The sequence below is a fragment of the Streptomyces sp. NPDC051740 genome (assembly GCF_044453165.1).
Lineage (GTDB): Bacteria > Actinomycetota > Actinomycetes > Streptomycetales > Streptomycetaceae > Streptomyces > Streptomyces atrovirens.
The window spans coordinates 1-55314 of sequence record NZ_JBITCL010000025.1; the positions used below are offsets into that span (position 1 = coordinate 1).

General features: G+C 74.2%; 56 protein-coding genes and 1 pseudogene (1 of these 57 only partly in view). 22 read left to right on the forward strand and 35 right to left on the reverse strand.

What is annotated here, in order from left to right:
• Together ACIA6T_RS30265 and ACIA6T_RS30270 are read left to right on the forward strand one after the other, a co-directional pair.
• Nucleotides 1-228: zinc ribbon domain-containing protein (locus ACIA6T_RS30265; RefSeq protein ID WP_399449688.1), on the forward strand; the 228-nt coding region annotated here is incomplete at its 5' end.
• Between the two features lie 566 nt (nt 229-794).
• Nucleotides 795-1337, forward strand: a complete 543-nt coding sequence (locus tag ACIA6T_RS30270) for a glyoxalase superfamily protein (RefSeq protein WP_399449689.1) — start codon at nt 795-797, stop codon at nt 1335-1337.
• An 86-nt stretch (nt 1338-1423) separates the two neighbouring features.
• On the opposite strand, the gene ACIA6T_RS30275 is transcribed toward ACIA6T_RS30270, so the two are convergent.
• The 5 genes and pseudogenes from ACIA6T_RS30275 to ACIA6T_RS30295 form a co-directional block, all read right to left on the reverse strand.
• Entirely contained in the window at nt 1424-2221 is a 798-nt protein-coding gene (locus tag ACIA6T_RS30275) for a transferase (protein WP_399449690.1), read from the reverse strand.
• The gene (locus ACIA6T_RS30280; RefSeq protein WP_399449691.1) at nt 2218-3483 is read right to left on the reverse strand and encodes a glycosyltransferase family 4 protein; all 1266 of its coding nucleotides are present in this window, start codon (nt 3481-3483) and stop codon (nt 2218-2220) included. Before ACIA6T_RS30280 ends, ACIA6T_RS30275 begins: the two co-directional genes overlap by 4 nt.
• A gap of 64 nt (nt 3484-3547) precedes the next feature.
• The gene (locus ACIA6T_RS30285; protein WP_399449692.1) at nt 3548-3958 is read right to left on the reverse strand and encodes a hypothetical protein; all 411 of its coding nucleotides are present in this window, start codon (nt 3956-3958) and stop codon (nt 3548-3550) included.
• A gap of 91 nt (nt 3959-4049) precedes the next feature.
• On the reverse strand, nt 4050-4565 hold the full coding sequence (locus ACIA6T_RS30290) for a MarR family winged helix-turn-helix transcriptional regulator (protein ID WP_399449693.1): 516 nt from the start codon (nt 4563-4565) through the stop codon (nt 4050-4052).
• A 34-nt stretch (nt 4566-4599) separates the two neighbouring features.
• Nucleotides 4600-5490: pseudogene (locus ACIA6T_RS30295) on the reverse strand (PP2C family protein-serine/threonine phosphatase); the annotation flags it as partial.
• Nucleotides 5491-5623: 133 nt separating this feature from the next.
• Between ACIA6T_RS30295 and ACIA6T_RS30300 the strand changes: the two are divergent.
• Entirely contained in the window at nt 5624-6121 is a 498-nt protein-coding gene (locus ACIA6T_RS30300; RefSeq protein WP_399449694.1) for a hypothetical protein, read from the forward strand.
• A gap of 53 nt (nt 6122-6174) precedes the next feature.
• Here ACIA6T_RS30300 and pgm read toward each other — a convergent pair whose 3' ends face one another.
• The 8 genes from pgm to ACIA6T_RS30340 form a co-directional block, all read right to left on the reverse strand.
• The gene (gene pgm / locus ACIA6T_RS30305; protein WP_399449695.1) at nt 6175-7815 is read right to left on the reverse strand and encodes a phosphoglucomutase (alpha-D-glucose-1,6-bisphosphate-dependent); all 1641 of its coding nucleotides are present in this window, start codon (nt 7813-7815) and stop codon (nt 6175-6177) included.
• Nucleotides 7816-7930: 115 nt separating this feature from the next.
• Complete coding sequence (locus ACIA6T_RS30310; protein WP_399449696.1) at nt 7931-8338, reverse strand: hypothetical protein; 408 nt, start codon at nt 8336-8338, stop codon at nt 7931-7933.
• A 54-nt stretch (nt 8339-8392) separates the two neighbouring features.
• Nucleotides 8393-9241 carry an STM4011 family radical SAM protein gene (locus tag ACIA6T_RS30315; protein ID WP_399449697.1) on the reverse strand — a complete coding sequence of 283 codons (849 nt, stop codon included), beginning with the start codon at nt 9239-9241 and terminating at the stop codon, nt 8393-8395.
• Between the two features lie 11 nt (nt 9242-9252).
• Entirely contained in the window at nt 9253-10629 is a 1377-nt protein-coding gene (locus ACIA6T_RS30320) for an STM4012 family radical SAM protein (protein WP_399449698.1), read from the reverse strand.
• The gene (locus ACIA6T_RS30325; RefSeq protein ID WP_399449787.1) at nt 10626-11447 is read right to left on the reverse strand and encodes an STM4013/SEN3800 family hydrolase; all 822 of its coding nucleotides are present in this window, start codon (nt 11445-11447) and stop codon (nt 10626-10628) included. Before ACIA6T_RS30325 ends, ACIA6T_RS30320 begins: the two co-directional genes overlap by 4 nt.
• A 55-nt stretch (nt 11448-11502) precedes the next feature.
• Entirely contained in the window at nt 11503-12678 is a 1176-nt protein-coding gene (locus tag ACIA6T_RS30330; RefSeq protein ID WP_399449699.1) for an STM4014 family protein, read from the reverse strand.
• Nucleotides 12659-13615, reverse strand: a complete 957-nt coding sequence (locus tag ACIA6T_RS30335) for an STM4015 family protein (protein WP_399449700.1) — start codon at nt 13613-13615, stop codon at nt 12659-12661. The genes ACIA6T_RS30330 and ACIA6T_RS30335 overlap by 20 nt, the downstream gene beginning before the upstream one ends.
• 7 nt (nt 13616-13622) lie before the next feature.
• The gene (locus tag ACIA6T_RS30340) at nt 13623-14582 is read right to left on the reverse strand and encodes an STM4015 family protein (protein WP_399449701.1); all 960 of its coding nucleotides are present in this window, start codon (nt 14580-14582) and stop codon (nt 13623-13625) included.
• Between the two features lie 221 nt (nt 14583-14803).
• Here ACIA6T_RS30340 and ACIA6T_RS30345 point away from each other — a divergent pair, with 221 nt between their 5' ends.
• From ACIA6T_RS30345 to ACIA6T_RS30380, 8 genes are all read left to right on the forward strand, one after another.
• The gene (locus ACIA6T_RS30345) at nt 14804-15130 is read left to right on the forward strand and encodes a hypothetical protein (RefSeq protein ID WP_399449702.1); all 327 of its coding nucleotides are present in this window, start codon (nt 14804-14806) and stop codon (nt 15128-15130) included.
• 58 nt (nt 15131-15188) lie between these two features.
• Nucleotides 15189-16229, forward strand: a complete 1041-nt coding sequence (locus ACIA6T_RS30350; protein WP_399449703.1) for a DUF6745 domain-containing protein — start codon at nt 15189-15191, stop codon at nt 16227-16229.
• Between the two features lie 89 nt (nt 16230-16318).
• The gene (locus ACIA6T_RS30355; RefSeq protein ID WP_398371841.1) at nt 16319-16468 is read left to right on the forward strand and encodes a hypothetical protein; all 150 of its coding nucleotides are present in this window, start codon (nt 16319-16321) and stop codon (nt 16466-16468) included.
• A gap of 75 nt (nt 16469-16543) precedes the next feature.
• Entirely contained in the window at nt 16544-16960 is a 417-nt protein-coding gene (locus tag ACIA6T_RS30360) for an ATP-binding protein (RefSeq protein WP_399449704.1), read from the forward strand.
• Nucleotides 16961-17028: 68 nt separating this feature from the next.
• The gene (locus ACIA6T_RS30365) at nt 17029-17709 is read left to right on the forward strand and encodes an adenosylcobinamide amidohydrolase (RefSeq protein WP_399449705.1); all 681 of its coding nucleotides are present in this window, start codon (nt 17029-17031) and stop codon (nt 17707-17709) included.
• Nucleotides 17710-17902: 193 nt separating this feature from the next.
• The gene (locus ACIA6T_RS30370; RefSeq protein ID WP_399449706.1) at nt 17903-19573 is read left to right on the forward strand and encodes a PP2C family protein-serine/threonine phosphatase; all 1671 of its coding nucleotides are present in this window, start codon (nt 17903-17905) and stop codon (nt 19571-19573) included.
• A complete protein-coding gene (locus ACIA6T_RS30375) occupies nt 19570-20652 on the forward strand; it encodes a B12-binding domain-containing protein (RefSeq protein WP_399449707.1) in 1083 nt (360 codons plus the stop codon). Before ACIA6T_RS30370 ends, ACIA6T_RS30375 begins: the two co-directional genes overlap by 4 nt.
• Nucleotides 20649-21014, forward strand: a complete 366-nt coding sequence (locus ACIA6T_RS30380; RefSeq protein WP_399449708.1) for an STAS domain-containing protein — start codon at nt 20649-20651, stop codon at nt 21012-21014. Before ACIA6T_RS30375 ends, ACIA6T_RS30380 begins: the two co-directional genes overlap by 4 nt.
• A 20-nt stretch (nt 21015-21034) precedes the next feature.
• Here the strand turns inward: ACIA6T_RS30380 and ACIA6T_RS30385 are convergent, their stop codons facing one another.
• Genes ACIA6T_RS30385 through ACIA6T_RS30395 form a run of 3 tightly spaced genes read right to left on the reverse strand, consistent with a single transcriptional unit; the run spans nt 21035 to nt 24602 of the window.
• Nucleotides 21035-22597, reverse strand: coding sequence for an FAD-dependent oxidoreductase (locus tag ACIA6T_RS30385; protein WP_399449709.1), 1563 nt, complete (start codon nt 22595-22597; stop codon nt 21035-21037).
• Nucleotides 22594-23325 (reverse strand): class I SAM-dependent methyltransferase, encoded by a 732-nt coding sequence (locus tag ACIA6T_RS30390; protein ID WP_399449710.1) that lies wholly within the window; start codon nt 23323-23325, stop codon nt 22594-22596. The genes ACIA6T_RS30385 and ACIA6T_RS30390 overlap by 4 nt, the downstream gene beginning before the upstream one ends.
• A gap of 41 nt (nt 23326-23366) precedes the next feature.
• Nucleotides 23367-24602: a lycopene cyclase family protein gene (locus ACIA6T_RS30395; RefSeq protein ID WP_399449711.1), complete on the reverse strand. Its 1236-nt coding sequence runs from the start codon at nt 24600-24602 to the stop codon at nt 23367-23369.
• 196 nt (nt 24603-24798) lie between these two features.
• On the opposite strand from ACIA6T_RS30395, the gene ACIA6T_RS30400 reads away from it, so the two are divergent.
• From ACIA6T_RS30400 to ACIA6T_RS30415, 4 genes are read left to right on the forward strand one after another with little or no spacing between them, the layout of a single operon-like run.
• The gene (locus tag ACIA6T_RS30400; RefSeq protein WP_399449712.1) at nt 24799-26097 is read left to right on the forward strand and encodes a polyprenyl synthetase family protein; all 1299 of its coding nucleotides are present in this window, start codon (nt 24799-24801) and stop codon (nt 26095-26097) included.
• A complete protein-coding gene (gene crtI, locus ACIA6T_RS30405; protein WP_399449713.1) occupies nt 26094-27623 on the forward strand; it encodes a phytoene desaturase family protein in 1530 nt (509 codons plus the stop codon). Before ACIA6T_RS30400 ends, crtI begins: the two co-directional genes overlap by 4 nt.
• Nucleotides 27620-28621 (forward strand): phytoene/squalene synthase family protein, encoded by a 1002-nt coding sequence (locus ACIA6T_RS30410; protein WP_399449714.1) that lies wholly within the window; start codon nt 27620-27622, stop codon nt 28619-28621. The genes crtI and ACIA6T_RS30410 overlap by 4 nt, the downstream gene beginning before the upstream one ends.
• Entirely contained in the window at nt 28618-29646 is a 1029-nt protein-coding gene (locus ACIA6T_RS30415; RefSeq protein ID WP_399449715.1) for a DUF5914 domain-containing protein, read from the forward strand. Before ACIA6T_RS30410 ends, ACIA6T_RS30415 begins: the two co-directional genes overlap by 4 nt.
• Before the next feature lie 45 nt (nt 29647-29691).
• On the opposite strand, the gene ACIA6T_RS30420 is transcribed toward ACIA6T_RS30415, so the two are convergent.
• The 7 genes from ACIA6T_RS30420 to ACIA6T_RS30450 all read right to left on the reverse strand — a co-directional run bounded on the left by ACIA6T_RS30420 (nt 29692) and on the right by ACIA6T_RS30450 (nt 35534).
• Nucleotides 29692-30573, reverse strand: a complete 882-nt coding sequence (locus tag ACIA6T_RS30420; protein ID WP_399449716.1) for an SDR family oxidoreductase — start codon at nt 30571-30573, stop codon at nt 29692-29694.
• Nucleotides 30570-31043, reverse strand: a complete 474-nt coding sequence (locus tag ACIA6T_RS30425) for a hypothetical protein (RefSeq protein ID WP_399449717.1) — start codon at nt 31041-31043, stop codon at nt 30570-30572. Before ACIA6T_RS30425 ends, ACIA6T_RS30420 begins: the two co-directional genes overlap by 4 nt.
• 45 nt (nt 31044-31088) lie before the next feature.
• A complete protein-coding gene (locus ACIA6T_RS30430; protein ID WP_399449718.1) occupies nt 31089-32735 on the reverse strand; it encodes a phytoene desaturase family protein in 1647 nt (548 codons plus the stop codon).
• The gene (locus ACIA6T_RS30435; RefSeq protein ID WP_399449719.1) at nt 32728-33234 is read right to left on the reverse strand and encodes an SRPBCC family protein; all 507 of its coding nucleotides are present in this window, start codon (nt 33232-33234) and stop codon (nt 32728-32730) included. The genes ACIA6T_RS30430 and ACIA6T_RS30435 overlap by 8 nt, the downstream gene beginning before the upstream one ends.
• Before the next feature lie 253 nt (nt 33235-33487).
• On the reverse strand, nt 33488-34363 hold the full coding sequence (locus tag ACIA6T_RS30440) for an oxygenase MpaB family protein (protein ID WP_399449720.1): 876 nt from the start codon (nt 34361-34363) through the stop codon (nt 33488-33490).
• Nucleotides 34364-34434: 71 nt separating this feature from the next.
• Nucleotides 34435-34701, reverse strand: a complete 267-nt coding sequence (locus tag ACIA6T_RS30445; RefSeq protein ID WP_399449721.1) for a hypothetical protein — start codon at nt 34699-34701, stop codon at nt 34435-34437.
• Between the two features lie 35 nt (nt 34702-34736).
• Nucleotides 34737-35534 carry a restriction endonuclease gene (locus ACIA6T_RS30450; RefSeq protein ID WP_399449722.1) on the reverse strand — a complete coding sequence of 266 codons (798 nt, stop codon included), beginning with the start codon at nt 35532-35534 and terminating at the stop codon, nt 34737-34739.
• Between the two features lie 167 nt (nt 35535-35701).
• On the opposite strand from ACIA6T_RS30450, the gene ACIA6T_RS30455 reads away from it, so the two are divergent.
• On the forward strand, nt 35702-36394 hold the full coding sequence (locus tag ACIA6T_RS30455; RefSeq protein ID WP_399449723.1) for a GAF and ANTAR domain-containing protein: 693 nt from the start codon (nt 35702-35704) through the stop codon (nt 36392-36394).
• Between the two features lie 18 nt (nt 36395-36412).
• Here ACIA6T_RS30455 and ACIA6T_RS30460 read toward each other — a convergent pair whose 3' ends face one another.
• The gene (locus ACIA6T_RS30460; RefSeq protein WP_399449724.1) at nt 36413-36994 is read right to left on the reverse strand and encodes a hypothetical protein; all 582 of its coding nucleotides are present in this window, start codon (nt 36992-36994) and stop codon (nt 36413-36415) included.
• Between the two features lie 153 nt (nt 36995-37147).
• Between ACIA6T_RS30460 and ACIA6T_RS30465 the strand changes: the two genes are divergently transcribed.
• Complete coding sequence (locus tag ACIA6T_RS30465; protein WP_399449725.1) at nt 37148-39730, forward strand: SpoIIE family protein phosphatase; 2583 nt, start codon at nt 37148-37150, stop codon at nt 39728-39730.
• A 144-nt stretch (nt 39731-39874) separates the two neighbouring features.
• Here ACIA6T_RS30465 and ACIA6T_RS30470 read toward each other — a convergent pair whose 3' ends face one another.
• Entirely contained in the window at nt 39875-40072 is a 198-nt protein-coding gene (locus ACIA6T_RS30470; protein WP_399449726.1) for a hypothetical protein, read from the reverse strand.
• Between the two features lie 104 nt (nt 40073-40176).
• Here ACIA6T_RS30470 and ACIA6T_RS30475 point away from each other — a divergent pair, with 104 nt between their 5' ends.
• Nucleotides 40177-41037 carry a DUF4232 domain-containing protein gene (locus ACIA6T_RS30475; RefSeq protein WP_399449727.1) on the forward strand — a complete coding sequence of 287 codons (861 nt, stop codon included), beginning with the start codon at nt 40177-40179 and terminating at the stop codon, nt 41035-41037.
• 105 nt (nt 41038-41142) lie between these two features.
• Nucleotides 41143-42123: a DMT family transporter gene (locus ACIA6T_RS30480; protein WP_399449728.1), complete on the forward strand. Its 981-nt coding sequence runs from the start codon at nt 41143-41145 to the stop codon at nt 42121-42123.
• Between the two features lie 63 nt (nt 42124-42186).
• Here ACIA6T_RS30480 and ACIA6T_RS30485 read toward each other — a convergent pair whose 3' ends face one another.
• From ACIA6T_RS30485 to ACIA6T_RS30495, 3 genes are all read right to left on the reverse strand, one after another.
• A complete protein-coding gene (locus ACIA6T_RS30485; protein WP_399449788.1) occupies nt 42187-44244 on the reverse strand; it encodes a DUF1996 domain-containing protein in 2058 nt (685 codons plus the stop codon).
• A gap of 279 nt (nt 44245-44523) precedes the next feature.
• Nucleotides 44524-45198, reverse strand: coding sequence for a lytic polysaccharide monooxygenase (locus ACIA6T_RS30490; protein WP_399449729.1), 675 nt, complete (start codon nt 45196-45198; stop codon nt 44524-44526).
• 196 nt (nt 45199-45394) lie between these two features.
• Nucleotides 45395-46027 carry a GNAT family N-acetyltransferase gene (locus ACIA6T_RS30495; RefSeq protein ID WP_399449730.1) on the reverse strand — a complete coding sequence of 211 codons (633 nt, stop codon included), beginning with the start codon at nt 46025-46027 and terminating at the stop codon, nt 45395-45397.
• A gap of 105 nt (nt 46028-46132) precedes the next feature.
• On the opposite strand from ACIA6T_RS30495, the gene ACIA6T_RS30500 reads away from it, so the two are divergent.
• On the forward strand, nt 46133-47251 hold the full coding sequence (locus tag ACIA6T_RS30500; RefSeq protein ID WP_399449731.1) for a YhjD/YihY/BrkB family envelope integrity protein: 1119 nt from the start codon (nt 46133-46135) through the stop codon (nt 47249-47251).
• An 18-nt stretch (nt 47252-47269) separates the two neighbouring features.
• Here ACIA6T_RS30500 and ACIA6T_RS30505 read toward each other — a convergent pair whose 3' ends face one another.
• Nucleotides 47270-47722, reverse strand: coding sequence for a flavodoxin family protein (locus ACIA6T_RS30505; RefSeq protein WP_399449733.1), 453 nt, complete (start codon nt 47720-47722; stop codon nt 47270-47272).
• Between the two features lie 84 nt (nt 47723-47806).
• Between ACIA6T_RS30505 and ACIA6T_RS30510 the strand changes: the two genes are divergently transcribed.
• Together ACIA6T_RS30510 and ACIA6T_RS30515 are read left to right on the forward strand one after the other, a co-directional pair.
• Nucleotides 47807-48481, forward strand: coding sequence for a class I SAM-dependent methyltransferase (locus ACIA6T_RS30510; RefSeq protein WP_399449734.1), 675 nt, complete (start codon nt 47807-47809; stop codon nt 48479-48481).
• A 96-nt stretch (nt 48482-48577) separates the two neighbouring features.
• On the forward strand, nt 48578-49027 hold the full coding sequence (locus ACIA6T_RS30515) for an SRPBCC family protein (protein WP_399449736.1): 450 nt from the start codon (nt 48578-48580) through the stop codon (nt 49025-49027).
• Between the two features lie 79 nt (nt 49028-49106).
• On the opposite strand, the gene ACIA6T_RS30520 is transcribed toward ACIA6T_RS30515, so the two are convergent.
• The 6 genes from ACIA6T_RS30520 to ACIA6T_RS30545 all read right to left on the reverse strand — a co-directional run.
• Nucleotides 49107-49457, reverse strand: coding sequence for a metalloregulator ArsR/SmtB family transcription factor (locus tag ACIA6T_RS30520; RefSeq protein ID WP_030869497.1), 351 nt, complete (start codon nt 49455-49457; stop codon nt 49107-49109).
• A gap of 148 nt (nt 49458-49605) precedes the next feature.
• Complete coding sequence (locus tag ACIA6T_RS30525; RefSeq protein ID WP_399449737.1) at nt 49606-50031, reverse strand: ATP-binding protein; 426 nt, start codon at nt 50029-50031, stop codon at nt 49606-49608.
• A complete protein-coding gene (locus ACIA6T_RS30530) occupies nt 50028-51758 on the reverse strand; it encodes a SulP family inorganic anion transporter (RefSeq protein WP_399449739.1) in 1731 nt (576 codons plus the stop codon). The genes ACIA6T_RS30525 and ACIA6T_RS30530 overlap by 4 nt, the downstream gene beginning before the upstream one ends.
• A gap of 109 nt (nt 51759-51867) precedes the next feature.
• Entirely contained in the window at nt 51868-52470 is a 603-nt protein-coding gene (locus tag ACIA6T_RS30535) for a hypothetical protein (RefSeq protein ID WP_399449740.1), read from the reverse strand.
• Nucleotides 52471-52575: 105 nt separating this feature from the next.
• Complete coding sequence (locus ACIA6T_RS30540; protein ID WP_399449789.1) at nt 52576-53649, reverse strand: zinc-binding dehydrogenase; 1074 nt, start codon at nt 53647-53649, stop codon at nt 52576-52578.
• A gap of 332 nt (nt 53650-53981) precedes the next feature.
• Nucleotides 53982-55314, reverse strand: partial view of an HAD-IC family P-type ATPase gene (locus ACIA6T_RS30545; RefSeq protein WP_399449741.1) — the 3' end only. Its footprint extends 2996 nt past the window's final position; the window shows 1333 of its 4329 coding nt (coding positions 2997-4329); its start codon lies beyond the right edge, outside the window; its stop codon occupies nt 53982-53984.

The window sequence follows — 55314 nt, forward strand, 5'->3', positions numbered from 1 at the left end:
TGCGGCTGGATCGAGAAGGACTCGCGCAAGAGCCAAGCCGAGTTCGTCTGCGTGTCCTGCGGGTTCACCTGCAACGCCGACGAGAACGCGGCAGTGGGCGTCGCGGCAGGACAGGGCGGGATCCCCCGCCCCCGGCGCACAGCCGGTGCCGGAGGGGTGACAGCGGCCACCAGCCGCTCGAGCGCCCGTGAACCCCAACCCGTCCGGGTTGGAATCCCCCTCCCTTGAGGAGAGGGAGGATGTCAATGGTACAGGCCGAGGCTGACGGGATACAGGTCCTGGTCGGACAGCATCACCATGGGACGGACACGGGTCGACGACCGTGATCCGCGCCTCGCCCTCGCGCAACGTCTTCTCCAGGCCCCACGCGGTGCAGAAGCCCGCGTAACCGCCGTCGGCGACGATCAGGATTTCGCATGGTGTCCTCTGTTCCTGGTCCGTCACTCTGACGGCCGGACAGAAGAACGAAATGTGACATGTGCGGGGCACCTGGGCATGTACTGCCGGCCACAGGGCCCCGGGCCGGACGCCGACACCACAACCGCGCATGCCACGCGCTCGCCGCATGACTGAACATCAGATCCCGTATCAGCGGGGGCTACGAGGCCCAGCGCCTGTGGTAGCGCGGCGACAAGACCGACCGGTAATATCGCGAGCGGCCTGGTGCAGCCAGCCGCTCGCGCCCTTCGGGGTTCGGTGAATGCGCCGTGGGTCGCCTCGCATCGGCTCACCTGAACGCGGCACCAGCCGACAACGCGAGCGTCGGCGAGACAGCCGCGTGGGAAGCCGACGCAATGACGTCCACCAGCACCGACCGTGCCAAGAAGCTTGTCAAGGTCCTGCGTGAGGACCTGGCCGCTGCGGGCATCGAGATCCCGTACAGCCTCGCGCTCGAACTGATCGCCCACCAATTCGGCGCCAAGGACTGGAATGTCCTCACCGCGCTCGCCGGCCGCTCGTCCGCACCGGCCATCGGCCCGGGCGTACCGGTGCTGCGCGTCACGTCCGTCTCCCAAGTGCTGCCGTTCTATCTCGGCTACCTGGGATTCACCCTGGACTGGGAGCATCGCTTCGAACCCGGGCTGCCGCTGTACGTCCAGGTCTCTCGATCCGCAGCGGTCCTGCACCTGTCCGAGCATCATGGGGACGGCAGCCCGCATGGCGTGGCCTGGTTCCCGGTGCGCGACGTTTCCGCGCTGCACAAGGAACTGCTCACCCGTCCGAACGCGCCGGTACGACCAGGAATCGACCCGGACGCGCCCGGAGGGCCGACGATGCAGGTCATCGACCCGAACGGCAACATCCTGCGATTCACGCGGTCGCCATCCGCTCAGTAGGCGGACTCCCGGCGCGCTCCCTCCCACAAACCCGCCCGAAGGCGGGGTACCCACGAAAAGGCTCAGACGGTGAGGAGTACGACCGTTCAGCCGAGGGCGGTCACCTCGACGGCGAGGTCGTTGTCGACGGTGTAGTAGGGGCGTACCGCGGAGCCGCCCGCGGTGATCAGCGGGTACACGAACACCGCCTTGCGGTCCGCCACGTCGTCGAGGAGGCGGCCGACCCTGGTGAGCGGCGCGTCGGCGGCGGGGCGGAGGAAGACGTCCCAGACCCGGCTGTCGGAGGCCACGAGGTCCTCGCCGGCGACGGTGAAGGCGAAGCCGCCGTCCCCCGCCGGCCGTACCGGGACGCCGTGCAGGGTGTCCTTGGTGCCCCGCAACCGCAGCACAGCCTGAGCCCCTTCGGAGAGTCCGGCTCCGTGCAGACGGGCGCGGACCGTCATCGTCCCGTCGGCGATCTCGACGGGGCCCGCCTCCGCGTGGGCGGTGCGCAGCCAGGTCCGTATCGCGAGGAAGCCGTCCTTGGTGGTGTACGGCACCCGGACGGCCACCGGTGACGGCCACGCGCGCGAGCCGCCGTCGACGAGTGCCCGCAGGTCCCGCGGGCCGGGGCGCAGCCGCTCCCGTCCGGCGTCCGGGCCGCTCAGCAGATACGTGTCCCAGCGGCCCTCCGCGAGCCGGGGCAGCGCCTCCAGCACGGCGCGGAACTCGCCGTCGTCGCCGTGGGGTTCGAGGTCGAGGGTGCGGGTCGTCTCCTCGGGCCGGCCCTTCCCGGGGCGCAGCACCAGCAGCAGCCGGGGGTGTGCGGACGCCGGTGGCCGCAGGCGGAAGGTGATCCGGCCGTCGGCGTCGACGGAACAGTGGGTGCGCGGGGCCGTGTTCATCGGCGTCCCTTCCGTACGGTGCGCAGCGCGTTCGACGCGGCGGCGCGGGCGAGGTCGCGGGCGGCGTGGCCCCGGCTGACGAGGGGATGCTGTATTCCGCCGTGCTCCGGGGTGCCGTGCCGTCCGCCGCTCCGGGCCTCGATCGCGTCCCGGAAGAGGCGCTCGGCGTGGGCGACGACCGGGCCGGGGGCGAACCGGTGCGCGTTGGCCACGGCCGCCTCGCCCATGCGGCGGCGGCGCTCGTCGTCGCGCACCAGGTCGAGGAGGGCCGCGGCGAAGGCCGCGCTGTCCCCGACCGGCACCAGCCGGCCGTCCTCGCCGTCCTTGATGATCTCGCCGGGCCCGTAGGGGCAGTCGGTGCTGACGAAGGGCAGTCCGCAGCGCATCGCCTCGACGAGGGTCATGCCGAACGGCTCGAAGTTCGAGGCGGCCGCGCCGATCGAGCCCTTGACCCACTCGGCCTCCATGGGAATCGCCGCGCCCATGAGGAAGACGTTGTTCCACAGGCCGAGCGTCTCGATCAGGGCGCGCAGCCGGTCGTGTTCCTCGCCCTTGCCGTAGATGCGCAGTTGCCAGTCGGGGTGTTCGGCGGCCACCCGGGCGAACGCCTCGATGATCAGGTCGAACCGCTTGACGGGAACCAGCCGGCCGGCCGCCACCACGACCTTGGCGGTGCCGTCGGCGGTGGGGAGCGCGGGGTCGGGGACGCTGTTGGGGAGGGCCTCCACCCGCACGCCGGGCAGCCGCATCTTGCGCCGGTAGGAGTCGGCGTCCGCCTCCGTGACGGTGGTGAGCACGTCGAGCCGGCGGTAGGCGCGGCGCAGCGCGGTGCGCAGCGCGGGCGGATGGTTGTCGAGGGTGAGGTGCTCCTGGCCGACGCGTACGACGTGCTCCGGGGCCTGGAGGGCGAGATGCACGTTGAGCCCCGGCCGGGTACCGATGACGACGTCGGCGTCGATGTCCGCCAGGCACTCGGCGATCCGCTCGTCCGTCAGTTCGCTGTACTGGTGGTGGCGGTACTCGGCGGCGGGGAACACCTTGGCGGGTCTGCCGTGCAGCGGGTGGTCCTTCTCCCTCCGCAGATCCACCAGCGCCCGCAGCCGTACTCCGGGATGCGGAGTGAGATTGGGGTGCTCCCGGTGTCTTAACACCGAGACGATCTCCACCTCGTGCCGTTCGGCCAGCGCGGCCGCCAGGTTGAACGTGGTGGTGATCGTGCCTCCGATCCCATAGGCGTTGTGGATCAGAAAAGAGATCTTCATAGCGGTCCAGACCGCATAAGCCGTTCAGGAGTTGTCTGCTGTTATCAGTTTGTGGCCGCGATGATCACGGTTGTTGAACTGCCGGGTCCCGGCGCTGGATCCGCATGCCGGGGCGGCGGCGGTGGACGGTCAGGTACGTCAGGCCCTCGGGGCCTGCGGTGAGGCTCCGGGTGGAGCCGTGCGGGAGCCAGGTCAGGGCGCCCGCGGGAAGGGGGCGGGGGCCGTCGGGGGCGGTGAGGGTGCCGTGGCCGGCGAGGACCAGCAGGAGGACGTCGAGGTCGGGCTCGCGGTGGGTGTCGACCCCGTGTCCGGGCGGGATGCGCACGACGTTGGCGTCGAGTTGGCGGCCCGGCTCGGCGAGCCCCCACAGGGCGCCGGCGGACGCGCCGTCGAGGGCGGTCAGAGCGGCCGTGTCGCACAGGACCCGCGGGAGCGGAACGTCCTCGCCTGAAACGTCACTGCCTTCTGAGGTCATGGGGTGTCACCGTCCCGGGTGCGTGGACGCGGCGGCCGTCCCCGGCCGCCTTTCAAATGCGAACCTAGCATGCAGATTTGGGCGGTGCCGGTCACGGCCCGTCGTCCATCGCCCATCCGAGCGGGTACGGCTGCGGTTTCGTGGCGGGGGGCTCGCCGCCGGCCTCGTTGAACGCGGTGAGGGCGCCGACCAGCGCCGCCCGCTGTCGTGGGGCCAGCCGCTCGACGATCGCGGCGATCTCGGCGCGGCGCCGCGCGGTGACGTCCTCGACCGTGTGCCGGCCCTCGCCGGTGAGCCGCAGCAGGGTCTCCCGACGGTTGGCGGGGTTGGTCCGCCGGTCGGCGAGGCCGGCCGCGATCAGCCGGTCGACCATGCGCATCGCGGTGGACGGGGCGACGTGGAGCAGGTCGGCGAGCGTGACCAGCTTGGTGGCACCGCGGGTGGAGAGCACCATCAGCATCCGGAACTGCGGCAGCGTCACCCGGTCCTCGACCGCGGCGAGGGAGCGCGCGGACACCGCCACCAGCAGCCGTGAGGCGGTCAGCACCGCACGGGTGACCGCCTCGACGTCGTCCCTGGCCCCGCCGGGGGGCTCGTCCCGATGCATGTGCCCTTTGTACCTCGCGGTGATCGCCGCCCGCTCACCCGGTGGGCGCGGACTCCACGTCCTGGTGGCGGTGATGGCGCGGGAGGAGCATCGCGGCGTCGTCGCCGGGCGGTCCTCCCGCGTGCTGGACCAGGTCCTCGCGCAGGGCCTCCGGGGCGTGGTGCGCGTCGGGTTCCTTCAGCAGGTGCGTGCGCTCGCCCAACGGGTGGAAGCGCCCGTCCCGGTAGCGGGCCTCGGTGACGCCGTCGGTCCAGAGCAGCAGTTGCTCGCCCGGGGCGAACGCCACCCGGCAGGGCTCCGGCCCCCCGGCGCCGTGCGCGGACAGGCCCAGCGGCAGCGCGAACGACGGCGGCTCCGGGAAGTCGGTGCCGCCGTCGCGGCGCAGCGGCATCGGGGCCGGATGGCCGTAGTCGAGGAGGACGCCCTCCTGGCCGGTGCCAATCTCCGCGAGGATCGCGGTGACGAACCGCTCGTCCTCCGGTCCCCGGGCCACGCCGCGCTCCACCCGCTCGCCCGGCTTGACGAGGTCCGGCTCGTCGTAGGCGGCCTCCCGGAAGGCGCCGAGGACCACGGCGGCCGTCTCCACGGCGGCCAGGCCCTTGCCCTGCGCGTCGCCGAGGACGACCCGGACGCCACGCGGCGAGGCCACCACCTCGTAGAGGTCACCGCCGATCCGCGCCTCGGCGACGGCGGACGTGTGGAAGACGGCCACCTGCACGGGCCCGGCGGTCAGCGGCACCGGCCGCAGCAGCACCCGCTGGGCGGCCTCCGCGATCGACCGCACGCCGGCCGGTTCCGCCTCCCGGCGCGAGCGCGTCACCGCGGCGGCGATACCGACGCCGGTGACGCCGGCGAGCGACGCCATGGCGGTGTAGCCGCGGCACGCCGGGAACAACTCGTCGTACGGGCCCGGCCCGGCACAGAGCGGACCTTCATCCGGTCGAGTCCGCACCCGGACCGCACCGTCCCAGCCGCATGTCCGGTTCCGCGGGCCGCTGTTCATTCGTTTTTGCGCTGTGCAATGATCCTGGCGGGATCCTCGAAGGGAATGAACGGACGTGACCGCGCAGAGGCCGGACGACGGCGGGACGCCGGAGGAGCGGGACGGTACGCCGTCGCTGCCCGAGGACGTCTGGCGGCGGTTCCTCACCGACAACGAGCGCGCCATCCGGGCCACCGCCCCCAGGGAGCCCTCCGCGCTGCAGCGGACGCGGCAGCACACCGGCGGCGGCGCGGCGCGGGGGGACGCCGACGTCGAGGCGGTCGGTGATCTGTGGCAGCCGGACGGCCCGTGGGACGGCCCGTCCTGGCGGGAGATGGACGGGCGCGCCCGGCTGCGCCGCGTCGGCCGCGTGGTGGGCACGGCCGCCGCGATCGCCCTGGCGCTGGGCGCGTGGTCGCAGCTGTCCACCGGTGCGGGCACGCCGGCCGAGGGGCCCGGCGACACCGTTCTGCAGCAGTCGGAGGAGATGCCGGCGGAGCTGCCCACGGCGACGTCCCGGTCGCCGGAACCCGCCTCCACGGCCCCGTCCGCCCCCGGCGTCCGGGCCGGCTGACGCGCCCCGGCCACCGTGGTGGGTGACCGGGGCGTGCCCGTGCGGGGTGCGGCTCAGTCGCTCAGTGCCGCGAGGACCACGGCCTTGGCCTCCTCCTGTACCCGGCGGAGGTGCTCGGGACCCTGGAACGACTCGGCGTAGATCTTGTACACGTCCTCGGTGCCGGAGGGGCGGGCGGCGAACCAGGCGCTGTCCGTGGCCACCTTGATGCCCCCGATGGAGGCGCCGTTGCCCGGCGCCTCGGTGAGCACCGCGGTGACCGCCTCCCCGGCCAGGGTGTCCGCGGTGACCTGGGCGGGGGACAGCTTCGCCAGGCGGGCCTTCTCCTCACGGGTGGCCGGGGCGTCGATCCGCTCGTAGGCGGGCTCGCCGAAGCGGGAGGTGAGGGCGGCGTAGTGCGCGGAGGGCGTCTTCCCGGTGACGGCCGTGATCTCGGACGCGAGCAGCGCCAGGATGATGCCGTCCTTGTCGGTGGTCCACACCGAGCCGTCCCGGCGCAGGAAGGAGGCCCCGGCCGACTCCTCACCGCCGAAGCCGAGGGTGCCGCCGGCCAGTCCGTCCACGAACCACTTGAAACCGACGGGCACCTCGACGAGTTCGCGCTCCAGGTCGGCGGCGACCCGGTCGATCATCGCGGAGGAGACCAGGGTCTTGCCGACGCCGGCCGCGGACGGCCACCGCTCGCGGTGCGCGTAGAGGTAGCCGATCGCCGTGGCGAGGTAGTGGTTGGGGTTCATCAGCCCGGCGTCCGGGGTGACGATGCCGTGCCGGTCGGCGTCCGCGTCGTTGCCGGTGGCGATGTCGAAGCGGTCGCGCTGCTCGATGAGGGACGCCATCGCGTGCGGCGAGGAGCAGTCCATCCGGATCCTGCCGTCCCAGTCCAGCGTCATGAACCGCCAGGTCGGGTCGGTGAGCGGGTTGACCACGGTGAGGTCGAGCCGGTGCTGTTCGGCGATCCGGCCCCAGTACGCGACGGAGGCCCCGCCCAGCGGGTCCGCGCCGATCCGTACGCCGGCCGCGCGGATCGCGTCCAGGTCCAGCACGTTCGGCAGGTCCGCGACATAGGTGCCGAGGAAGTCGTAGCGGCCGGTTCCGGGTGCGGCGAGGGCGCGGGCGTACGGGATGCGGCGGACGTCCTCGAGGCCGCCGCGGATGATGTCGTTGGCCCGGTCCTGGATCCAGCCGGTGGCGTCCGAGCCCGCGGGGCCGCCGCTGGGGGGGTTGTACTTGAACCCGCCGTCGGCGGGCGGGTTGTGGGACGGGGTGACCACGACGCCGTCCGCGAGGCCCGTGGTGCGGCCCCGGTTGTGGGTGAGGATCGCGTGCGAGACCGCCGGGGTCGGGGTGTAGCCGTCGGCGCTGTCGATGAGCACCGTGACCCCGTTGGCCGCGAACACCTCCAGGGCGGTGACCCGCGCGGGCTCGGACAGGGCGTGGGTGTCGGCGCCGAGGAAGAGCGGCCCGTCGGTTCCCTGCCCGGCGCGGTACTCGCAGATGGCCTGGCTGGTCGCGGCGATGTGGTCCTCGTTGAACGCGGCCGTCAGGGACGAGCCGCGGTGTCCCGACGTCCCGAAGGCGACGCGCTGCCCGGGGTCCTCGGGGTCGGGGTGCAGTGCGTAGTACGCCGTGACCAGCCGAGCGACGTCGACGAGATCCTCGGGGCCGGCCGGGCCGCCCGCTCGCTCGTGCTGCATGTGCCCACTCCTCCGCAGGGGTTGATTCTTCGCTTGCGGAGACATCTTTCCTCTTCGGGGCCGCACCGCGCGAGTGGGGCCCGGCTCCGCGCCGTACGCCCCGCCGCCCCGGTCGTCAGATCCGGCCGCCGGTCATCCGGGTGAGGGGGCCGTGGGTGTGGCGTTCGGCGCGCCGGCCCACCGCGTAGGAGGCGGCGGTCAGCGCGGTCAGGCCGGCCGCGGCACCGGCGGCGACGAGCCTGCGGTTGGCGATGACCGTCCAGGCGGTCTTGGCGCCGGCGGCGACCTGGCCCGAGGTGGCGACGACCGCGCGGCGGCCCGCCTCGACCCCCTTGGCCGCGGTCTGCGCGGCGCCGCTCGCCGCCTGGGCCGCGCGCCCGGCGCCCGACGCGGCCGCCGACGCCGCGTCACCGGCCTTGCCGGCCGCGGGAGCGGTCGCCTTGTCCGCGGTCTCCCGGGCCTTGGTCGCGGCGGACCGGGCGGACGTGGTCTTCTGATTCGAGTTCTTGTTCTGTTCGCTCATGGACACCGACTTGCCGCTGGCTTCCGCGGCAAACACGTCATGTGGCGCGGGCGGCTACCCGGCCGGGGCCGGTATCCGTTCCAGCACACCGCCCGCGAACACGTCGTACAGCGGCAGCGTTTCGAGGTGGACGTAGCCGATGTGGCAGTCACAGGTGGTGAGGGGGCAGGGGCGGGGGCGCAGCGCCTCGCGGTAGCTGCCGTCGTAGAGGTTGCCGAGTTCGGCGCGGACGAAGTGGCAGCGGCGGACCGTGCCCTCGCCGTCGACGGAGATCACGGACTCCCCCGTGCGGCAGGGCAGGCCCGCACTGGCGTGGGGGCGGCGGCTGTAGGGGAAGAGCGGGTCCAGCGCGGTCCACACACCGGCCTCGGTGTCGTCGTAGGCGCGGCCCTCGGCGGCGTTGACCCACAGGTACACCTTCTCGGGCAGGTCGGCGCGCAGCCGCCGGGCCGCGTCGAGGTGCTCGGGCAGTCCGACGACGCCGACGCTGAACCGGACGCCGAGGCGGTCCAGTTCGCGGCACTTAGCCAGGAAGCGGTCGTAGGGGGTCTGGCCCGGGTGGTACGTGCACCACAGGGCGAGGGTGTCCAGGTCGGCGCCGGCCAGCCAGTCGGTGCGGCAGCTGAGGTTGGTCTGGATGGCGACGCGGCGGATGTGCGGCCGGTGGGACAACCGGGTCAGGGTGTTCCGGTACCAGGAGCGGACCAGACCCTCGCCCCAGGGGGTGAAGAGCAGGGAGAGCCGGTCGGTGGTCTGCGCGTCGGCCCAGTCGGCGAACCTCTCCAGGCGGGCGCGGTCCGCGCGCAGCTGCTCGCGGCTGTCGCGGCGCTTGGCGAAGGGGCAGTAGGGGCAGTCGTAGTCGCAGGAGGCCAGCGGGCCCCGGTAGAGGAGGGTCAGGTCCATCGGCTGCGGTCTCACTTCCGCTCGTAGGCGGCCATGGCGGCCCGCACGGCCGGGGAGAACAGCTGCGGGCCGATGGCGTCGGAGTGGGCCAGGCCCTCGGGGGTCAGGCGCAGGCGCGTGGCGCAGGGACCGGTGTCCTCCTCCAGCCAGCCGCGGTCGGCGAAGCGGGACAGCTCGGCCGGGAAGTCGTCCGCCGGGGTGCGGCCGTCGAACCGGGCGCGGTAGTCGGCGAGGTCGAGGCCTTCCGCCTGGAGCAGGGACTGCAGCAGGTGCCGGCGGCGGGCCTCGCCGGTGTCGACGCGGCGGCCGTACTCGGCGTGGGCGAAGTCGGCGGCGGGGCGGGAGACGTAGTCGTCGACGATGCCGCGGATCTCGTGCATGCCGACGGCGTAGTCGAAGGAGTAGTGCAGGCCTGCGGTGTAGGAGCGGGCGCCGCAGCCGAGGCCGATCATGCCGTCGGTCTGGCAGGCGTAGTCGTCCGCGCCCTGCGGCGGGGCGTCCGCGCGGCGGAACATGCGCATGGACTGCTGCGTGTAGCCGTGGGCGAGGAGGTGGTCGCGGCCCAGGCGGTACAGGCGCAGCCGCTGTTCGTCCCAGGCCGGGTCCGCCTCGCCGGCGCGGCGGCCGAGGCCGGTCAGGGGGCGTATGTAGAGGGGGTAGAGGTAGAGCTCCTCGGGGTGCCAGGCGAGGGCCGCGTCCAGGGAGCGCAGCCAGGTGTGTTCCGTCTGGCCGTCGATGCCGTAGATCAGGTCGATGTTGAGGACGGGGATGCGGGCGTCGCGGATACGGCCGAGGGCCGCCTCGACGTCGGCGCGGCGCTGCGGGCGTACGGCGGCGCGGGCCTCGGTGTCGTCGAAGCTCTGCACCCCCAGGCTGAGGCGGGTGGTGCCGCGCGCGGCCAGCACGTCCAGCCGGTCGGCGGTGGCCGTGGCGGGCGAGGCCTCCACGGACAGCGGGACCGCGCGCAGGTCGGCGCCCATACGGTGTTCCGCGATGTCGCACAGCCGCTGGAGTTCGGCGGCGGTGAGGAAGGTGGGGGTGCCGCCGCCGAAGGCCGCCGTGGCGAACCTCACGGGTTCACGCTCCCCCAGTGCCTCCCGTACGGCGGTCGCCTGCCGGTCCAGGGCGTCCAGATAGGCGCCGGTCAGGCCGTCGGGGGCGCCGATGCGGGTGAACAGGTTGCAGAAGCCGCAGCGGACCTCGCAGAACGGGATGTGCAGGTAGAGGGAGAGGGCGTCCTTGGGTTCGCCGGCCCAGAGGGTGTCGAGGCGGGGGCGGTCGGCGAGTTCGCGGTAGGCGGTCTTGTGCGGGTAGGCGTAGACGTAGCTCTGGTACGGGCTCGCCGGGACGTCGGTGCCGGTCCGGGCAGGGGTGGCGGTGGTGGTCATCGGGCGGCCTCGGCGGGGGTGCGGTCCAGGAGGAAGTGGGCGTAGGGCACGGTCCACACGGACGCGTGGCCGATGCGGTGGCCGGTGTAGCCGTCGTCGCCGTAGGCGGTGCCGTGGTCGGAGCAGACGACGGCGAAGCAGCGGCGCCGGCTGCTCGCGGCGGCGAACAGCCGGCCGATGTGCCGGTCCACGTACTCCAGGGCGGCGGCGTGGGTGGCGCGGGTGTCGCCCTCCTCGCGGGTCGCGCCGGGCCGGTGGAACCAGTTGGGCTGGTGCAGTGCGGCGACGTTGACGAAGAGGAACAGGCGCTGCTCGTCGGGGAGTTCGCGTACGACGTGTTCCGCGCGGGTCACCTGGGCCTCGAACGACGTGGGTGAGGCGACGCCGAACTCCGGTTCCCAGTGGGACTCCTGGAACAGGCCGGGCAGCACCGAGCCGAGCGGGCCCCGCTTGTTGAAGAAGCCGGTCCCGCCGACGCACACCGTGCGGTAGCCCTCCTTCGCGAGGCCGGAGACCAGGTCGGGGGTGTCGTACACGAAGGTGCGCCCGGCCGTGGTCTCGCTGCCGGCGAACCGGGCCGCGAACAGCCTCGGATGCGGGCCGGGGGCCGCGGGTGTCGGCAGGAATCCGGCGAAGATCGCCTGGTGGGAGGCGTAGGTGAAGCTGCCGGGGGCGTGCCGCCGCTCCCAGCGGCCGCCGGGCAGATGGCGGGCCAGGTTCGGGATGCGTCCTGCGGCGGCGAGTTCGGCGGCGACGTCGAAGCGGAGGGTGTCGAGGGTGACGAGGAGGATGTCGTGGCTGCCGACGATCTCGTTCATGTCCGGGTCGTGGTCCGGTGCGGCGGCCCCGTGGGGGCCGGGCGCGGGCGTCGGTTCAGGCGCTGACATGGGTGGTTCCCGTTCTGTACTGGTGGTGCGGGTGGGACGGGGCGGTGGTGCGGCGCAGGACCGCCGCGACCTGGGCCGCGTAGGTGTCGAGGCCCTCCGCCCCGCTGCCCGGCAGTCCGGTGAGGCGGGGCAGCAGGTCGCCGAAGGCGTTGACCTCGCCGACGGCGAACCGGCGCCAGCCGACGGCCGGGAGCAGGTCGACGCCGACGCACAGGGTGCGCGGGAAGCAGGCCGCCGCGCGCTCGCACACGGCGAGGACGTCCGCCCACCGGCCGCCGGCCGCCCCGACGGCGTCGCGCACCGCGTCGAGGTCGCCGCGGGTGCCGCCGAGATGGAGGTTGGTCAGGGGTGAGGCGCTGGTGCGCACGACGGCGTGGGTGGCGCGGCCGGCCACCACCACGACCCGCAGATCGGCGGCGCGGCCCCGCTGGGAGGCCTTGGGCAGCCAGCGCTCCAGGTGGAGGCCGTCGGGGGCGAGGGCGTCCACGACGGCGGCGATGTCCGCCTCCCGCTCGTAGCGGCGCACCGTCAGGGAGTTGAACAGCCTGCCGTCCCCGGTGAGTTCGACGGAGGTGGTGGCCCGGACGCGGCCGCTGCCCGACGCCTCGACGGCGAGCACACCGGAGGCCGAGGAGCCGTGCGCGAGCTTGACGAAGAGTCTCGGCATACGGTGCTCGCGCATCACGGTGCGCACGTCGTCCCAGCCGGTCACCCGTACGGCGTCCGGGCCGGAGGTGGGTGACTCGGGCACGGGGACGTCCGCCGCGTCGAGGACGGCGTGGCAGCGCCGTTTGTCGAACATGACGGCCAGTTCCTCCGTGTCGTCGAGGCGGATGCCGCCCCGCAGTCCGCGCGCCGCCTCGGTGAACCGCGCGTACCAGCGTGCCGAGCCCTCCACGCGGGTGGGGTCCCGGACGTCCCTCAGCAGCCGGTCGACGTCGGGATCCCCGCCGGGCGAGTCGAGCCGGACGGTCTCGTCGGCGGCGAAGTCGGCCCCGCCCTCGCGCAGGACCCGCTCCCAGGGGACCACCCGCGGTGCGGGCAGTCCGGCCGCGCGGGCGGCGTCGGTGAAGAGAGTCGTCCTGCGGTCCCCGGGGTTGCCCACGACGGCGAGGCGCACGGGTGCGCCGGCCCGCCCCGGTTCACTCCCCGACCGCGACATAACGCTCCTCGGGCCGGTGCCTGCTGCGGCGGGCGGGCGTGAGGCCGAGGTCCTGGATGTACGGTCCCAGCGTCTCGCGCACGCGGCGGGTCATCTCCTCGCTCATGAAGTGGTGCCCGAGGTCGAACGCCCGCAGATGGTTCAGCGGCTGCCCCGAGAGCAGCGCGGCAGCCCCGTCGTCGCTGAGCGTGCCCATGCTCAGGTCGAGGGAGTCCAGGCCCGTGACGACGGGCGCGGCGGCCACGGCGGCGGCGATCTCGTCCTGGATGTCGCTGTTGCACAGGCCCAGGTGGGCGAGCCGGGGGCTGCGGTCCAGCATGGCGAGGAGGGCCCGGACGTCGGTCGCGGTGCAGTCACCGCCGTACCAGCTGGTGCCCAGCCAGAGTTCCAGGTGGTGCAGGGCGGGGAGGTCGCAGGCCGCCAGGCCGCGGACCGGCTCGGGCGGCAGACCGCCGGACTCGATGCGCAGCCTGCGCAGCTCCTCGTGCCGCAGCGGCTCGATCACCAGGTTCTCGGCGCCGCGCAGGCCGAGTTCGTACAGACCGGGCCAGGCGCGCGGCACCCGGCCGACGTCGCCCTGTTTGATCCAGGAGATCTCGGACTCCTCGGACTCGACGTCCCCGAGGAAGACCGCCCGCAGCCTCGGCAGCCGGTGCGCCTCGGCCGTGATCAGGTCGAGGACGGGGTCGATGCCGTGCTCGTCCCACTCCTGCCACCAGGCGCCGATGACGAGGGCCACGACCTCGTCGGTGCGGACCCGGTCCAGGAAGGAGCTCCACCGCTCCTCGAACGGCACCTCCTCGTCGGCCGTGAGCCGCCAGGCGACCGAGGCGGGAGGGATCGGGTGCGGGCCGGGGTCCGGCTCCTCGTCGGGGCCGGCGAAGTGGTGCACGGGCAGGCCGTGGAAGTGTTCCAGGTGGGAGGGGTAGTAGCGCACGCGGTGTTCACTCCCCCACGCTGACGTAGCGGTGGACGGTGCCGTCGTCGTCCTCGTCCTGGTCCGCGTCGTCCGGGTCGAGGTCCACCTCGACGCCCGCGGCTTCCAGCGTCTCGCGGACGCGCTGCCGCAGGGGCTCGCTCAGGTAGTTGTGGTGCAGGTCCAGCTTCTTGAGATGGGTCAGGGGCTGACCGCCGAGGAGGGCGGTGGCGCCGTCGTCACCGAGGGTGCCCATGGACAGGTCGAGCACCTCCAGCCGGGCGACGACCGGCGCGGACGCCACGGCGGCGGCGATCTCGTCCTGGATCTCGCTGTTGCGCAGGGCCAGGTACCGCAGCCGGGGCAGCCGGACGCCGGAGAGGATCGGCTCCAGGTCGGCGGCCTCGCTGTCGGCGCCGTACCAGGAGGTGCCGAGCCACAGGTCGAGGTGTTCCAGCGCGGGCAGTTCGCTGGCCGCGACACCGCGGACCACGCCCACCGGGAGGCCGCCGGTCTCCACGACCAGCTTGCGCAGGCCGTCGTGGCGCAGGGCGGGGAACTCCAGCCCCTGGCCGCCGCGCACACCGAACTCCTCCAGCGCCGGGAAGGCCGACAGCAGCGGTGTCACGTCGCTCTGGGTGATCCAGGAGATCTCCGCCTCCTCGAACTGCATGTCCCCGAGGAACAGCGACCGCAGGCCGGGCAGCCGGTCGCGCGCGGCCACCAGCGCCTCGACGACGTCACCGGAACTCTTTTCGCACGCGTCCTCCCAGGCACCGACGACCAGGGCGCGGACCCGGGTGGTGTCGACCGCGGAGCAGAAGCGGGCGAACGCCTCGGTCCACCGCTCGTAGACGTTGTAGGTGTCGCCGGTGACCCGCCAGGCCACGGCATCGGGTCCGGGCAGCTCACGCGGTGTCTCGCCGGGCCCGGGGAAGGTGAAGGCGGGAAGGCCGTACAGCTCCTCGAGGTGGCCACCGATGGTCATACGGGCTGCTCCTGTCGTGCGACGCGGGAAGGAAGGCGGTGCGTGGGCGAGGCCGTCACGGGGCACGGGGTGCGGGCCCTCCGGCGGTGCGTGCAGCAGTTCTACCAACAGGGACTGACAACGCCCGGCGGCGGGGCTGGTGACGGTCCGTTGTCAGTGCCGGCTCGTACTGTCCGCACATGGACTCCGGAGCACCGTGCGCCGGAGCGGAGGGGAGAGCCATGTACCGGCAGGGAGACGTGCTGATCGTGCCCGTCGCGGACGAGGCGGTGCCGTCCCACGTCCCGGACGCGCCCAAGGAGCCGCGCGACGCCAGGGGCCGGCTGGTGCTGGCCCTGGGGGAGGTCACCGGACACGCGCACGCGGTGCTCGGGAAGGGCGAACTCATCCGTGAACCGGGCCCGTTCGGGCCGTTCCTGCTGCACCTGCCCGAGGGCGGCCGGGTCGTCCACGAGGAGCACGCGGCGATCGCGCTGCCGAAGGGCTGGTTCCGGGTGGTCCGGCAGCGGGAGTACGTCCCCGGCTCGGTGCGGCTGGTGGCGGACTGACGGACGCCGGCGACCGTACGGAACACCACACCACGGCAGGGAACAGGGGACGTTGACGATGACGATCGCGCAGGAGAGCGTGACGGAGGACTTCGCGGAGGGGACGGCTCGCTGGCGCGCGTGGGCCGCGGCCACCGGGCCCGCCGACCGGGCGGCGGCCGAGGAGGGCATCCGGCTGGCCTACCGCGACGCCGGGCTGGCCGAGCCGGAGCGCGTGGTCTGGGCCGGGTCGCCGCGCGAGGGCGTGACACTGGTCCGGGAGGGGACGGACTTCGGGGCGAGCGTGCGCGAGGCGGTGCGCACCGCGCCGTGGGCGGCCGAGCGCGGCCGGCTGTACGAGGAGCTGGGCGCGGCGGGCTGGTCCCGGCGCTGGTCCCGGACCGGCGGCGCCCTGTGGGACACCACGCAGGCGCTGGTCGACCGAATCCGCGCCGGCGTGCTCGACGACCTCGCCCCCGACGACGCGGCCGTCCGCACCGGGATACGTCTGGTCCTGCTGGACGCCCTGCTCGGGCAGCACGACGCGCCGTGGCTGGCGGCCCTGCGCACCGAGGGGTCCACGCTCGCCGGGCCGGCCCTGGTGTGCCGCAGCGCCGGCTGGTGGTGGCCGTTCGAGAAGGTGGCGGTCGTGTGCGAGCGTCCCGTCGCCCTGCACCGGGACGAGGCCGGCCGGCTCGACCACGGCGACGGGCCCGCCCTGGAGTTCCCCGACGGTTTCGCCCTGTGCGCCTGGCGCGGCATGCCGGTGACGCGCGCCTTCCTGGAGGAACTGCGCACGCTCACCCCGGAGCGGATCCGGCAGGAGGAGAACGCCGAGCTGCGGCGGGTGATGCTCGAGTACTACGGCTACGACCGCTATCTCGCCGACTCGGGGGCGCGGCCCCTGCACCGGGACGGCACGGGCACGCTCTGGCGCGTCGAACTGGCCGACGACGAGCCGGTCGTCATGGTCGAGGTCCTCAACTCCACACCCGAACCGGACGGCACCCACCGCACGTACTGGCTCCGTGTGCCGCCGACGACCCGGACGGCCCGGGAGGGGGTGGCGTGGACGTTCGGTCTGGGAGCGGAGGTGTACGAGCCACTGAAGGAGACATGAGCCCGTCCGGCCGCCCGAGGGCTGACTCCGCCCGCAGGGGGTAGGCGGAGAACGGCAAGGACGAACCGGACCCGCGGAAGGGAGCACCCATGCCGAGCATGGTGGAGCGCATCAAACAGTTCGCCAGGAGCCCTCAGGGGCGGCGTACGACCGAGCAGGTGCGGCGGGCGGCGGCCGACCCCCGGCGCCGGGCCCAGGCACAGCGTCTGCTGGGCCGGCTCCGCGGCGGCCACCGCTGAGCCGTTCCTCTTCCGCTTCCGCGCGGTCCGGTACGTACTCGTCCGGGCCGCGTGGCGACGACCGGGAAGGATCTCATGGACGAGTCGTCGGTCCGGACGGTGGGCTGGGCGCGCTCACTGCCGATGGACCACGGGGTGAAGGCGGCCCGCGACTGGGCACGCGACCACCTCGTCGCACTGGGCTGGGACACGGCCGCCCCCGAGACGGCGGACGCCGTGCTGCTGACCGTCTCGGAACTGGTCACCAACGCGCACGTCCACGCCCGCAGCAGCGCGCAACTGGTCATGTCGTGGGACGGCTCCTGTCTGCACATCTCGGTGCACGACAGGTCCGCGGCCCTGCCTACGCCCCGGGGACCGAGCACCGACCGTGTCGGCGGACGCGGCATGCTGCTGGTCGACGCCCTGGCCGACACCTGGGAGGCCCGCCCCTGCCCCCACGGCAAGACCGTCACGGCCTGCTTCCGGCTGCCGGAGGTCACGCGGCGCTGACCCGCCCCGTGCGCGGCGGGCGGCAGGCCCTAGGATCGGTCGGTCCGCCCAGCAAGGAGCCCCGCACGGTGACCGCCGTTCTCCCCCAGCCCCGTCTCACCCCCGCCCTGCCGTCCCCCCGGTGCCTGACCCGTGTCGAGAACGGCGAACGGCTGCACGCGCTGCTGTGGACCGCGGGACCCGGCCGACGGATGATCAGCAGCGCGGTGCTGGGCGGGGGCATCGGCGAGCGGACCTGGGTCCTCAACGCCCAGGTCTCCCACGGCTACCGGCGCACCGACCCGGACCGGCACCTGGCGGATCTCGCCGCCGCCGCGGGTGCGCGGGGCCCGGGGGTGGGGCTGATGACCGCGGCGGACGTCTCGGCGTACGCGTACGCGGAGGACGCCGGCGCGGAGGCCTGCGTCACGGCGGGCGTCGACGTGCGCGGCTGGGCCGCACGGCCCGGGGAGGGCGCGGACGGGCTCCAGGGTCCGGGCACGATCAACATCGTCGTCGCCCTGCCGGTGCCGCTGAGCGACGCCGCCCTGGTCAACGCGGTGGGCACGGCGACGGAGGCGAAGGTGCAGGCCCTCCTGGAGGCGGGCCTCGACTGTTCGGGCACGCCCACCGACGCGGTGTGCGTCGCCGCCCGCACACCGGGCCCGGACGAGGAGGAGCACGCCTTCGCCGGGCCCCGTTCCCTGTGGGGGGCGCGGCTGGCGCGCGCCGTGCACCGCGCCGTGCGCGAGGCCGTGACGGCGGTCTGAGCGCTGCCACCGCCCGGGAGCGCGCAGGCAACGGCACGGGCGAAGAGCGGGAGTGAGGGCCCCGCTTCGGGGTACGCAGCCGCCCGGCGGGCGCGTCGTCGCCCGGACAGGTTGATTTCGCGGACACGGATGGGAGACCGTGGCAACCGAATCCGGTTTCCCCGGCAGAGAGGTGGTGGGGTGCGCACGACGCGTGCCTGCGCTTGTGATTCCTTCCCCCGGCTCATCCGCCCGCCCGCGTGACACGGACGTCCGTACCGGTCCGACGTGGCAGGACGCCCCCTACCCGGTCGTGGTCCTCGACGCGAACGGCACGCTCGTGGACCTGAACCCGCCCGCCCGGCTGGTGCTGGCGGACCACCGCGGCGGGGCCGCCCCACGGGACGTGGTGCCGGCCTGGCTGGCGGACGCGCACCGGAGCCTCACCGAGGGGACGGACGTCACACCGGCGGCCCCGCCGGCCGCCGGGGAGATCGGTGACCGGTTCTTCGAGGCGCATCCCGGCCCGCTCCTGGACGAGGGCGTCGTGTGGTGGCTGGTGGACGGCACCGGCCGCCGCCGGGCGGAAACGTCCCTGCGCAGTGCCCGGGAGCAGGCGAAGATCCACGCCATGGTCTCCAGCACCCTGCTGGCGTCGTTGAACGTGCCGCGCTGCGCGGAGGTCGCGGCGCGGCTGGCGGCCGAGCACCTCGCCGACGCCGCGCTGCTCGTCCTGCCGCCCGTCGGCCGCCGCCACGGTGTCACCCACGCCCTGCGCGGCGGGCCAGCGGAGCACACCTCGCGCCAGTTCGACGCCCGTGACGTCCCGGGCCTGGCCGAGGCCCTCCAGGGTTTCCCGCCGGTGCCCGCGCGCTGGATCGACCCCGCCGCCCTCCCCGAGTGGGTCGTCCCGGAGGGCTTCGGCGGGCCCGTCGGCTCCGTCATCGTCACACCGCTTCCCGGACACGGGGTGTCCGCCGGCGCGCTGATCCTGCTCCGCGCCGGCACGGAGCGGGCCTTCACCCCGGAGGAGGAGGCGTTCGCCCGGCTCTTCGCCGTACGCGCGGGCACCGCGCTGTCGGCCGCGCGCCTGTACAGCGAGCAGAGCGCGATCACCACCACGCTCATGCGGGAACTGCTGCCGCCGGTCCTGGAGAACCTGCACGGGGTGGACTACGCGGGGCGCTACCGCGCCGCCAGCGACCACGAGCGGATCGGCGGTGACTTCTACGACGTGCACCCCGGGACCGACGCCTCGCGGGAGACGTTCGTCGTGCTGGGCGACGTGGCCGGCAAGGGACTGGACGCGGCGGTCCTGACCGGGAAGATCCGCAACACGCTGCACGCGCTGCTGCCCCTGGCCTCCGACCACCAGCAGGTCCTCACCCTGCTCAACGGAGCCCTGCTCACCTCGCACCACACCCGCTTCGCCACCATGGTGCTGGCCTCCGTCAGGCGCGAGGGCCGCCGGGTGCGGCTGAGGCTGACCAGCGCCGGGCACATGCCCCCGCTCATCGTCCGCGCCGACGGCCGCGTCGAGGAGGCGGCCACCCACGGCACCCTCGTCGGCGCGCTTCCCTCCGTCACGGTGCACACGGCCGAGGAGGTGCTCGCACCCGGGGAGACGTGCCTGCTCTACACCGACGGCATCACCGAGGCCCGCGGTGGACCGCTGGGGGACGAACTGTTCGGGGAGCGCCGTCTGCGGCAGGCACTGGTGGAATGCGCCGGCATGCCGGGGGAAGCGGTCGTGGAACGGGTGCAGATGCTGGCCGCCCAGTGGCTGGGCGGCGGCGGCCACGACGACATGGCCGCCCTCGCCATCAGCGCACCGCGCACGGCGCCGCCCACGGGCGCCGGCGAAGACCCGGGGAGGGACACGTGAGCACGAACCGCCCGTCGACCGCCGTTCTGCGCGACGAGCTCTGGCGGGCGGTGCTCGGGGGCACCGAGTACGACGCCGTCGACGTGGTGCGCGCCGGGCTCGACGCCGGATGGCAGGAGGAGGCCCTGCTGCTCGACGTCGTCGCGGCGGTGCAGGAGAGGATCGGTGCCGAATGGGCCGCCGACCGCATCACCGTCGCCCAGGAGCACGCCGCCACGGCCATCAACGAGCGGGTGATCGCCGCCCTCGTCCACCGTCCGGCGGCGGGCAGGCCCGTCCCCCCGTACCGCGGGCGGGTGACGGTCACCTGCGTCGACGGCGAGTGGCACGCCTTCCCCGCCCGGCTCGTCGCCGAGGTCCTGCGGCTGCGGGGCTGGCAGGTGGACTACCTGGGCGCCCAGACACCCACGCCCCACCTCGTCGCCCACCAGCACCACACCGACTCCGACGCCGTCCTGCTCTCCGGGTCGATCCCCACCCACCTGCCGGCCGCGCACGCGGCCATCACCGCCTGCCAGGCCGTCGGGGTGCCCGTGCTCGCCGGGGGAAGGGCCTTCGGGGCGGACGGCCGGTTCGCGCGGGCCCTGGGCGCCGACGGATGGGCCCCGGACGCCCGCGGCGCGGCCGCCGCGCTGGAGGCCGGCCTGCCCCGCCCCACGGCGGTCCGGCAGGCGGTCGACGACCTGCCGCACCTGGCGGACCAGGAGTACACGATGGTGGTCCGGTCCCGCAGTCAGCTGGTCAAACAGGTGCTGACGGACCTGGAGAGCCGGTTCCCGGCCATGCGCGGGTACGGCGAAGCGCAACGGGAGCGGACCGCGGAGGACCTGGTCCACATCCTCGACTTCCTGGCCACCGCCCTGTACATGGACGACGCGGGGGTGTTCACCGAGTTCCTGGGGTGGACCTCCGAGGTGCTCGCGGCACGGAGTGTTCCGGTGCACTCCCTGGTCACCGGGCTGGACATCCTCGCGGAGCAGTTGCACGACTTCCCCCGCGGCCTGCGCTTCGTCCGCGAGGGCGCGGCCGGTCTCCGCGGCCGGCCCGCCGGACCGGTCGTCCGCGGCACCCCCGTATGAGCGGGCCGCACCGCACCGGCGTCCGTCCCTCGGCGGACCCGCGGACCGCGACGCTGACCGTGCGCGTCGGGGGTGAACTCGACGACGCCTGCGGTGCGGAGCTGATCGCCGTCGTGGTGGCGCACCTGACCGGGCCGGCCCCGCCGTGTGCCGTACGGCTGGACTTCCGCGACCTGGCGGGCGTCGATCGGCTGGGCCTGGCCGCGCTGCTCATGGTCCGCCGTCACAGCAGCGCCGCCCACGCCGTCCTGCACCTGGACAACCGGCCGCCCTTCCTCGAACGCCTCCTTCACCGGACCGACGTCCTCGGCCACCTCACCGCGGCGGGGGCGGAGGCCGAGCGGTCCGGGCCCGGCGGCTGACCCCGGCCGCCGGTTCTCCGTCAGCCCGCCGGCCGCCCCAGCCGGGCCAGGGAGCGCAGCAGGGCGCCGCGTCCCCGGTCGGGCACCGTCCACAGGGTCTGTCCGCGCACGCCCCAGCGTTCCAGCAGGGCGTTGGCGGCGAGGAACCCGGTCGTCGCCGCGCGTTCCATCAGCGCGACGGGCAGGCCGGTGCGGACCAGGTCGCCGGCCATCGTCACGCCGGGCTCCGGGGTGCGTACCGTCGGCCGGTCGGCGTAACCGCCCACGGGGAACAGGGGGCAGTCGGCCCGCCACTCGTGCCGGGCGTCGACGATCGTGGCCGCCCGTGTCTCCGGGTAGACGCGGTGCAGTTGTCCGATCAGCCGCTTCCGCTCGACGTCCCGGGACGCGTCCGGGGGCAGCGCGTACGCGTGGAGTTCGACCACGGAGCCCCCGGTGCGGGAGGCCCAGCGGGCCGCTTCGTCCTCGTAGCGGTCCAGCACGCTGATGTTGTCGAGGCCGGCGTATCCGCTCGTGCCCAGGAACGCGGGCCGGTCGGGTGCGACGGGCCGGTCCAGCCACAGGCGGGTGACGAGGAACGGCGGGGCGTTGCGCAGGCGTGCGATCCGTTCCCGCCACGGGCCGTCGCCCAGCCGGCCGGAGCGGGCGACCAGAGCGCGCAGTCCCGCGGCGTCGAGGGCGAGGACGACGGTGTCGTGACGGCTCTCCTCCCCGGTGGTGGCGACCTCGTAGCAGCCGTCCCCGGTGGGGGTGATGTGTTCGACGGCCGTGGCGGTGCGGATCCGGGCGCCGTGCCGGCGCAGGTAGCCGGCCAGGGGGTCCCACAGGGCTGCGGGGAAGGGCGCGTCGGGCACGTCGAACAGCAGCCCTTCGGCGGAACCGAGGAAGTAGATGTGGAACATCAGGACCATCTCGGCGGCCGACAGCCGCCGGGGGTCGGCGAAGAAGCTGCGGGAGAACACCTCGAAGGCCAGATGGCGGGCGCTGCGCGGGAAGCGCACGGCGTCGAGGAAGTCGTGGGCGCTGACGCCGTCCAGGTGTTCGTACACCTCGGGCACGCGCACGTCGAGCAGCGGGAGGGCCGCGAGCGGTCTCATGCGGCACAGGTCGCGCACGCGGAAGGACGGGCTGAGGGCGACGAAGCCGAGCGCGCTCCACGGCGGGGTGCGCGGGACGTGGCGGAAGCCGTCCCGCAGTCCGTCGCCGTGCCGCAGCGGGTAGTCCGGCAGACCGGTGAGCCGTTCCAGGCCGGGGTCGGTACGGCGCAGCAGACCGCGCAGGTTGTAGTACTGGCGGAAGAAGGCGTGGAAGCCCCGGCTCATGGTCGCCGGGGTGCCGTCCGCCAGGCCGGTCGGCCAGCCGCCGACCCGTCCGCCCAGGAAGGGTTCGCGTTCGTAGAGCGTCACGGCCACGCCGCGCTCGGCCAGCGCGGTCGCCGCGGCCAGGCCGGCGATGCCGCCGCCGACGACGGCGGTGGTCGGGCGGACGCCCTCGATCCGGCGCCTCCCGGGCGGGGCCGCGAGGACCCGGGCGCGGCGGTCCCGGCCGTGCCGGGTGGCGTCCGGGCGGCGGAAGGGGGTCATCCCTCGCCCTCGCTCTCCGTGCGGGGCCGTCGGCCGACGAAGGTGTGGGCGATGCCCGTCTGCCATCCCGGCAGGGGCAGGGCGCGCACCGCTCCGAAGCCGGCCGCGCGCAGCCGGCCGGCGAAACGGCCGGCGGTGTCGAACTCCACGACGCTGCGCCACAGGTGGCGGTAGAGCTCGGCGTCCCCGAGCACGGTGGCCGCCGGCTGGACGATGCCGCGGCACACCAGGGTCCACACCACGCGGTCCGCGCGGCGTCCGCCGAGCGTGTACTCGTGCACGCCCAGTCTCCCGCCGGGGGCCAGCAGTCCGCGCACGGTGGTGAGCACACCGTCCGGGTCGGCGACGTTGCGCAGGAGGTAGGCCGCGAACACCGCGTCGAAGGGGCCCTCCACCCCGGCCTCCGCCAGCCCTTCCGCCGGTGCCCGTACGAAGGTCACCCCGTCCGGCCAGCTCTTGGCGGCGGCCCGTTCGAGCATGCCGGCGGAGGCGTCCACGGCCACGATCCGCGCGCCCGGCAGCACCGTGGAGAGCGCGGCGGTCGACGCGCCGGTGCCGCAGCCGAGGTCCAGGACGCGCAGTCCATCGCCCCGCCGCGGCAGCCCCAGGCGGCATGCCGAGCGGCGGAGGTGGGCGTGGTAGCCGGGGTTGGCGGCCACCAGGGCGTCGTAGCCACGGGCGGCGTGGTCGAAGGCGGCGGCGAGATTCCCGTCGCGCAGCAGGGTCATGCGGTCTCCCGGTACAGAAGGGGCGGGGCGGACGGCCCGGATCAGGGGCCGTCGAACGGTCGGCGGGGCAGGGCGGGCAGTTCCAGTGCCGAGCGGAGCATGGGGCCGATGGGGGCGTGCAGGCCGACGGCGAGGTCCTCGTGGAGCCGGGTGCGGCCGTCCAGGAAGCGCAGCAGGCGCCGCATGGGCACGCGGGTGAAGAGGCGGGAGAACAGCGCGGGTCCGTCGGCCCGGCCGCTGTCCAGGGCGCGCAGCAGGACGGCGTCCATGGCCCGGGAGCGGGCCGAATGGGCGGGGGGCGGCACCGGAACGCGGCCCTGGCGGAGGGCGGCGGCGACCGCCCTCGTCTGCCGTTGGATCCCGGCGAAGGTGTAGCCGGTCGAGGGGCGGGTGGCGCCGCCCGCGGCACCGATGCGGAAGACGGAGGCACCGACCCGGCGGGGGATCGGGGCGTCGGTCATCGGGATGACGCCCGTCTCGGTGGACAGCACCCGCAGTTCCCCCAGCCGGAGCACGTCCTCGGTGTACTGCCGTACCGCCGACTCGTAGCCGTCGGCGGTGAGGGGGCGCCGGGAGAACTCGGTGTACTCCACCAGTGCCTCGCGGCGGCCGACGGGCAGGACGTAGCCGAAGGACAGTCCGCCGGCGGGCTGGGGGGTGCGGAAGTCCATCAGGTCGGCGGTCCGCGGGTCGAAGACCGGGCGGGCGGTGCGGACGAACCAGCCGTGGAAGTGCTGCAGCAGGGTGGTGCGGGCGGCCGGCAGGCTGCCCGGGGGACGTGAGTCGAACACCCAGCGGACCCGCAGGGAGCGGGCGCGGGCGTCGGTGTCCCGCAGCCGGACCAGGGCTCCCCCGGGCACGTCCTCCACGGTCTCGACGGCCGCCTCCAGCCGGCGGACGACCGGGCTGGAGGCCAGATCGTGGCCGACCAGGTGCTCGAAGTCGTCGGACCGGATCATCTTGTAGCGCAGCGGCGCGATGTCCCCCTCGGCCGGCCGGCCGGAAGGGGGACGCACCCGCAGGTGCCGCCAGGTCGCCGTGACGGCGGCGTCGAAACGGCCCGCGCCCGCTTCCCAGAAGCACCAGGTGCGGCGCGGGGAACGCAGCGGGCCGGGCGGGGCGTCCACCAGGACGACCGACAGTGCCCGGGTCCCCGGCACGGTCCGCGACAGGCGGTGGGCCAGGGACAGTCCGGCGGCTCCCGCCCCGACGACCGCCACGTCGGCGTCCAGCACGACAGCACGCTCCTCCCGCTCCTCGGCACCCGTGTCCAGCATTCCTGCCTGTGTGCCCGATCAGATGCGGGTCACTCGAAGGTGTGACCAACCGCTGCCGGTGAGACAGGGCGCACAGGGGGAAGGCATGCGGCGGCAGTTCATCGGCCCGTTCCGTTCGTACCGCATCCGCACGCGGTGCGCGGGCGGAAAGGCATCAGGCACGCGACGATCGGTGTTCAGGACGAGAGGAACCGGGATGGGCCGTAGACAGGCGCAGGATCACGACCCGGCGGGGCCGCGGCTCGTCGGGGGCCCGGTGCCGGTGTCGGCACCCGGCCCGTCCGGCGACGCGCCGTACGGCACGGAGCACACCCCGGCACCGCCGGGGACCGAGGACGCGTCCGCCGTGGACCGGGACGTGTCCGGCGCGGTCGGCCGTGTGCTCGACCATGTGCTGGCCGACCGGGTGGCCCGCGCGCGTGACGTGGACCCGCTGTTCGGCGGTGATGTGGCCGGACGGGTCGCGGACTTCACCCGTACGGGCGGCAAGCGCACCCGTTCGCGTTTCCTGTGGTGGGCGCTGCGCGCCTGTGGTGGCGAGGGCGCCGCCACGGTCGAGGCGGCCCTGCGGATCGGTGCGGCGCTCGAACTCCTGCAGACCTGTGCGCTGGTCCACGACGACGTGATGGACGGCTCCGCGCTGCGCCGTGCGCGGCCCACGCTCCATGTCGACGTCGCCGCCCAGTACGCGGACGCGGCACCGGCGGGGCGGGCCGGGCGCCTCGGCGACGGGACCGCGATCCTCGCCGGCGATCTGGCGCTCGTATGGGCCGACGACCTCCTGGCCGAGACACCGCTCGAAGGGGACGGCGGGCGGGCGGTGCGCCGGCTCTGGAGCGACATGCGTACGGAGATGGTGGCCGGCCAGTACCTGGACCTGCACGGCCAGGCGACGGGATCGCGGTCGCTGCCGCGCGCGCTGCGCACCGCCCGTGTCAAGAGCGCCCTGTACTCGGTCGAACGGCCGATCGCCCTCGGTGCCGCGCTCGCGGGTGCGGACGAGGGCACCGCGGCGGCCCTGTGCGCGGCCGGGCGCTGTGTGGGCACGGCGTTCCAGCTCCGCGACGATCTCGACGACGTCTTCGGTGATCCGCGGCGCACCGGCAAGCCGACGGGCGGGGACATCGGTGAGGGGAAGCCGACCTGCCTGGTGGCCGTCGCCCACGCGCGGGCCGAGGCGGCCGGCGACCGCCGGGCCCTGGACGTGCTGGACCGCTCGCTCGGCCACGGAGCACTCACCGAGGAGGGTCTGGAGGAGGTGCGGGAGGTGCTGACGGGCACCGGGGCACGGAGCACGGTCGAGGCGATGATCGGCCGGCTGGTGGCCCGGGGACTGCGGCACGTCGACGGCGCCCTCCTCGATCCGCACGGCGGGGAGCGGCTGCGGCTGCTGCTGGCCTCCGCGGCGGGTGAGGGTCCGCCGCGGGACGCGCACCCCTGCGGCACCCGGCCGGGACCCGCGCGGGCGGCCGGCGGCGGGGAGGCCGGCCGGTGATCCGCACCGTGACGGGACGTACGGACCATGTCGTCGTGGTGGGGGCCGGGCTGGCCGGGCTGTCGGCGGCACTGCACCTGCTGGGCGCGGGCCGGCGGGTCACCGTCGTCGAGCGGGACGCGCTGCCCGGGGGCCGGGCCGGGCGGATGGTGCTCGACGGGTACCGGATCGACACCGGGCCCACCGTGCTGACCATGCCCGATCTGGCCGACGAGCCGTTCGCCGCCGTCGGCGACAGTCTGCGCAGGCGTGTGGAGCTGGTTCCGCTGCACCCGGCGTACCGGGCCCGCTTCGCCGACGGCAGCAGCCTCGACGTGCACACCGGGGCCGAGGCGATGGCGGCGGAGGTCGAGCGGTTCGCCGGTGCTCGTGAGGCCGCGGGCTATCTGCGGCTGCGCGGCTGGCTGGAGCGGCTGCACCGGGTCCAGACGCACCGCTTCATCGACACCAACTTCGACTCGCCGCTCGGCCTGCTGGGCGCCGACCTCGTACGGCTGGCGGCGCTCGGCGGGTTCGGGCGGCTGGACGCGCGGATCGGACGGTTCCTGCGGGACGAGCGGCTGCGCCGGGTCTTCTCCTTCCAGGCCCTGTACGCGGGCGTCCCGCCGGAACGGGCGCTGGCCGCGTACGCGGTCATCGCCTACATGGACACCGTCGCCGGCGTGTACTTCCCGCGCGGCGGGATGCACGCGCTGCCGCGCGCCATGGCGGACGCCGCCGCCGACGCGGGCGCCGACCTGCGGTTCGGCCACCGGGTGACCCGGCTGGAACGCTCCGGCGGACGGATCACGGCCGTCGTCACCGACCAGGGCCGCATCCCCTGCGACGCGGTCGTCCTCACCCCCGACCTGCCCGCCGCCTACGGGCTCCTCGGCCGCGCGCCACGGCGTCCCGTACGGCTGCGGCACTCCCCCTCCGCGGTCGTGCTGCACCTCGGCACCGACCGGACCTGGCCGGAGCTGGCCCATCACACCCTCTCCTTCGGCGCCGCCTGGCGCGGCACCTTCGACGAGCTCACCCGTACCGGCCGGCTGATGAGCGACCCGTCGCTGCTCATCACCCGGCCCACCGCCACCGACCCGTCCCTCGCCCCGCCGGGACGCCATCTGCACTACGTCCTCGCCCCGTGTCCCAACACCGACATCGGGCCGGGCCCCGCCGCCTGGACGGACCTGGCGCCGGGTTACCGGGACGCGCTGCTGCGGGAGCTGGAGCGGCGGGGGCTGGCCGGGCTCGGGGCCGCCGTCGAGGCGGAGTGCGTGGTGACACCCGCCGACTGGCACGCGCAGGGGCACGCGGCCGGTACGCCGTTCGCCACGGCCCACACCTTCGCCCAGACGGGCCCGTTCCGGCCCCGCAACCTGGTCCGCGGCACCGAGAACGCCGTGCTGGCCGGCTGCGGCACCACCCCCGGTGTCGGCGTGCCGACCGTGCTGCTGTCCGGGAAGCTGGCCGCGGCACGGATCACCGGCGGCCCGCGACCGCCGCGTCGCCCTCTCACCCCCACGCAGGAGGCCTCCGTATGACCGACCGTGAACTCGACGCGGCCGGCGTCACCGATCCGGCGCTGCGCGAGGCCTACCGCCACTGCCGCGCGCTCAACGCCCGGCACGGCAGGACGTACTTCCTCGCCACCCGGCTGCTGCCGGTGGAGCGGCGTCCCGCCGTGCACGCCCTGTACGGCTTCGCCCGCTGGGCCGACGACATCGTCGACTCGCTCGGCACGGGGGCGGGCCCCGGGCGCCGGGACGCCGAACTCGCCGCGCTCCAGAGGGAACTGGACAAGGGGCTGCGGGACGGGAACAGCACCGAACCGGTGGTGCGGGCGGTCGCCGACACGGCGCGCCGGTACGGCGTCGACCACGGGCACTTCACCGACTTCATGGCCGCCATGCGCTCCGACCTGGTGGTCACCGACTACGCCGACTACGCGGCCCTGCGCCGGTACACGCACGGCTCGGCGGCGGTCATCGGGCTGCAGATGCTGCCCGTGCTCGGCACGGTCGCCCCGCGCGAGGCGGCCGCGCCGCACGCCGCGGCCCTCGGGGTCGCCTTCCAGCTGACCAACTTCCTGCGGGACGTGGGCGAGGACCTCGACCGGGGGCGGGTGTACCTGCCCGCGGACCTGCTCGCCGCGCACGGCGTCCACCGGGCGCTGCTGCGGTGGTGCCGGGACACCGGCCGCCGCGACCGGCGCGTCACCGCCGCGCTGAAGGAGTTCGAGGCGCTGACGCGGGGCGTGTACCGGGAGGCGGCACCGGGGCTCGCGATGCTGGAACCGGTGTCCCGGCCGTGCATCCGCGCGGCGTTCGTGCTGTACGGCGGGATCCTGGAGGCGGTGGCGCGGGACGGCTGGTCGGTGCTGCACCGGCGGGCGGTGGTGCCGCGCCGGCGCCGTGCCGTGGTGGCCGCCGACGGGCTCGCCCGGGTGGCCGCCGCCCGGTTGCGGGCCCGCGGCGGCGCCCGGCGCCCGGACGTCCGTCCGCTCGCCCCGTGCCCGCCGGTTCCCGGGGAGGTCGCATGAGCACCGGACCAGGGAGGGAGCGCCGGTGGCTGCCGCTGTCCCTGCGGCGGCGCCCGGTGCCGTGGGAGCGGCAGCGTCCCACCTGGCGCGAGGCCCGGCCCGCCGTCATCGCCGGGGCGCTGAAGCGGGCGCAGGCGCGTCCGTCCGGCAACTGGTACGTCGTCGGCGCCTCCCGCGACGTGGGCGGTGACCGTCCGCTGGCACGGACCGTGGCGGGGCAGGAGGTGGTGCTGTGGCGGGACGCGGACGGCCGTCCGGTCGCCGGGCCCGGGATCTGCCCGCATCTGGGCGCGCCGCTGCGGGACAGCCCGGTGCGCTGCGGCACGCTGGTGTGCCACTGGCACGGACTCGCCCTGGACGGGGGGTCGTTCGCGGGCTGGGAGCCGTTCCCGGCGTACGACGACGGCGTCCTGCTGTGGGTCCGGCTGGACGCGGTGGGCGGTGAGGCGCCGCTGGAGGCGCCGGTGGTGCCTCGGCGGCCGGACCCGGCGCGCGCCCTGACGGCGGTGTACACCGGCGTGGGCGTCTGTGAGCCCGAGGACGTGGTGGCCAACCGCCTGGACCCCTGGCACGGGGCCTGGTTCCACCCCTACTCGTTCGTCGACCTCACCGTGGCCGGCGCACCGGACGGCCCGGACGGGGACGCGGAGGGCCCCACCGGGGACGGCTTCACCGTGGACGTGTCCTTCAAGGTGGCGGGACGGCTGGTGGTCCCGGTGCGGGCGGTGTTCACCGCGCCCGAGCCGCGCACGGTCGTCATGCACATCACCGAGGGTGAGGGGGTGGGGTCCGTGGTGGAGACGCACGCCACTCCCCTGGGGCCCGACAGTGACGGGCGGCCCCGCACGGCGGTCGTCGAGGCGGTGGTGGCGGCGTCCGGCCGCCCGGGATTCGCCCTGGCGCGCGGTGCGGCGCCGCTGCTGCGTCCGCTCGTACGGGCCGCCGCCGGGCGGCTGTGGCGCGACGACCTGGCCTACGCGGAGCGGCGCTGGTCGTTGCGTTCCACGGGGCGCTTTCCGGGCTGACCGGCCGGCTCGGCAGGTCCGGCCGGCTCGGCAGGTCCGGCCGGGTCACGGGTATGTCCGCTCCGCGGTCCGGTCGGCCTCGCCGCCCGCGCCGAGGAGCCCGGTGTGCCGCAGGGGGTCCTCGGCCTCCAGCCGGGCCAGTTCATGACGGGCCACCCGCAGCACCACGGGGGGCAGCGCGGCACGCGCCACCTGGGCCAGGCGCAGCCAACGGGGTATGTAGACGGCCGTGCTGCGGTGTTCCACCGCCGCTCCGAGCCGGCCGGCCACCTGGTCCGCCGGGTACAGGCGCCGGGCCGGCGGCGGCATGTGGCCACGCAGCTCCCGCAGTACGGGATGGCGGTCCGCGTCGCGGATCATGTCGGTGTCGGTCCAGTTCAGGTAGCCGATGCCGACGGCGACACCGTGGTGCGCCACCTCGGCCCGCAGGGAGTGGGCGAAGGCCTCCACGCCCGCCTTGGAGGCGCAGTAGGCGCTCATCATCGGGGCGGCGCCGATCGAGGCCAGCGAGGCGACCTGGAGGTGGTAGCCCTTCGTCGCCAGCAGGTCCGGCAGGAAGGCGCGGGCGGTGGCCGCGCTGCCGGTGAGGTTGACGTCGATCACGCGGCGCCACAGGGCCGGGTCCGAGGTGACGAACGGGCCTCCCTCCGCGACACCGGCGTTGGCCACGACGGCGGAGGGGGTGCCGAGGTGTGTCCTGACCTGTTCGGCGGCCCGCTCCAGCGCGGCCTCGTCGGTGACGTCGAGCTCCTCCACCCACGCCCGCGTGGGCAGGCTCTCCGCCACCGCTTCCAGCCCGGCCCGCTCGTGGCCGAGCAGCGCGATCCGGGCACCGCGCCGGGCCAGGTCCCGGGCCAGGGCCGCGCCGATCCCGCGTGCGGCGCCCGTGACCACGACGGTACGGTCACGCAGCGGGCCGCCGTTCACCGGTCGTCCCCTTCGCCGGGCGGCGGGCCGGTGTCGGGGCGGGCGGTGTGGTCGGGGTGGCCGGCGGTCCGGCGGGCCTCCTTCATCTCGGCCTCGTAGAGGTGGTCCCGGCCCTCGGCCAGCTCCTCGACGGCGGCCTGTTCGATCTCCCTGAACGGGCGGTGGTACGTGGCGTCGTAGGCCTCGACGATCTGGAACGTCCAGTGCCCGGGGATCACGTTGCGGCCCAGCACCTGGGTGCGCACCGTCTCCGCCCAGTCCGGGTGCCCGGCCTTGTGCAGCAGTTCGACCGCCCGGTCGAGTTCGAGGTCGGCGGTGCCGGTGAGCTGGTGGAAGCTGTAGAGGTGGCCCCGGGCCCGCTCGGTCGTCTCCAGCGCCTTCGACAGCGAGCCGAGCGCCTCCACCGTCTCGTCGCTCACGCCTTCGGGGCGCCGGTGAGCGAGGTCGGGGCCGTCGTCGTGTCGGGTCATCGTCCCTCCTCCGTCGGTCGTGGTCGATGGGGTCGTGCGCACCGGTCACACACCGCCGCTGCCGCCCGCGTCGGGTTGCCGGCGGCCGGTGCGGTCGCGGCGGGCCAGCAGCCGCTGCGCCCCGGCCAGTCCCGGCGCGAAGGGCCGGCGCAGCGCGGCGCGTGCGGCGTTGGCGCCCGGCGCGCCGTGCACGCCGCCGCCCGGGTGGGCGCCGGCGGACGCCAGGTACAGGCCCTTGACGGGCGTCTCGGGGCGCCCGGTGCCGGGGGCCGGGCGGAAGAAGAGCTGCTGGTGCATGGCGGCGGTGCCGCCGTTGATGGCGCCGCCGTGCAGATTCCGGTCGAGGGACTGGAGGGTGGGCGGGGCGAGGACGCGCCGGGCCCTGATCGTGGACCGGAAACCGGGCGCGAAGCGTTCCACCTGGCGCTCCACGCGGTCGGCCATGAGCTCCTGCTCCTTGGTGTCCCAGGCCCCGGTGAGCGAGTCCCCGCCCGCGTCGCCGGTGACGTCGTGGGGCACATGGGTGTAGGCCCACGCGGACTCGGTGCCCCGCGGGGAGCGGGACGGGTCGGAGGTCGTCATCTGGCCGAACAGGCAGAAGGGGCGGTCGGGGACGCTGCCGGTGGCGAGCTGGGCGGCGAAGCGGGTGAGTTCGTCGACGCCGTCCGCGAGGTGGACGGTGCCGGCGCCCGCGGCCTGCTCGCAGCTCCAGGGCACCGGGCCGTCCAGCGCCCAGTCGACCTTGAAGGTGGCGAAGTCCCACTGGAAGCGCCGCAGGTCGTCCAGCATCTGGGCGGGAACGTCCTCGGGGCCGAGGAGTTCGCGGTACAGGGCGGGCACGGCCACGTCCGCGAGGACGGCGCGGCCGGCCGCGAACGTCTCGCCGTCGGCCGTGCGCACCCCCGTCGCCCGGCCGTCGCGTACGAGGATCCGCTCGACGCGCCTGCCGCAGCGCAGCACCCCGCCGCGCGACTCCAGCCGGCGTACCAGGGCCTCGGTGAGGGCTCCGGCGCCGCCGGCCGGCACGGGGAAGCCGTAGGTCTGTCCGAGCATCGACATCAGCCAGCCGAAGCCGCCGCTGCCCGCGGCCTCCGGTGCCAGGTCGGCGTGGAGCGCGTTCCCGGCCAGCAGCAGCCCTCCGCCCTCGCCGCGGAACTCCTCCTCCCCCAGCCGGCGCACCGGCAGGACCAGGGTGCGCGCCATGCGCAGCCCGCCCGTGCCGCGCAGCCGGAAAGCCAGGCGGACCCCGGAGCGGACCGGCGGGAAGGGAGTGAACAAGGCGTCCAGGAGATCCGGCCGAAGACGCTCCCACATGTCGTGCAGGCGGCGCCAGGCAGCCCCGTCCCCCGGCGCGAAGGCCTCCAGCGAGTCGGCGGTGACGTCGACACGACGGTCGAGAACCGCGCACCGGCCGTCGCTCAGGGGATGCGCGACGACGTGCGGGGCCTGGCTCCAGCGCAGCCCGTGATCCTCCAGGCGCAGCCCGGAGACGACCGGGGAGGCGGCGGCGAGCGGGTAGAAGGAGCTGCAGAGATCGTTGACGAAGCCGTGCTCCACGCCCTGGTCGTGGCGTACGGCCCCGCCGGGCTCCGGCTGTTCCTCCAGCACCTCGACGCTCCAGCCGGCGTCGGCGAGCAGGTTGGCCGCGACCAGGCCGTTGGGGCCGGCCCCGATCACCACGGCGTCAGGCACGGGCGCCTCCCTCGTCGGGGGCCGGTGACACCACCTGGCCGAGGGAACGGCGCCGCTCCGCCTCGGCCGCGTCGGTCTCGCAGATCTCCGCCAGTCTGGCGAGCATGGCGCGGTGGCGGATCTGGATCAGGGCCTCCACGGCCACGTTGTGCACCGTGCCGCCCGCACCCCGCAGGGGGTGTTCGTCCACGATGACCAGGCAGTGGTCGCCCCAGGGGCGCAGTTCGATGGCGATGCGGGCGGTGCCGAGGGGGCCGGCCTTGGCCTCGAGTTCCAGCGCCTCGCCGGGCACACAGCGCCGGACGACGGTCTCGTTGGCCAGGCGCAGGGGGCCGAGGCGGATCTCGAAGCCGATCGCCGAGCCGAGTTGTGGCCAGTGTCCGCGCACCGGTTTCGACGAGGAGGTTCCCACGACCCAGTCCGCGTACCGGGTGCCGTCCTCCAGGACGGTCCAGACGGACTGCGGGCTCGTGCTGATCAGACGATGGCGGACCGCCACTTCGACCTCCCGTGTCCGTGAGTGATGCCGGTCAGCACTGGGTGCCCCTTCTGGGCGGGGTCAACCGGCGATGTGGCTGGTGCCTGTGGGGTGCCCCGTGTTGGTGTGGGCCGGGGGTCCGCGCAGCCCGGCGCTTACGGGGTGCCGTCGTGCCCACCCGTGCCGCCCCAGCGGCACGACTGCCCGCGGGAACGAAAGGAGCCCGCGGGAACGGCGGGAGGCGCGGGGACGGCGGGAGGCGCGGGGCTCGTGGTCAGGGGGTTGTGTCCCGGGTGGGGGCCAGGGCCCAGCGGATGGTCGTGGTGAGGGCTGTGCCCAGGGGGCGTACGCAGATGCTCTCGGCCGGGGGGATACGGGGGAGGCGGAGGGCGCGGGAGGCCCAGACGGGGAGCAGGGAGACCGCGTTGGCGGCGAGGGCGGCGTACGGCAGTCTGGCCGGCAGTGGGACGGGCGGGTGGAGCAGCAGGAAGCGGGCGGTGCTGCGGGCCTCGGGGGTGGCGCGCAGCTCGCCGCGGTAGGCGGCCAGCCGCTCGGCGAGTCCGGCGCGGTCGGCCGGCGGGTCGGGCACGCCGAGCGCGGTGGCGATCCGCGCCATGTCGGCGACGTACGCGTCGCAACCCTCCTCGTCCAGGGGACGGGCGCCGTAGCGCTGGTGGGCGCGCAGGAACATGTCGGTCTCGGCGATGTGCACCCAGCACAGCAGGCGGGGGTCGGACGCCCGGTACTCCTCGCCGTCGGCGGTGGTGCCGCGCACCGTCTCGTGGACCGCCCGCACCCGGTCGACGGCCCGCTGGGCGCTGTCGGCGGTGCCGTACGTGGTGACGGCGAGGAAGGTGCTGGTCCGCTGGAGGCGCCCCCAGGGGTCGCCGCGGAACCCGGAGTGCCCGGCGACGGCGGCCATGGCCAGCGGGTGGAGCGACTGCAGCAGCAGGGCCGCCAGTCCGCCGATGAACATCGACGCGTCCCCGTGCACCCTCCTGACCGGCCGGTCGGGGCCGAACCAGCGCGGGCCCGGCGTGCCGTGGATGCGCGCGCGGTTGTCCGGGCCGTCCGGTCCGGCGACCCGCGAGAAGATCGCGTGACCGATCCGGTCGCGCAGCACCGAGCCGCCTTCCGTCAGCAGTCCCATGGCTCGCTCCGCCTCCTCGCGTCCACGACGTCCCGGGTACCCTGCGACGTCCCAGGTACCCTGCCGGGCGGCTAGGGAACGTCACCCCTCCAGTCGTACACCCGGGCACCGGGGCCGCGGGGCGCGTACACCGCGCGACCGCCCGCGCCGTAGCGGCCCATCTCGGTGGGCAGGCCGACGCCGTGTCTCAGTTCCGTCTCGCTGCGGCCGGTGACGTCCAGCAGCAGACCGTCCAGCGGGCCCCCGGCCAGCTCCACGTACGACCTCCCGTCGCGCGGGCCCGGATCGTCGTGGTCCGCCCCGTAGACCCTGCCGCGCATGAACTCCAGTTCGTCCATACCGGCAGGATGGCACCCGGCACTGACACCCGGGCCTACGCCTCGTACGCGCCCGCCGCCCAGGGTTCCGGCGTCCGTCCCCCGCTCCAGGCGAGCAGGGCGTCGCGGTTCACGCACACGATGCCGCACTGCGCGGCGTACTCGACGGCCGGCGCGGTGAAGTCGCTGGTGGTGACGACGAGGGCGACGTCCGCCTCGTGGACGGTGAAGCAGGTGCCGCCGAAGCGCTGGAGGTCCTGCGAGCCCACCTTGTTGTCGTCGCCGTAGCGTTTGCACTGGACGACGAGGCGGCGGCCGTCGGGGGTCAGGGCCGTCACGTCGGCACCCAGGTCCCCCGCTCCCCCGACGACCTCCACCCGCACGCAGCCGTCCCGCACGCACAGGTCGGCTATCGCCGCCTCGAACTCATCGGGGTCCAGGACGTCGTAGTCGTACGTCTCCTCGGGGCCCGGGACGCCGTCGTCGTACGTCTCCTCGGGGCCCGGGACGCCGTCGTCGTACGTGTGGGCCCGTACCGGCGCCGGCGCCGGTGTGTCCAGGGCGTCGAGCGCCGTCGTCGTGGCCTGTTCCAGGGCCTCGCCCGCCCGGCGGGCGATCCTCGCCGCGGACAGCCGCCGCCGTCTGCGTCCGTGGGCCAGCACGGTCGCGACGACCACGCACAGCAGGACGACGACCCACACCGGGCGCCGCTGCACGACGGGGGCCAGCGCGCGCACCGCGAAGCCGACGGCGATCAGGGCCGTGGCGAGCAGGCCGAAGAACACGGCCGTCGCCCGCAGGTCGAAGCGCCGCCCGCGGTGTGTCGGACGCGTACGGCGCTGGGACATGGTCACCGTGGTGGTTCCTCTCTGGCGGCCGGCACGGAGTGCGCCCGGGGTCGCACGGACCCGCGAAGATCACGTACGCCGTCTGCCCCCGATCGGGCCGTTCACCGGCGTGCCGTACGCCGACGCGGGGTAGAGGCGGTGTGTGCTGACTGCGGCAACCAGGGAGGCGGACGGTGGACTGGCGGAACTTCGCGCAGCAGATGGCTTCCATGGCGCGTGATCTCCTGGCCGAGCACACCCTCGACTCGACCCTGAAGCGGATCTCGCGCAAAGCGGTGGAGCTCGTCGACGGCTGCGACGCCTCCGGGATCCTCGTCCTGCGGGGGGACCGGGTGAGTTCGCTGGCGCCGACCTCGCAGCTCGTGGTCGACAGCGACCGTCTCCAGGAGAGCCTGCGCGAAGGGCCCTGTTTCGACGCGGCCCGGCCCGACCGGGCCGAACGCGTCTTCCGCATCCCCGACTTCACCGCGGACCCCGAACGCTGGACGTCCTTCGTGCCGCGCTGCCGGGAGCTCGGGGTGGGCAGCATGATGGGTTTCCTGCTGTACACCCGGGAGGAGGAGCTGGGGGCCCTCAACATGTACTCCTACAAGCCGGGGATGTTCACCGAGGACAGCGAGACGGCCGGCTGGCTGCTGGCCTCCCACGCGGCGGTCGCCTTCTCCACCGCCCGGACCGACGCACAGCTGCAGGACGCCATCGCCACGCGGCATCTGATCGGCGAGGCGATGGGCATCCTGATGGGCCGCCACCATGTGACGGAGGACCAGGCCTTCGACATCCTGCGCACCCAGTCCCAGCGCACCAACACCAAACTGCGCGAGGTGGCGCGCCGGGTCTGCGAGACGGGCACCCTGGACCAGTGACCGCCCGGCGGCAGGCGCTCAGCGGCTGCCGGTCCAGCCGTGGGCGACGTCGATCACGAGACGGCCGTCGAGCCGCAGTACCCGGAACGGCAGCCGTGCCCGCACCCCGAGCCCGATCTGGGTCTCGCCCTCGAAGCTGCCGGCGAACCGCGCGTCCCTGAACGTGCGGTACCCGGCGAGGTCCACGCCCGGCAGGGGGCGTCCGGCGCGCGCGGGATAGGTGGGCTCACCGCTCTCGGGGGTGTACGCGGGCGCGGCCACCCGCACCTCGAGGACGGCGCCGCCGGAGACGGGAATGTGCCGGCCCGATCCGTCCTGGTGGAGGCGGTCGACGTACCGGACCGAGTGACCGAGGCCGTCGCGGGCGGCGCCGGGCAGGTCGACGACCATGCGGTCGTAGCAGGCGTGCCGTCCGGTCCTGATGTCCCGTACCGGCGTGGTCGTGCTGCCGGAGCCGGTCTTGGGCAGGCTGCCCCAGCCGGTCGGGCACGCCGTGGCCCGGGACGCCGTCGGCTGGGCGGCGACGGCCGGGACGGCCGCCGTGGTCAGCGTGGCGCCCACGAGCACGAGAGTCGCACAGATTGTTCTCTTTCGAAGCATTTTCGGCCCCCTGGGCTCGCATCCTTCTGGTATCGGGTGAGACGACCGGGATGTACCAAAGGTTGCGGCTCCGCCGCGCCGGACCGTCCGGCATGGCACATCCTGGTGGGGAGCGAACGGATGTCCCGTGCGTCCGCACCGGGAGGACGCGACATGGATGATGCAGCCGCCGCACCGCGCGGGGAGCGGCCGGCGGGCATGCCCGGCCGCGGCGCCGGGGAGGACCCGGGCGCGGAGGAGGCGCATCCGACGGCCCGGATCGAGGACGCGCTCGCGGAGCCCGTGGTGACGGCGGTCCAGGACGTCGGCGGATACGGCGGACTGGTGTACCTGCGCTCGCGGGACCGGCGCTCGCTGGTGCTGTGCGTGGTGGCCGGCGTTCCGCGGTCACTGCTGAAGACCTGGTGGCGGGTGCCCGTGGGCGGCGCGCTGCCCATGTCCGAGGCCTACCGCAGGAGCGAGAGCCTGTGGCTGCCGGACGAGCGGGCCATGATGCTGCGCTTCCCGCAGTTCACCGCCGCGCTGCCGTACTCGTTCGGCTCCGCCTTCCACCCGGTGCACGTCGACGGCGAACCCGTGGGCGTCCTGTCCGTCCTGCGGTCGGCCGCCGGGGAGCCGCTGGACGAGCAGGTGATACGAGCGGCACTGCACGACGCCGGGCGGGACATGGAGGGGCGCCTCACCGACTTCGCCCGCCGGATGCCCGGCAGGGAGGCCGCGGACGCCGTCGCGTACGGCATCGACTACGACGACCAGCCGGTCAGCGTGAAGCTGCCCACCCCGCCCCTCGGGGCCGTGTCGGTCGGCATGGTCGAGTGGGACCTGGACAGCGACCGGTGGACCGGGGACGACGACGCGCTGTCCCTGCTGGGTGTCGTCCGGGAGGAGTTCGGCGGCACCATGGCGGAGGTCGAGGACCGGGTCTCCCCCGACGACCTGTACGAACTGCGGGCGTGCCGACGGGAGGCGGCGGACACCGGGCAGATCAGGGGTCGGCACTTCAGGGTGCTGGACGAGGCCGGGGACGACGGGCGGATCCGCTACCGGCCGGTCGAACTGTGGGGGCACGTCGTACGGGTGGAGGGGGCCACCCGGCTCCTGGTGGGCGCCCTCGTCGACGCGGCCGGCGGGGTCACCGCGGCGGAGGCCGCCGAGCGGCTGCCCGACGGGGTGTTCTCCCTGGACCAGGACGGCCGGGTCGTCTACGCCAACCGCCGCTGCCAGGAACTGCTGGGCTGCGACCTGGAGCACATGCTCGGCCACTACCCGTGGGATGTGCTCACCTGGCTGCGCGATCCGGCGTACGAGGACCGCTACCGGGCGGCGATGCTGTCGCAGGAGCCGGTGTCGTACCTGGTGCAGGATCCGGACGGCGTCTGGCTGGGGTTCGTGCTCTATCCCGGGGTGCACGGGCTGACCGGCCGCGTCTTCCGCACCAGCGCCCCCGCCGGGGCCGAGCCGGGCCGGCCCCTGGTCCCGCCCGGCGGGGAGAGCGCGGCGGCACCGGAGCTGGTCGCGACGGCCCGCGCGGGAGCCCTCTACCACGTCGTGCAGATGGCCAGTGTGCTGACCGAGGCCGTCACCGTCCGGGACGTCTGCCTGGCCGTCGCCGAGCAGCTCCTGCCCGCGTTCGGCGCGCAGGAGATCGCCCTGTACACGATCCGGGACAACCGGATGTACCTGCTGTGGGAGTCCGGTTATCCGGAGCATTTCCTCGAGAGTTTCGAAGGGGTGCCGCTCACCGCGAACCTGCCCGGTGTGCACGCCCTGACCACCCGGCTGCCGCTCTTCTTCGAATCGCCGGAGGCGCTGGTCAACGCCTACCCTCAGCTCCTCCTGGACTCGATGAGCGCCTGGGCGTTCCTGCCGCTGATCGCCTCAGGCCATCCGGTCGGCTCCTGCATCCTCGGCTGGAACGCGCCGCACCGGTTCACCCCCGAGGAGCGCACCGCGCTGACCGCGCTGGGCGGGCTGACCGCGCAGGCGATGGAGCGGGCCCGGCTGTACGACGCCGAGTCCGCCGTGGCACGGGGGCTGCAGGAGGGGCTGCTGCCGCACCGGCTGCCCGCCATCGACGGGCTGCTCACCACCGGCCGCTATCTGCCGGGCACCCAGGGCATGGCCATCGGGGGCGACTGGTACGACGTGATCAGGACGGGGCGGGGGGTGGCGCTGGTCATCGGTGACGTCGAGGGGCACAGCGTCGGGGCCGCCGCCGTCATGGGACAGCTGCGCAGCGCGGTGCACGCCTTCGCCGCCAGCGGCCGGCCTCCGCAGGAGGTCATCACCCACACCAACCGGCTGCTGGCCGAGCTGGAGACGGACGTCTTCGCCACCTGCTGCTACATCGAGCTCGACCCGGCCACCGGCCGCGCCCTGGCCGTCCGGGCGGGCCATCCGCCGCCCCTGCTGCGCCACCCCGACGGGCACACCGAGAGCCTGGACCTGCCCGGTGGCGTGCTGCTCGGGGTGCAGCCGGAGGCCGTCTACCCGGTCATGCAACTCACCCTGGCCCCGGGCAGCGTTCTCGCGCTGTACACGGACGGGCTCGTCGAGACGCCCGGCGGGGACATCGAGACGGGCATCGAGGTGATCCGCCGCTGTCTGGCGCGCAGCCGCACCGACTCGGTCGAGGAGCTCGCCGACCGGCTGGTCAGGACGGCCCGCCGGACCGAGGAGCGCCCGGACGACGTGGCGCTGCTGCTGACGGCGTACGCCGGGCGGCCCGGCCGCTGACGGCCGCCCGGCCGCCGGTCGGGCGGTGCGTGGGCGGCGCGGAGCAGGAGGACGGTGATGTCGTCGGCCTGCCGCACCTGGCGGCGGGCCGGGCGCGGCAGACGGTCGGCGGACTGCCGCGGGCCGGGGTCGTCGGCGGCGGTCTCACAGGCAGTAGCGCACCAGCCACTCGTCCGGGTCGTAGGCGTTGCGGGCCGGGTCCGGCGCGACGGCCGGGCGTTCCTCGACCATGTCCTCCGCCCGGACCGGCTCCGGGAGGCGTCCGAAGCGGGCGTGACGCGCGGTCGCCGCCGCGTCCGTGTCCCCATGGACCTCGTGTGTGCGCGCTGTCCCCTCGTCCACGGCGACTCCCCTCTCGCGGCCTCGGCGTCAAGTGTCACACACCGGTGACCGGAAGCATGGCTTCCGTCACAGCCGATCGCGGCCGGTACTGATCAACTCCTCGTATGCGCAGCAGCTTCCTCTCCCTTGCCGTCGTCCTCGTCGGCGCCCTGTCGGTCACCGCGTGCGGCACGCGTGCCGAGTCGACGGCGTCCGGTACCTCCTGCACGGGGCGGCCCTCCGGTACGGACACCGAGCTGGAGCGGGGCGGGGTCCGGGTCACCGGGTTCGAGGACGGAGGCGGGGGCTGCGTCCTGTTCGAGGTCACCCACGCGGAGGCCGAGCCCTTCACCTACACGGTCACGTTCGACCTCCTCTCCGAGTCGGGGCGCGTGCTGTACCGCGCCGAGGAGACCGTCGAGGACGTGGCTCCGGGCCGGACGGCCGTGGGCAGGGTCGCGCTGAGCGGGTCGATGGCGGGCCCGCGGGAGGTGAGCCGGGTGCGGATCGCCGAGGTGCGCAGTGTCCCGGCCGACGAGGCGCCGTCCCCCGGCGGCCCGTGTCCGGACTCCGGTGTCCGTGTGTACGCGGACGAGGCCAATGCCGCCATGGGCCTGCGGGTGGTGTCCGTGCGTCTGGAGAACTGCGGTACCCGGCCCTACCCGCTGCACGGCTATCCCGACGTCCGGCTCTTCGACGAGGACCACGAACCGGTGGACGGCGTGCGGATCCTGCACGACGGCGGTTCCGTCGCCGGCGGTACCGGGGCGGACGGTCCGGCCCTGCCGCTCGTGCTGAAGCCGGGTGAGGGTGCCTGGGCCGGCCTGGTGTGGCGCAACACGGTCGAGGCGGGCGCGCCCGTCGACGTGCCCTATGTGCGGGTGCGGGCGAAGTCCGGCGCGGACCCGGTGACGGTCGTCCCCGAACTCGACCTCGGGACGACGGGGAAGCTGGGCGTCGGCCCCTGGAAGAAGCAGGAGGAGTAGGCCAGGAGGAGCGGGCGGGGGGAAGCCTCCCGGCCGGATTGGTCCCCGACAGCGGAGCGGAAGTGGACCTCTCGGCGGGCCGCCGGCCTTTCTAGCGTCGGTGCCATGAACGCCGTCACCACGCGCGGGGCCCTGCTCGCCGCGCTCGCCTGTGTCCTCGTCGGAGGCTCCTTCACCGCCAACAGCGTCCTCGGCGACTACCCGTACGCGGGCGGTCAGTTCCTGCGGTACGCGCTGGCCTGTCTGCTGCTGGTCCCCCTGGCCGGCCGGGGCGCGGCCGCGAGGCTGCGGTCACTCCCGCCCCGCCTGTGGGCCCGGCTGGCGCTGCTCGCCGCGGTCGGCATGGTCGGGTTCAACCTGGCCGTCCTGGCCGCGGAACGGACCGCGGAACCGGCGGTGCCCGGCGTCTTCGTGGGTTGCGCGCCCGTGGTGGTCGCCGTCCTCGTCCCCCTGCTGGAGGGCCGACGGCCGCGACGGGCGGTGCTGTACGGGGCGTCGGCGGTGGCCGTCGGCGCCTTCACCGTACAGGGCTGGGGGCGTACGGACGGGGCGGGTCTCGCCTTCTCGCTGTGCGCGCTGGTCGGGGAGGTCGGGTTCGCCGTACTGGCCGTGCCCGTGCTGCGGCCCCTGGGCCCCCGTCTGCTGTCCGCCGCGGTGTGCGGCGTCGCCGCGGTCGAGTCGGCGGTGGCCGGGCTGCTGCTCGACGGGGCCGCGTGGCTGCGCCGCCCGGACGGGGTCGAGGTGACGGCGCTGCTGTGGCAGGCGGTGGTGGCCACCGTCATCGGCTTCGTGTGCTGGTACATGGGCATGCAGCGGATCGGTGCCGAGCGGGCCACCCTGTTCTCCGGGCTGATCCCGGTGGCGGCCGCGTGCACCGCGCCGCTTGTCGGGACCGGGTCCTATGGTGCGGCGCAGGCGGTGGGCAGTGCCCTGGTCGGCGCCGGGGTCGCACTGGGGTCCGGCGCGCTGAGGGCGGTCGGCCCTCGTCGCCGACATCCCGTAGGCCTTTTTCGTCCCCGCCGCCCCTTCCCGTCCCGACCTGGGGCTCCGCCCCGGACCCCGCTCCTCGGACGCAGGAGAGGCTGAAGACCGACAAACGCCGGAGAGGCCGAAGACCGGCCTCTCCGGCGTTTGGGGTGCCGCAGAGGGTCAGGCCCCGCGCCGCACGCTCCGCAGGACGAAGAATCCGAAGATCACCAGCACTCCGCCCAGCGCGGCCGGCCAGAGCTGGGTGCCGGTCTCGGCGAGGCTGCCGCTCTCGCCCTGTGCCCGGGACTGGTTCTCGGTGCCGAGTTCGGGGAGGCTGCCGGGCACTTCGACGGCCTGGGCCGCCTGGCCGCCGTCGTCCTCGCCGCCCTTGTCGCCGCCGTCGTCCTGGTTTCCGGCGCCGGCGTCCTCGGCCGGGGTGGACGCCTTGACATCGGGCTGCTCGGGCTCCTCGGCGGCCGGGGTCTCCGAGGGCTGCTCCTGTCCGCCGTCGTTCTGGTTTCCGCCGTCGTCCTGGTTTCCGCCGTCGTCCTGGTTTCCGCCGTCGTCCTGGTTTCCGCCGTCGCCGGGCTTGTCGCCGCCGTCGTCCTGGTTTCCGCCGTCGTTGCCGTCGCCACCCTGGCCCGGGTCGTCGGGCGTGGCCGTGGGCTGCTCCGGCTGCTGCGGCTCCTCCGGCCGCTGCGGCTCCTCCGGCCGCTGGGGCTCCTCACCCTGTTCGCCGCCGCCGTCACCGTTGCCGCCGTCACCGTTGCCGCCGTCACCGGCGCCGCCGTCACCGGCGCCGCAGGTGCGGCCCTCGTTGATGCAGGCGACGACCTCGTTCATCAGGTCCTCGTCGAAGACGTTGATGAAGTCGCCGTGGTCCGTGATCGGCTTGTGCAACTGCTCCGGGAAGGAGTCCACCGCGAACAGCGGAGTCGTCCTGCCGCCGTCGTCGAGGCTCGGCGCGTCGACGTCGTAGACGATGCGCTGCACCAGCTGCGGCACCGGCTTGAAGCCGGACGGGCAGTTGCCGGCCTCGTCCGCGAACGCCATGTGCGTACGGTGGTTGGCGCTGTCGATGTTGCGGCCGTCCCAGCAGCTCTGGAAGTCGAAGCTGCGTACCACGTCACTGCCCTGCGGGCACAGCGGGTACTTGTCCGTGAGCTGCCGGTCCTCGAACCCGGTGCAGCTCCAGGAGGCGTTGGCGTTGGCGGGGCCGTTGACGAACGACTTGGCGTCACCGGTGATGATGCGCAGCAGCCGGGGCATGGCGGTGACCTCGCCCCGCGGGTTGCCCTCGAAGGTCAGCGTGACCTCCTTGGGCGTGACGATCTCACCGGCGTTGCCCTCGATGCCGCCGCCCGGGGACTCTGCGTCCTGCTCCTGGGTCCCGTTCTGCAGCCGCAGCACGGGCCAGTAGTACGACGACTTGTCGCCCTGGTCTGCGCAGCTCGTGTCCGCCTGCGCCAGTTCCTCGTCGCTGGAGAAGGCGTTGGTGGCCTGGTTGCCGATGTAGTCGTGGAAGTGGTGGGCGCCGTTGCCGACACCCGGGGCGGCGATCACGTTGTCCGAGTTGAACAGGCCGTTCTCGTTGACGCCGCACTCGCTGGTGAAGGTGCCGCGGGAGGCGTTCCCCGTCTGCTTCGGCTCGGTGACGTTCGGCTGGACGCTCTCGATGTCGACGTAGTCGCCGGCGACGGGCCCGTTGCCGGCCTGACCGCCGTTTCCGCCCTGGTCCTGATCCTGCTGGTCCTGGCCCTGCTGGTCCTGATCCTGCTGGTCCTGGCCGTCGCCTCCGTCGCCCGCCTGCTCGCCCCCGTCGCCGGCGTCCTCCTGCCCGGCGTCCGGCTGTGCGGCGTTGCCGGACTCGCGCACGGCGCAGTCGGCGAGTTCCTCGAGGCCCTCGGGCCGGTCCCCGACCCGGTCGATGGCGGTCCCGATGCGGGCGAGGGCCGCGGCACGCTTCTCCTCGAGCGGCTTGGCGATCGCGTTCTCCGCGAAGCCCGGATCCTGGCGGAGGGCCTCGGCCGACTCCCCGATCCGCTTGTACGCTTCCGCGATCTGCGCGTCCAGGCCGGCGAGCTCCTTGTCCACCTCCGCCCGTGCCTCCTCCGGCACCGACGTCAGTTCGGTGGCCACGTCCGGACAGTCGATCGTGGCGCCCGAGAAGACCTGCGCCTGGCCGGCGCCCTGCCCGCCCTCCTCCGTCGCGGAAGCGTAGACGTTGGCCGCCGTCATCCCGCCACCGCCCAGGATCAGGGCGAACGCGGCGAGAGTCGCGCGCTGTTTGGGGCGTCTGCGTGTGTTGCGTGCCAAGGCAGTACTCCTACGCTTCTGTTGCGGGGGGTGGGCAGGGGATTCCCACGCCCCATACGTAGGCGGGCCACAGCACGTTCAAAGGACTCACGGTTTCTTCGCGGAATCTCAGAAAGCCCCGGTCCCGCACGCGCCGGGTCCCCGCCGGACTCACGCGGACCGGCGGGGACCCGGGGACGGGAGCGGTGAAGTGCCGTCGGCTCAGCCGAAGTTCACGTCACTGCACAGGAAGTACGTCTGGTCCATGTGCGAGGCCTGCCAGATCGTGTAGACGACGTGGCGGCCGCTGAGGCCGGAGGTGCTCACCGGGATCGAGTAGTTCTGGCTGGGCGCGTACGAGCCGGTGCGGGCCACCTGCTGGAGGTCGTCCCAGCCCAGCTGCTCGGTGGTGGGGTCGAAGCCCTGCCGGGTGACGTAGACGAGGAAGTAGTCCGCGCCGTGGCTGGCCTGGTCGTACAGCTGGACGGTGAAGTCGTCGTTCACGTTCGTCGTCTTCCAGGCGCCCACCGTGTCCAGGGAGTTGTAGCGCCCACCCTCGGTGTGCCCGCCGCTGCAGAGCTGGCCGTCGGGGACCACGGCCTGGAAGTTGCCGGCCGAGCCGTTGCGGTAGAGGCCGTTCCAGTTCCACATGGCGTTGGGGTTGTCCTGCCACGCCTGCCAGCACATCGGGTCTTCCTGCGCCATCGCCGGGTTCTGGAAGTCGCTCCCCCAGCGCTGCCAGCAGCCGTAGTTGCGGGACGCGGGATCGATCACCGAGCCGTGGGCGACGGCGGTGCCGCTCCAGGGGATCAGACAGAGCAGCGCGGCGACGGCCACGGTCAGGGCGAGCGACAGACGGGACCGGAGCGACAATGCATCATGACCATGCCAAGCCATGGAGTCCTTCTTTCCGCTGTGGGGGTCGTGGGGATGCGGGTGTGCGCTCCCACGGCGGTCGTGGGAGCGCTCCCAATGCACAGGCTGCGCCCGTCGAAGCGGAGCGGCAATGCGCATTCGCGCCACTTCCGCGCGGGCGGTGGCGCGTTCGACGCGTTCGACGGAGACGGGCCCCGGCCCCTCGGAGCCCGTCGGGTCAGAGTCCGTCGAGGTCGTGCGTCATACGGCCGAGGCAGACGACCGAGTCGTCCATCGGCACGTCGATCTCCTCGAAGCCCATCCGGTCGTAGAAGGCCCGGGCGGGCTTGTTGGCCGTCGCCATGACGAGGTGGACGGACGGCACTCCCCCGTCCCGCAGGGCCTCCAGGAAGGTCCGCATCAGCCGCCGGCCGTAGCCGCGCCCCTGCCAGTCGGGCAGCAGGTCGATGTGCAGATGGGCCGGCCAGGGGGCCAGCTCCGGGACGATCATCCGCTCGGGATGGTGCAGCAGCCAGGCGATCGTCTCGTCCGGGGTGGCCGGCGGTCCGGACGGCTCGGGGTGGCGGTCGCCGACCAGGGGCAGCCACGCGGCCCGGAAGGTCTTGGCGAAGCGGACGGTGTCGGCGGTGCCGACGACGTAGCCGACCGCCCGGCCCCGGCCGTCGTCCAGCACGAACGCCAGCTCCGGCTCCAGATGGACGTACGGCGCGGCGAAGGTGTCGGGGAAGACGGCGGGGTCGGTGTAATGGGGGCGGCTGTCCTGGCCGTTGTGCGCGGTGCGGATGCAGATGTCGTCGAGGGCCTGCCGGTCCTCACGGCGGTACGGGCGGATCCTGGGGGACTCGGTCATGCCTGGCATCCTGCAGATCTTGGGAGCGCTCCCACAACCCCTTTCCGGCCAGGTCGGGGCACGGGTCCCTGGCTTAGCCCTCCGGCCCCTGGTTACCCGAGGGGCATGAAGCTGCATATCCCGGGGCGGAACGACCGGCAGACCCATGAGAGCACGACGGACGAGCCTCGTCCAGATCACCGGACCGGCGCGGCGGCCGACGAGCTCCGCCCGGGACACGGGACCGGCGCGGCGGACGAGCCCGGACCCAGCGACGAGGTGGAGCGGGCGGCACCGGACACACCGGGCAAGCTGCCGAAGGGGGCGTGGGGCGCGGCGCTCAAGGGCAGTCTGCGCGAGTTCAAGGACGACGAACTCACCGACCGGGCCGCCGCCCTGACGTACTACGGTGTGCTGGCGCTGTTCCCGGCGCTGCTGGCCCTGGTCTCGATCCTGGGCCTCACCGGCAGGTCCACCACCGACAAGGTGCTGGAGAACCTCCAGGAACTCACCGCCCCCGGCGCGGCCCGCGACATCATCACCCAGGCGGTGCAGCAGCTGCAGGGCACCGCGGGCGTCGGCTCGCTCGTGGCGATCGTCGGTCTGGTGCTGGCCATCTGGTCGGCGTCGGGCTACGTGGCGGCGTTCATGCGCGCGTCGAACGCGGTCTACGACATCCCCGAGGGGCGTCCGGTGTGGAAGGTGCTGCCGGTACGGCTCGGGGTGACGGTCGCGCTGATGGTGATGGCCGTGATCAGCGCGCTGATCGTGGTGTTCACCGGCGGGCTGGCCCGTCAGGCGGGCGACCTGCTCGGGCTGGGCGACACCGCGCTGACCGTGTGGTCGATCGCCAAGTGGCCGGTACTGGTCGTCCTGGTCACCGTCATGATCGCGCTGCTGTACTGGGCGGCCCCGAACGCCAAGGTCAAGGGGTTCCGGTGGATCACCCCGGGCAGTTTCCTGGCGCTGGTGATCTGGCTGATCGCCTCCGCCGGGTTCGCCCTCTACGTCGCCAACTTCGGGTCGTACAACAAGACGTACGGCACGATGGCCGGTGTCATCGTGTTCCTGATCTGGCTGTGGATCACCAACCTCGCCATTCTGCTGGGGCTGGAGTTCGACGCGGAGGTCGCCCGGCAGCGGGCCATCGCCGGGGGTCATCCGCCGGAGGCGGAACCGTACACGCAGCCGCGCGACACGCGCGCCTGGGACGAGCAGGACCGGCGGCGGATGGACGAGACCTGACGCCGCCCGCGGCGGGGCTCAGTCCATCAGGCCCGCGGCGACCGTGGCGCCCAGCTCCCAGCACCGCTCGACGTCGGCCCTGCCGGGCTCGCCGGTGACGGTCACGCCGCCGGCGGCGCGACGCCAGCCGAGGCCCGTAGTGATCGACTCGATGCCCCGCACCGCGCCCGTGACGTCGTTCCCGCCGTGCACGTAGTACCCGAAGGGCCGGCCCCGGGTGGTGTCCAGGCACGGGTAGTAGACCTGGTCGAAGAAGTGCTTGAGCGCCCCCGACATGTAGCCGAGGTTGGCCGGGGTGCCGAGGAGATAGCCGTCGGCGTCCAGGACGTCGGCGGCGGTGGCGGACAGCGCCGCCCGCCGCACCACCTCGACTCCCTCGATCCCGTCGGCGGTGGCACCGGAGAGGACGGCCTCGAACATCGCCTGGCAGTTGGGCGAGGGCGTGTGGTGGACGATCAGCAGAGTCGGCACACCCCGACCCTGCCGTGCCGGTCCGCGTGCCCGCAAGCCGCCACGGCCCGTGTCCCGTTGTGGCGGCGGGGCGGGAATGGCACGATGCCCCGCATCGGTACGCGAGGGACGGGGTGCGTCTTGGTCGACGACGATCACGGGTCACCGGCGGCGGTGTTCGACGCGCTGGGCGGCGAGTACGAGAAGGCGTTCGCCTCCTCGTCGGCGCACCGGGCGTCGCTGGACCGGCTGCTCGAAGGGCTGGCGCCCGGCAGCAGGGTGCTGGACGTGGGCAGCGGGACGGGCCGCCCCACCGCCGCCGCGCTCGCCGGAGCGGGTCACCGGGTGCTGGGCGTCGACGTGTCCCCGGTGATGGTGGGGATCGCCTCCCGGCAGGTGCCCGGGGCCGAGTTCCGGTGCGCCGACATCCGCCGGACGCCCCTCGAGGACGGCTCGTTCGACGCGGTCTGCGTGTACTTCGCGCTGCTGCAGATGTCGCGGCCGGAACAGTCGGAGCTGGTGCGCCGGCTGGCGCGGGCGCTGCGGCCGGGCGGCCTGCTGGTGCTGGCCACCGTGCCGCTGGACGTCGAGGGGTTCGACGGCGTCTTCATGGGGCAGGACGTGCGCGTCACCAGTTTCGCGGCCGAGGACGTCGTCGCCCTCGTGCGTGGGGCGGGCCTGGCCGTGGAGTGGCAGGAGAGCGTGATGTTCACCCCGGCCCATCCCGACGCCCGGCCGGAACCCCAGCTCTTCCTGCACTGCCGCCGCGAGGAGGCGTGACCCCCCGGGCGGCCGGTTCGGCGGATCGCCGTGATTGTCCGGCGTGAAATCAGGTACTCGCCTTCCACTTCCATCGGAAAGCGAGGTAGCCGACGCATGTCGCAGGTAGAGGAATCCATCGAGGTCGACGTCCCCGTCCGCACCGCCTACAACCAGTGGACCCAGTTCGAGAGCTTCCCGGAGTTCATGAGCGGGGTCGAACGCATCGAGCAGCGCGGTGACACGCTGACCCACTGGGTGGCCAAGGTCGGGGGCGTGGAGCGGGAGTTCGACGCCGAGATCACCGAGCAGATCCCGGACGAGCGTGTCGCCTGGACCACGGTCGACGGTGAGGCGCGGCAGGCCGGCGTCGTCACCTTCCACCGGGTGCGGGACACCACCACCAAGGTGATGCTGCAGATGGACTTCGATCCGCAGGGGATGGCCGAGAGCGTGGGCGACAAGCTCGGCTTCGTCAAGCGGCAGGTCGGTGGTGACCTGAAGCGGTTCAAGGAGTTCATCGAGCGGCGCGGCCTGGAGACGGGCGCCTGGCGCGGCGAGGTCTGACCGCGGCGGGGGTGCGCCGGCCCCCCTCCCGGTACGACCGCCTTCGTGGTCCCGGCCTCCGGGCCGGGACCGCCGTCGTCTACGGCAGTGGTTTCGGCCCGCCCTGCGCGGCCTGGAGGTCGGCGAGCAGTTCGGCCTGTCCCGCGAGCACGCCGGACAGGATGGTGCGCGCCACCCGCAGCAGCTCCGCCACGTGCGGGCTGGTCAGCGAGTAGTACACGGTCGAGCCCTCCTTGCGGCCGACCACCAGGTTCGCCCGTCGCAGTACCGCCAGCTGCTGTGAGAGGTGGGCCGGCTCGATGCCCACCTCGGGAAGCATCTCCCCGACCGCGTGCTCGCGCTCGCTGAGCAGTTCCAGCACGCGGATGCGGGCGGGATGGCCCAGTGTCTTGAAGAACTCGGCCTTCAGCTGGTACAGCGGCGTGGTCATCGTGCCGTCCCCTTTCCGGCGCGGCAGCACGGCCCGGGCGGCCGGTCCTCGGTCCATCGCCTCATCTGTTCGTCGGCGTCCGCCTCGACGCTTTCCGACATTAGCAACTCGGTACATCCCCTCCGTCCGGTGGCCGTGGGCTGTGGACTCACAGGGGGAGCGTGATCCAGACGCTCTTGCCCCGGCCGTCGGCGTCGCCCCGGACCACGGCGGTACCGCCCAGGCCGTGCGTCAGTTCGACGACCGTGGCCAGGCCGCCCGTCCCGGCGCCGTCCGGCCCGGACAGGCGCGGCCGGTGGGGGTGGCGGTCGTGCACGGCGAACACCAGGCAATCGGCGCCCGCCGCGTAGATCACCGTCGTCTGCGGGGAGACCTCGGCCGCGTGCCGGACGCTGTTGGTCACCAGTTCGCTCAGGATCAGCAGTGCCGGGCCCACCACCGGGTGGTGCTCGCCGATCCCCCACTCCGCCAGGGCCCGCTCGGCCGTTTCGCGGGCGAGGCGCACGGCGCCGGGCCCGGTGGGCAGGGTGAGCACGTGGCGGTGCGGCAGGGTGTTCGGCGCGAAGGTCGTCACGGCGTCTCCCGGGTGGTCGCGGACACCGTGACCGGGGAGCCCGCCGCCCGCAGGACACCGTCGCGTTCCAGGTGGTCGCGGGCGGCACGGATCGCCTCGGGGGTCGTGGCGTACTCCCGGCCCTCGTGCCGCAGCAGTTCCAGGACGCCCACGGAGGCGAGGGCCCGGCGGTGCTCCGGGCGGACACCGGACGCCATCACGACGATGCCGCGCCGTCTCAGCTTCGTCACCGCGTCCTTGAGGACCAGGGCCCCGGTGGCGTCGACCACGCTCACATGGGACATGCGCAGGACGACCACGCGTACGTCGGCGAGTTCGGTCAGCTCCAGCAGGAAGCGGTGGGCGGCGGCGAAGAACAGGGGGCCGTCGATGCGGTAGGCGACGATGTGCTCGGCCAGCAGCGCGTGCTCCTCCTCCGTGTGGTCGCCCCGGTCGAGCGGCAGCGGGGCGAGCCGGGCCTGCCGGGCGACGGCGCCCAGCGCGAGGACACCGGCGACGGCCAGGCCGATGATCACCGCCTGGACGAGGTCGAGCACGAGCGTGGCGACGGCGGTCAGGACGAGGATCAGCGCGTCGGAACGGGTGGCGCGGGCCATCGCGCGCAGCGAGCCGGCCTCGACCATGCGGACGGCGGTCGCCAGCAGCACGCCGGCCAGGGCGGCGAGCGGGATCCGCGACACCAGCGGGGCGGCCGCGAAGACGATCACGGCGAGGACGGCGGCGTGCGTGAGCGAGGCCAGCCGGGAGGTCGCGCCGGTACGGACGTTGACGGCGGTGCGGGCGATGGCGCCGGTCGCGGGGACGCCGCCGAACAGCGGGGCGGCGATGTTGGCGAGGCCCTGGCCGAACAGTTCGCGGTCGGGGTCGTGCCGCTGTCCGACGGTCATGCCGTCGGCGACGGAGGCGGACAGCAGCGACTCCAGGGCGGCCAGCGCCGCCACGGCCAGGGCGGGCGCGAGCAGGCTGCCCAGGGCACCGGTGTCGACGAAGGAGAGCGAGGGGGCGGGCAGGCCCGGGGGCAGGTCGCCGATCGGACGCGCCCCGTCCAGGCCGGCCGTCTGTGCCACGACGGTGGCCGCGATCACCGCCAGGACGGAGAAGGGGACGGTCGGCTTCCAGCGCGCCCCGAGCAGCATCACGGCCGCCACGGCGAGCGCCAGCGCCGGGGCCGTCCAGCCGGGGTCGCGGATGAATTCCCCGCCCGCCCGCCAGGCCACCACCAGGACCCGCTCCCCCTCGGGCACGGGTACGCCGAGGGCGTTCGGGATCTGCTGCAGCCCGATCACGCACGCGATGCCGAGGGTGAAGCCCTCCACCACCGGCGCGGGCACGTACCGCATGCTTCCCCCGGCCCGCAGCAGCGCCAGCGCGACCAGGATCACGCCCGCCATCAGACCGACGGTGAGGACGCCCGCGGGTCCGTGGTCGGCGACGATGGGCACCAGGACCACGGTCATCGCCCCGGTCGGCCCGCTCACCTGGAGGCTGGAGCCGCCGAACACGGCCGCCAGGGCCCCGGCGACCACGGCGGTGGCCAGCCCCGCCTCGGCGCCGAGCCCGGAGGAGACACCGAAACCGAGCGCGAGCGGCAGCGCGACGACCGCGACGGTCAGGCCGGCGAGCAGGTCCCGGCGCGGATGGCGCCGCACTTGGTCCGCGTCGGCGCGGGTGGGCAGCAGCGAGATGATCCGGGACCGGACTCCGGCCTGCGGCAGCGGTACGGACACGGACCCTCGGCTTCGGCTGGGACTATATGACAGATATAGCATGTAGCCAATTGCTAAATTTTGCAATTCAGCAGGTCGATGAAGGTCCGGATGCTGAGCAGCTTCGTCCTCAGCCCGTCATGCGCCTGCGCCACGACGGTTCGACCTGGCGCCATTCGGTCTCCCATTCGGCCAGGCGCCGCAGTTGCAGCCGGGCGCGGGCGAGCCGGCCGCCGAGCAGGACCAGTCCTCCGCCGGCGACGGCGACCGTGATCCCGGCCATGACGGTCTGGAACCGTGCTTCCGCGCCGTCGGGTGGTGCGGGGACCAGCCGGCCCGCGGGGTCCGTCCACACGGTGACCTCGGTGCCCGCCGGGCTCCCCGGGTCGACCTCGGCCCGGCCCGTGCGGCCGGTGCCGTCGGGGGCGGTCCACCGCACCTTGGCCCATACGCCGCCGTCCCCGCTCCCGTCCTGCGTCACCGGCGCGGACAGCCCGGCGGCGTCCTCGGTCAGTACGGCGGGGACGGGGGTGGTCCGCTCCCGGCGCTCGGCGAGCGACCCGTCCACGGCCCCGGCCGCCGTCAGGCCGGAGAGCGCCCCGAGCAGCAGGGCGAGGACGGCCGCGGCGAGCACCAGCCAGGCCTCGGCCAGATCGCTGCGGCGGCGCAGCGGGTTCCTCCGCCACCGCCACAGCCGTACCCTCCGCGGCCTCGCACCCTGCGTCCTCGCCATCGGAGGTCACCTCCTCGCGCGGGCAACGAACGGCGCCTCACTCCAGGGTGGACCCGGTCGCCCCGTTCCGCATGGGCCGAACGGCCCGGTCCGCCGGCGCGCCCGTCAGACCGTCGGGTGCACGGGCACCACCTCGTGCTGCGGAACGCCGAGGACGACCTTGAGCGCCCCGGTCTCGGCGGCGTTGCCGAAGACGTCGTAGGCCTCCTGCATGTGGTCGAGCGGGAACGTGTGGGTGACCAGCCGGCGGGTGGGCAGCCGGCCGGCGGCCGCCATCCGCAGCAGGGTGGGGGTGGAGTGGGTGTCGACGAGTCCGGTGGTGATGGTGACGTTCTTGATCCACAGGTCCTCGAGGTGCAGTGTGGCGGGCGCGCCGTGCACCCCGACGTTGGCCAGGTGTCCGCCGGGCCGCACCATACGGGCGCACAGCTCGAAGGTCTCGGGGACGCCCACCGCCTCGATGACCACGTCCGCGCCGAGCTCGCCGGTGAGGTCCGCGATGAGCTGCTCGGGGCCCTCGCCCGCGTCGGCGACGGCGTCGGCGCCGAACTCCTTCGCGGCCTGGAGCCGGGAGGCGGCCACGTCCACGGCGACGACGCGTTCGGGACCGAACAGCCGGGCGGTGGCGATCGCGGCGAGTCCGACGGGTCCGGCGCCGACCACGACGACCGTGTCACCGGGACGGACCCGCCCGTTGAGCACGCCCACCTCGTAGGCGGTGGGGAAGATGTCGGCCAGCAGCACGGCGTCCTCGTTGGCCACCGCGCCGGGCAGCGGGTACACCGACAGGTCGGCGTAGGGGACGCGTACGTACTCGGCCTGGGTGCCGTCGATCAGGTGGCCGAGGACCCAGCCTCCGCCGCCCCGGCACTGGCCGTACACGCTCTCGCGGCAGTAGCCGCAGCGCCCGCAGGCGGAGATGCAGGAGACCAGGACGCGGTCCCCGGGACGGACGGTGCGGACGTCGCCGCCGGTCTCGACGATCTCGCCGACCGCCTCGTGGCCGAGGACGGTGCCCGGGCGGACCTCGGGCACGTCGCCCTTGAGGATGTGCAGGTCCGTGCCGCAGATGGTGACGGCGTCGACGCGCACGATGGCGTCGCCGGGTTCCTTGACGGCCGGGTCGGGGACCTCCTCCCAGGCGGACTGCCCGGGGCCGTGGAAGACGTAGCCCTTCATGCCGATCCTCACCCTTCTCGGTCTGCGGCGGGCTTCGGCGCCGGATGCGCCTGCCCGCGTCGGCGGGGTGCCGGGTGGGCGCCGGGGCGCCCCGCACTTCCAGTCTGGGCGCGGGACGCCGGATTCGCTCGGGCCGGGCGGTTCTCTGTCGGGCGGGCGGCTCACTTTGTGATTCCGCATCACGCGCTGTCGGGGTGTCCGGGCCTTTTTCGCCCCCGCCGCCCCTTCCCGTCCCGTCCCTGGGGGCTCCGCCCCCGGACCCCTTCGCGCAGTTCCCCGCGCCCCTGTGGCCCGCGCCCCTGTGGCCCGGCCCCCTTTGCGCCCTCGGGGGGTCAGGCCACCGGTCGGGCGATGCCGCTGTCCAGCAGGTGGCGGGCCTGCCTCATGGAGTCGGCGAGGCGCGGGGTGAGGCGGGAGGCGAGGGCGTACAGGCGCCGTACCGCTTCGAGGCGTTCCAGGCGCGGGGCGAGGGCCGACAGGGCGATGGCCAGGGCGACGCCCGCCCAGGCGACGGGGCCGAGCGGGACGCAGCCGAAGAAGTGGCTGACGCCCGGGGTCTGCACGAGGGCGGCGAGCACGGCGGCGGAGCCCAGGGCCGTCGCCCACACCAGGGGGCTGTGGCGGCGCCCGGAGAGGGTCTGTACCAGCTGGGCGCCGACCACTCCGCACAGGGCCATCGTGGTGGAGCGGCGTTCGGTGCCGGGGGTGAGGCGGCCGATCAGATAGGCGGTGACCGCGCCGAGGCAGGTGGTGACGCCGCGGCGCCGGACGGAGCGCAGCAGGGGCGCGCCGAGGACGTCGAGGCCCATCGGGCCGCTCGCGGCGTGCGCCGCCGTCGACGGGTCGTCGCTCGGGGTCACCGCCACCGCCATGGCGGGGAACATGTCGGTGAGCAGGTTGACCAGGAGGAGCTGACGGGTCGACAGCGGTGAGGAGCCGGCGAGCAGGGTGCCCAGCACGCTGAAGCCGACCTCGCCCGCGTTGCCGCCGATGAGGATGCTGACCGCGTCGGCGACGCTGCGCCACAGCGCGCGGCCCTCACCGACGGCGTCCACCAGGACGGACAGGTCGCCGGTGGTGAGCACCAGGTCGGCGGCGTTGCGGGCGGCGGCGGAGCCGCGGGCCTCGATGCCGACGCCCACGTCGGCGGCGCGGATGGCGGCGGCGTCGTTGGCGCCGTCGCCCGCCATCGCCACCACCCGGCCGGCCTGCTGCAGGGCCTCCACGACGTGGAGTTTCTGCTCGGGGGCGACGCGGGCGACGACTCCGGCGCCGTGCAGTGCGCGCACCCGGTCGGAGCGGCCCATGGCGACCAGGTCGTCCCCGGTGACCACCTCCGTCTCCTCGGGCCAGCCCAGTTGCAGGGCGATGGCGCGGGCGGTCTCCGGGTGGTCGCCGGTGAGCATGACGGGCAGGATGCCGGCCCGGCGCAGTTCGGCGAGCAGTTCCCGCGAGGTGTCGCGCGGCACGTCGGCGAGGGCGATCAGTCCGGCGAACTCCAGGTCGGCGAGGTCCGCGTCGAGTTCGGTGTCCGCGTCGGTCCCCCGGCGGGGACGCCGGGCGACGGCGAGGACGCGCAGTCCCTGGCCCGCCAGGGTGTGGGCGGTGCCGGCCGTCTCCTCGGGGAGGTCCCGGCAGGCGGGGAGGACCGTCTCGGGGGCGCCC

Coding starts and splice junctions, on each gene's coding strand:
- ACIA6T_RS30380 (WP_399449708.1), top strand. CDS start 20,649: ATGAGCGGGCCGCACCGCACCGGCGTCCGTCCCTCGGCGGACCCGCGG.
- ACIA6T_RS30315 (WP_399449697.1), bottom strand. CDS start 9,241: ATGGACCTGACCCTCCTCTACCGGGGCCCGCTGGCCTCCTGCGACTAC.
- ACIA6T_RS30395 (WP_399449711.1), bottom strand. CDS start 24,602: ATGCTGGACACGGGTGCCGAGGAGCGGGAGGAGCGTGCTGTCGTGCTG.
- ACIA6T_RS30475 (WP_399449727.1), top strand. CDS start 40,177: ATGCGCAGCAGCTTCCTCTCCCTTGCCGTCGTCCTCGTCGGCGCCCTG.
- ACIA6T_RS30490 (WP_399449729.1), bottom strand. CDS start 45,198: ATGGCTTGGCATGGTCATGATGCATTGTCGCTCCGGTCCCGTCTGTCG.
- ACIA6T_RS30350 (WP_399449703.1), top strand. CDS start 15,189: ATGACGATCGCGCAGGAGAGCGTGACGGAGGACTTCGCGGAGGGGACG.
- ACIA6T_RS30270 (WP_399449689.1), top strand. CDS start 795: ATGACGTCCACCAGCACCGACCGTGCCAAGAAGCTTGTCAAGGTCCTG.
- ACIA6T_RS30390 (WP_399449710.1), bottom strand. CDS start 23,325: ATGACCCTGCTGCGCGACGGGAATCTCGCCGCCGCCTTCGACCACGCC.
- ACIA6T_RS30520 (WP_030869497.1), bottom strand. CDS start 49,457: ATGACCACGCCGCTGTACCAGCTGAAGGCCGAGTTCTTCAAGACACTG.
- ACIA6T_RS30310 (WP_399449696.1), bottom strand. CDS start 8,338: ATGAGCGAACAGAACAAGAACTCGAATCAGAAGACCACGTCCGCCCGG.
- ACIA6T_RS30540 (WP_399449789.1), bottom strand. CDS start 53,649: ATGAAGGGCTACGTCTTCCACGGCCCCGGGCAGTCCGCCTGGGAGGAG.
- ACIA6T_RS30345 (WP_399449702.1), top strand. CDS start 14,804: ATGTACCGGCAGGGAGACGTGCTGATCGTGCCCGTCGCGGACGAGGCG.
- ACIA6T_RS30275 (WP_399449690.1), bottom strand. CDS start 2,221: ATGAACACGGCCCCGCGCACCCACTGTTCCGTCGACGCCGACGGCCGG.
- pgm (WP_399449695.1), bottom strand. CDS start 7,815: ATGCAGCACGAGCGAGCGGGCGGCCCGGCCGGCCCCGAGGATCTCGTC.
- ACIA6T_RS30485 (WP_399449788.1), bottom strand. CDS start 44,244: ATGACGGCGGCCAACGTCTACGCTTCCGCGACGGAGGAGGGCGGGCAG.
- ACIA6T_RS30480 (WP_399449728.1), top strand. CDS start 41,143: ATGAACGCCGTCACCACGCGCGGGGCCCTGCTCGCCGCGCTCGCCTGT.
- ACIA6T_RS30425 (WP_399449717.1), bottom strand. CDS start 31,043: ATGACCCGACACGACGACGGCCCCGACCTCGCTCACCGGCGCCCCGAA.
- ACIA6T_RS30330 (WP_399449699.1), bottom strand. CDS start 12,678: ATGTCGCGGTCGGGGAGTGAACCGGGGCGGGCCGGCGCACCCGTGCGC.
- ACIA6T_RS30460 (WP_399449724.1), bottom strand. CDS start 36,994: ATGCTTCGAAAGAGAACAATCTGTGCGACTCTCGTGCTCGTGGGCGCC.
- ACIA6T_RS30515 (WP_399449736.1), top strand. CDS start 48,578: ATGTCGCAGGTAGAGGAATCCATCGAGGTCGACGTCCCCGTCCGCACC.
- ACIA6T_RS30360 (WP_399449704.1), top strand. CDS start 16,544: ATGGACGAGTCGTCGGTCCGGACGGTGGGCTGGGCGCGCTCACTGCCG.
- ACIA6T_RS30510 (WP_399449734.1), top strand. CDS start 47,807: ATGCCCCGCATCGGTACGCGAGGGACGGGGTGCGTCTTGGTCGACGAC.
- ACIA6T_RS30320 (WP_399449698.1), bottom strand. CDS start 10,629: ATGACCACCACCGCCACCCCTGCCCGGACCGGCACCGACGTCCCGGCG.
- ACIA6T_RS30325 (WP_399449787.1), bottom strand. CDS start 11,447: ATGAACGAGATCGTCGGCAGCCACGACATCCTCCTCGTCACCCTCGAC.
- ACIA6T_RS30280 (WP_399449691.1), bottom strand. CDS start 3,483: ATGAAGATCTCTTTTCTGATCCACAACGCCTATGGGATCGGAGGCACG.
- ACIA6T_RS30440 (WP_399449720.1), bottom strand. CDS start 34,363: ATGGGACTGCTGACGGAAGGCGGCTCGGTGCTGCGCGACCGGATCGGT.
- ACIA6T_RS30290 (WP_399449693.1), bottom strand. CDS start 4,565: ATGCATCGGGACGAGCCCCCCGGCGGGGCCAGGGACGACGTCGAGGCG.
- ACIA6T_RS30355 (WP_398371841.1), top strand. CDS start 16,319: ATGCCGAGCATGGTGGAGCGCATCAAACAGTTCGCCAGGAGCCCTCAG.
- ACIA6T_RS30410 (WP_399449714.1), top strand. CDS start 27,620: ATGACCGACCGTGAACTCGACGCGGCCGGCGTCACCGATCCGGCGCTG.
- ACIA6T_RS30285 (WP_399449692.1), bottom strand. CDS start 3,958: ATGACCTCAGAAGGCAGTGACGTTTCAGGCGAGGACGTTCCGCTCCCG.
- ACIA6T_RS30400 (WP_399449712.1), top strand. CDS start 24,799: ATGGGCCGTAGACAGGCGCAGGATCACGACCCGGCGGGGCCGCGGCTC.
- ACIA6T_RS30385 (WP_399449709.1), bottom strand. CDS start 22,597: ATGACCCCCTTCCGCCGCCCGGACGCCACCCGGCACGGCCGGGACCGC.
- ACIA6T_RS30415 (WP_399449715.1), top strand. CDS start 28,618: ATGAGCACCGGACCAGGGAGGGAGCGCCGGTGGCTGCCGCTGTCCCTG.
- ACIA6T_RS30445 (WP_399449721.1), bottom strand. CDS start 34,701: ATGGACGAACTGGAGTTCATGCGCGGCAGGGTCTACGGGGCGGACCAC.
- ACIA6T_RS30465 (WP_399449725.1), top strand. CDS start 37,148: ATGGATGATGCAGCCGCCGCACCGCGCGGGGAGCGGCCGGCGGGCATG.
- ACIA6T_RS30535 (WP_399449740.1), bottom strand. CDS start 52,470: ATGGCGAGGACGCAGGGTGCGAGGCCGCGGAGGGTACGGCTGTGGCGG.
- ACIA6T_RS30495 (WP_399449730.1), bottom strand. CDS start 46,027: ATGACCGAGTCCCCCAGGATCCGCCCGTACCGCCGTGAGGACCGGCAG.
- ACIA6T_RS30500 (WP_399449731.1), top strand. CDS start 46,133: ATGAAGCTGCATATCCCGGGGCGGAACGACCGGCAGACCCATGAGAGC.
- ACIA6T_RS30340 (WP_399449701.1), bottom strand. CDS start 14,582: ATGACCATCGGTGGCCACCTCGAGGAGCTGTACGGCCTTCCCGCCTTC.